The 57,671-nt window shown below is 60.4% G+C and carries 51 protein-coding genes (2 of these 51 running past the window's edge); 25 read left to right on the top strand and 26 right to left on the bottom strand.

Annotated features, from left to right (window positions below; genetic code table 11):
- The 3 genes in view from BLU01_RS08515 to BLU01_RS08505 are tightly spaced (at most 20 nt apart) and all read right to left on the bottom strand, a layout consistent with a single transcriptional unit that may run on beyond the window.
- Positions 1–467: the 5' portion of an ABC transporter permease gene (locus BLU01_RS08515; RefSeq protein WP_092273408.1), read on the bottom strand. It extends 187 nt beyond the left edge of the window; only the first 467 of its 654 coding nucleotides appear in the window; the start codon lies at positions 465–467; its stop codon lies off the left edge, out of view.
- A 12-nt stretch (positions 468–479) separates the two neighbouring features.
- Positions 480–1,373: a glycine betaine ABC transporter substrate-binding protein gene (locus tag BLU01_RS08510; protein WP_092273404.1), complete on the bottom strand. Its 894-nt coding sequence runs from the start codon at positions 1,371–1,373 to the stop codon at positions 480–482.
- 20 nt (positions 1,374–1,393) lie between these two features.
- Positions 1,394–2,110: an ABC transporter permease gene (locus BLU01_RS08505; RefSeq protein ID WP_092273401.1), complete on the bottom strand. Its 717-nt coding sequence runs from the start codon at positions 2,108–2,110 to the stop codon at positions 1,394–1,396.
- Between the two features lie 492 nt (positions 2,111–2,602).
- On the opposite strand from BLU01_RS08505, the gene BLU01_RS08500 reads away from it, so the two are divergent.
- The gene (locus tag BLU01_RS08500; RefSeq protein ID WP_092273398.1) at positions 2,603–4,186 is read left to right on the top strand and encodes a peptide chain release factor 3; all 1,584 of its coding nucleotides are present in this window, start codon (positions 2,603–2,605) and stop codon (positions 4,184–4,186) included.
- A 180-nt stretch (positions 4,187–4,366) separates the two neighbouring features.
- Here the strand turns inward: BLU01_RS08500 and BLU01_RS08495 are convergent, their stop codons facing one another.
- Positions 4,367–4,732, bottom strand: coding sequence for a nuclear transport factor 2 family protein (locus BLU01_RS08495; RefSeq protein WP_092273395.1), 366 nt, complete (start codon positions 4,730–4,732; stop codon positions 4,367–4,369).
- 238 nt (positions 4,733–4,970) lie between these two features.
- On the opposite strand from BLU01_RS08495, the gene BLU01_RS08490 reads away from it, so the two are divergent.
- Positions 4,971–5,213, top strand: a complete 243-nt coding sequence (locus tag BLU01_RS08490; RefSeq protein ID WP_092273392.1) for a hypothetical protein — start codon at positions 4,971–4,973, stop codon at positions 5,211–5,213.
- 181 nt (positions 5,214–5,394) lie between these two features.
- On the opposite strand, the gene BLU01_RS08485 is transcribed toward BLU01_RS08490, so the two are convergent.
- The 10 genes from BLU01_RS08485 to BLU01_RS08440 all read right to left on the bottom strand — a co-directional run bounded on the left by BLU01_RS08485 (position 5,395) and on the right by BLU01_RS08440 (position 18,945).
- Positions 5,395–6,378, bottom strand: a complete 984-nt coding sequence (locus BLU01_RS08485) for a peptide ABC transporter ATP-binding protein (protein WP_092273389.1) — start codon at positions 6,376–6,378, stop codon at positions 5,395–5,397.
- Complete coding sequence (locus BLU01_RS08480) at positions 6,378–7,346, bottom strand: ABC transporter ATP-binding protein (RefSeq protein WP_092273386.1); 969 nt, start codon at positions 7,344–7,346, stop codon at positions 6,378–6,380. Before BLU01_RS08480 ends, BLU01_RS08485 begins: the two co-directional genes overlap by 1 nt.
- A gap of 10 nt (positions 7,347–7,356) precedes the next feature.
- The gene (locus BLU01_RS08475; RefSeq protein ID WP_092281525.1) at positions 7,357–8,280 is read right to left on the bottom strand and encodes an ABC transporter permease subunit; all 924 of its coding nucleotides are present in this window, start codon (positions 8,278–8,280) and stop codon (positions 7,357–7,359) included.
- A gap of 12 nt (positions 8,281–8,292) precedes the next feature.
- Positions 8,293–9,303 carry an ABC transporter permease subunit gene (locus BLU01_RS08470; protein ID WP_092273383.1) on the bottom strand — a complete coding sequence of 337 codons (1,011 nt, stop codon included), beginning with the start codon at positions 9,301–9,303 and terminating at the stop codon, positions 8,293–8,295.
- Between the two features lie 74 nt (positions 9,304–9,377).
- Positions 9,378–10,973 (bottom strand): ABC transporter substrate-binding protein, encoded by a 1,596-nt coding sequence (locus BLU01_RS08465; RefSeq protein WP_092273380.1) that lies wholly within the window; start codon positions 10,971–10,973, stop codon positions 9,378–9,380.
- Between the two features lie 78 nt (positions 10,974–11,051).
- Positions 11,052–12,470, bottom strand: a complete 1,419-nt coding sequence (locus BLU01_RS08460) for an OprD family porin (protein ID WP_092273376.1) — start codon at positions 12,468–12,470, stop codon at positions 11,052–11,054.
- A 173-nt stretch (positions 12,471–12,643) separates the two neighbouring features.
- Complete coding sequence (locus tag BLU01_RS08455; protein ID WP_092273373.1) at positions 12,644–14,245, bottom strand: ABC transporter substrate-binding protein; 1,602 nt, start codon at positions 14,243–14,245, stop codon at positions 12,644–12,646.
- Positions 14,246–14,542: 297 nt separating this feature from the next.
- Positions 14,543–16,168, bottom strand: a complete 1,626-nt coding sequence (locus BLU01_RS08450; protein ID WP_092273370.1) for an ABC transporter substrate-binding protein — start codon at positions 16,166–16,168, stop codon at positions 14,543–14,545.
- A gap of 259 nt (positions 16,169–16,427) precedes the next feature.
- Entirely contained in the window at positions 16,428–18,029 is a 1,602-nt protein-coding gene (locus tag BLU01_RS08445; RefSeq protein WP_092273367.1) for an ABC transporter substrate-binding protein, read from the bottom strand.
- Between the two features lie 196 nt (positions 18,030–18,225).
- Entirely contained in the window at positions 18,226–18,945 is a 720-nt protein-coding gene (locus tag BLU01_RS08440; protein WP_092273364.1) for an SIMPL domain-containing protein, read from the bottom strand.
- 723 nt (positions 18,946–19,668) lie between these two features.
- On the opposite strand from BLU01_RS08440, the gene BLU01_RS08435 reads away from it, so the two are divergent.
- The 9 genes from BLU01_RS08435 to BLU01_RS08395 all read left to right on the top strand — a co-directional run bounded on the left by BLU01_RS08435 (position 19,669) and on the right by BLU01_RS08395 (position 31,356).
- Entirely contained in the window at positions 19,669–20,931 is a 1,263-nt protein-coding gene (locus BLU01_RS08435; protein ID WP_092273361.1) for an ATP-binding protein, read from the top strand.
- Positions 20,924–21,484, top strand: coding sequence for a response regulator transcription factor (locus BLU01_RS08430; protein WP_092273358.1), 561 nt, complete (start codon positions 20,924–20,926; stop codon positions 21,482–21,484). Before BLU01_RS08435 ends, BLU01_RS08430 begins: the two co-directional genes overlap by 8 nt.
- A gap of 97 nt (positions 21,485–21,581) precedes the next feature.
- Positions 21,582–23,309, top strand: coding sequence for an ABC transporter ATP-binding protein/permease (locus BLU01_RS08425; protein ID WP_092273355.1), 1,728 nt, complete (start codon positions 21,582–21,584; stop codon positions 23,307–23,309).
- 226 nt (positions 23,310–23,535) lie between these two features.
- Entirely contained in the window at positions 23,536–24,285 is a 750-nt protein-coding gene (locus BLU01_RS08420) for a FadR/GntR family transcriptional regulator (protein ID WP_178076522.1), read from the top strand.
- A gap of 437 nt (positions 24,286–24,722) precedes the next feature.
- Positions 24,723–25,634 carry a 5-dehydro-4-deoxyglucarate dehydratase gene (gene kdgD / locus BLU01_RS08415; RefSeq protein WP_092273349.1) on the top strand — a complete coding sequence of 304 codons (912 nt, stop codon included), beginning with the start codon at positions 24,723–24,725 and terminating at the stop codon, positions 25,632–25,634.
- Positions 25,635–25,706: 72 nt separating this feature from the next.
- Positions 25,707–27,152, top strand: coding sequence for an aldehyde dehydrogenase family protein (locus tag BLU01_RS08410; RefSeq protein WP_092273346.1), 1,446 nt, complete (start codon positions 25,707–25,709; stop codon positions 27,150–27,152).
- Positions 27,153–27,229: 77 nt separating this feature from the next.
- A complete protein-coding gene (locus BLU01_RS08405; protein WP_258306381.1) occupies positions 27,230–28,681 on the top strand; it encodes an MFS transporter in 1,452 nt (483 codons plus the stop codon).
- A gap of 11 nt (positions 28,682–28,692) precedes the next feature.
- Entirely contained in the window at positions 28,693–30,246 is a 1,554-nt protein-coding gene (gene garD, locus BLU01_RS08400) for a galactarate dehydratase (protein WP_092273340.1), read from the top strand.
- A gap of 168 nt (positions 30,247–30,414) precedes the next feature.
- Entirely contained in the window at positions 30,415–31,356 is a 942-nt protein-coding gene (locus tag BLU01_RS08395) for an AEC family transporter (RefSeq protein WP_092273337.1), read from the top strand.
- Between the two features lie 111 nt (positions 31,357–31,467).
- On the opposite strand, the gene BLU01_RS08390 is transcribed toward BLU01_RS08395, so the two are convergent.
- The 6 genes from BLU01_RS08390 to gatC all read right to left on the bottom strand — a co-directional run bounded on the left by BLU01_RS08390 (position 31,468) and on the right by gatC (position 36,787).
- The gene (locus BLU01_RS08390) at positions 31,468–31,848 is read right to left on the bottom strand and encodes a carboxymuconolactone decarboxylase family protein (RefSeq protein ID WP_092273334.1); all 381 of its coding nucleotides are present in this window, start codon (positions 31,846–31,848) and stop codon (positions 31,468–31,470) included.
- Positions 31,845–32,906 carry a calcium/sodium antiporter gene (locus tag BLU01_RS08385; RefSeq protein WP_092273330.1) on the bottom strand — a complete coding sequence of 354 codons (1,062 nt, stop codon included), beginning with the start codon at positions 32,904–32,906 and terminating at the stop codon, positions 31,845–31,847. The genes BLU01_RS08390 and BLU01_RS08385 overlap by 4 nt, the downstream gene beginning before the upstream one ends.
- A 46-nt stretch (positions 32,907–32,952) precedes the next feature.
- Complete coding sequence (locus tag BLU01_RS08380; protein WP_092273328.1) at positions 32,953–33,336, bottom strand: septal ring lytic transglycosylase RlpA family protein; 384 nt, start codon at positions 33,334–33,336, stop codon at positions 32,953–32,955.
- 239 nt (positions 33,337–33,575) lie between these two features.
- Complete coding sequence (gatB, locus tag BLU01_RS08375; protein ID WP_092273325.1) at positions 33,576–35,021, bottom strand: Asp-tRNA(Asn)/Glu-tRNA(Gln) amidotransferase subunit GatB; 1,446 nt, start codon at positions 35,019–35,021, stop codon at positions 33,576–33,578.
- Positions 35,022–35,031: 10 nt separating this feature from the next.
- Positions 35,032–36,483, bottom strand: a complete 1,452-nt coding sequence (gene gatA, locus BLU01_RS08370; RefSeq protein ID WP_092273322.1) for an Asp-tRNA(Asn)/Glu-tRNA(Gln) amidotransferase subunit GatA — start codon at positions 36,481–36,483, stop codon at positions 35,032–35,034.
- A gap of 16 nt (positions 36,484–36,499) precedes the next feature.
- A complete protein-coding gene (gatC, locus tag BLU01_RS08365; protein WP_007901429.1) occupies positions 36,500–36,787 on the bottom strand; it encodes an Asp-tRNA(Asn)/Glu-tRNA(Gln) amidotransferase subunit GatC in 288 nt (95 codons plus the stop codon).
- A gap of 210 nt (positions 36,788–36,997) precedes the next feature.
- Here gatC and mreB point away from each other — a divergent pair, with 210 nt between their 5' ends.
- The 8 genes from mreB (at position 36,998) to tldD (ending at position 48,236) form a co-directional block, all read left to right on the top strand.
- Positions 36,998–38,035 carry a rod shape-determining protein MreB gene (gene mreB / locus BLU01_RS08360; RefSeq protein WP_002555108.1) on the top strand — a complete coding sequence of 346 codons (1,038 nt, stop codon included), beginning with the start codon at positions 36,998–37,000 and terminating at the stop codon, positions 38,033–38,035.
- Between the two features lie 142 nt (positions 38,036–38,177).
- Positions 38,178–39,323: a rod shape-determining protein MreC gene (gene mreC / locus BLU01_RS08355; protein WP_092273319.1), complete on the top strand. Its 1,146-nt coding sequence runs from the start codon at positions 38,178–38,180 to the stop codon at positions 39,321–39,323.
- On the top strand, positions 39,323–39,814 hold the full coding sequence (gene mreD, locus BLU01_RS08350; RefSeq protein ID WP_092273316.1) for a rod shape-determining protein MreD: 492 nt from the start codon (positions 39,323–39,325) through the stop codon (positions 39,812–39,814). The genes mreC and mreD overlap by 1 nt, the downstream gene beginning before the upstream one ends.
- A gap of 44 nt (positions 39,815–39,858) precedes the next feature.
- Positions 39,859–40,455, top strand: coding sequence for a Maf family protein (locus BLU01_RS08345; RefSeq protein ID WP_092273314.1), 597 nt, complete (start codon positions 39,859–39,861; stop codon positions 40,453–40,455).
- Positions 40,456–40,512: 57 nt separating this feature from the next.
- Positions 40,513–41,970 carry a ribonuclease G gene (gene rng, locus BLU01_RS08340; protein ID WP_092273311.1) on the top strand — a complete coding sequence of 486 codons (1,458 nt, stop codon included), beginning with the start codon at positions 40,513–40,515 and terminating at the stop codon, positions 41,968–41,970.
- Positions 41,971–42,045: 75 nt separating this feature from the next.
- Positions 42,046–45,849: a YhdP family protein gene (locus BLU01_RS08335; protein ID WP_092273308.1), complete on the top strand. Its 3,804-nt coding sequence runs from the start codon at positions 42,046–42,048 to the stop codon at positions 45,847–45,849.
- A gap of 77 nt (positions 45,850–45,926) precedes the next feature.
- On the top strand, positions 45,927–46,775 hold the full coding sequence (locus BLU01_RS08330) for a carbon-nitrogen hydrolase family protein (RefSeq protein ID WP_092273305.1): 849 nt from the start codon (positions 45,927–45,929) through the stop codon (positions 46,773–46,775).
- 18 nt (positions 46,776–46,793) lie between these two features.
- On the top strand, positions 46,794–48,236 hold the full coding sequence (gene tldD / locus BLU01_RS08325; RefSeq protein WP_092273302.1) for a metalloprotease TldD: 1,443 nt from the start codon (positions 46,794–46,796) through the stop codon (positions 48,234–48,236).
- 93 nt (positions 48,237–48,329) lie between these two features.
- On the opposite strand, the gene yjgA is transcribed toward tldD, so the two are convergent.
- Positions 48,330–48,854 carry a ribosome biogenesis factor YjgA gene (gene yjgA, locus BLU01_RS08320; protein ID WP_092273299.1) on the bottom strand — a complete coding sequence of 175 codons (525 nt, stop codon included), beginning with the start codon at positions 48,852–48,854 and terminating at the stop codon, positions 48,330–48,332.
- Between the two features lie 108 nt (positions 48,855–48,962).
- On the opposite strand from yjgA, the gene pmbA reads away from it, so the two are divergent.
- The 6 genes from pmbA to BLU01_RS08290 all read left to right on the top strand — a co-directional run bounded on the left by pmbA (position 48,963) and on the right by BLU01_RS08290 (position 54,262).
- Entirely contained in the window at positions 48,963–50,309 is a 1,347-nt protein-coding gene (gene pmbA, locus BLU01_RS08315; protein ID WP_092273296.1) for a metalloprotease PmbA, read from the top strand.
- Positions 50,310–50,491: 182 nt separating this feature from the next.
- Positions 50,492–50,899 (top strand): FagA protein, encoded by a 408-nt coding sequence (locus BLU01_RS08310; RefSeq protein WP_092273293.1) that lies wholly within the window; start codon positions 50,492–50,494, stop codon positions 50,897–50,899.
- A complete protein-coding gene (locus BLU01_RS08305) occupies positions 50,880–52,256 on the top strand; it encodes a class II fumarate hydratase (RefSeq protein ID WP_092273290.1) in 1,377 nt (458 codons plus the stop codon). The genes BLU01_RS08310 and BLU01_RS08305 overlap by 20 nt, the downstream gene beginning before the upstream one ends.
- Before the next feature lie 27 nt (positions 52,257–52,283).
- Positions 52,284–52,724 (top strand): hypothetical protein, encoded by a 441-nt coding sequence (locus BLU01_RS08300; RefSeq protein ID WP_092273287.1) that lies wholly within the window; start codon positions 52,284–52,286, stop codon positions 52,722–52,724.
- 2 nt (positions 52,725–52,726) lie between these two features.
- Positions 52,727–53,338, top strand: a complete 612-nt coding sequence (locus BLU01_RS08295) for a superoxide dismutase (RefSeq protein ID WP_092273284.1) — start codon at positions 52,727–52,729, stop codon at positions 53,336–53,338.
- Positions 53,339–53,368: 30 nt separating this feature from the next.
- Complete coding sequence (locus BLU01_RS08290) at positions 53,369–54,262, top strand: ZIP family metal transporter (RefSeq protein ID WP_092273282.1); 894 nt, start codon at positions 53,369–53,371, stop codon at positions 54,260–54,262.
- A gap of 193 nt (positions 54,263–54,455) precedes the next feature.
- Here the strand turns inward: BLU01_RS08290 and BLU01_RS08285 are convergent, their stop codons facing one another.
- The 5 genes from BLU01_RS08285 to BLU01_RS08265 form a co-directional block, all read right to left on the bottom strand.
- On the bottom strand, positions 54,456–54,731 hold the full coding sequence (locus tag BLU01_RS08285) for an HPr family phosphocarrier protein (RefSeq protein ID WP_092273279.1): 276 nt from the start codon (positions 54,729–54,731) through the stop codon (positions 54,456–54,458).
- A gap of 15 nt (positions 54,732–54,746) precedes the next feature.
- Positions 54,747–55,604 carry an RNase adapter RapZ gene (rapZ, locus tag BLU01_RS08280; RefSeq protein WP_092273276.1) on the bottom strand — a complete coding sequence of 286 codons (858 nt, stop codon included), beginning with the start codon at positions 55,602–55,604 and terminating at the stop codon, positions 54,747–54,749.
- Positions 55,605–55,606: 2 nt separating this feature from the next.
- Positions 55,607–56,071 (bottom strand): PTS IIA-like nitrogen regulatory protein PtsN, encoded by a 465-nt coding sequence (gene ptsN, locus BLU01_RS08275; RefSeq protein WP_092273273.1) that lies wholly within the window; start codon positions 56,069–56,071, stop codon positions 55,607–55,609.
- A 12-nt stretch (positions 56,072–56,083) separates the two neighbouring features.
- Complete coding sequence (gene hpf / locus BLU01_RS08270; RefSeq protein WP_092273270.1) at positions 56,084–56,392, bottom strand: ribosome hibernation-promoting factor, HPF/YfiA family; 309 nt, start codon at positions 56,390–56,392, stop codon at positions 56,084–56,086.
- A 73-nt stretch (positions 56,393–56,465) separates the two neighbouring features.
- Positions 56,466–57,671: the 3' portion of an RNA polymerase factor sigma-54 gene (locus tag BLU01_RS08265; protein WP_092273267.1), read on the bottom strand. Its footprint extends 288 nt past the window's final position; the window shows 1,206 of its 1,494 coding nt (coding positions 289–1,494); its start codon lies off the right edge, out of view; the stop codon is at positions 56,466–56,468.

Here is a 57,671-nt window from a genome sequence, read left to right as displayed (position 1 = left end):
CCGATGTTCATGACCACGGCGGTGCGTACGCCAGCTAGAATCACTGGCACCGCAATCGGCAGTTCAACCATGCGCAAGCGCTGGCCGAAGGTCATGCCGATGCCGCGCGCGGCTTCACGAATGCCCGGTTCGACGCCGGTCAGCGCCAAATAGGTGTTGCGCATGATCGGCAGCAGCGAATAGAGAAATACTGCAGTGATCGCCGGCATCGGGCCCAGGCCCTGGCCGAACTTGGAGTAGAACGGCAGCAGCAAACCGAACAGCGCGATCGACGGCACGGTCAGCAGCACCGTGGCGCTCGCTTGCAACGGGCCGGCCAGCGACGGGAAGCGCGTCATTAACACGCCCAGCGGCACGCCGACGACGATGGCCAATGTCACGGCGATGCCGACCAGCGTGATGTGCTGCCAGGTCAGTTGCAGCACCAGCGGCCAGTCGAGATGGGAAAAGGCGTTCAGAAATTCCATGTCTTTTCCTTCTTAGTTGAGTGGATGCTGGCGCAGGAAATCTGCGGCAACGGATGACGGACTTTCGTGATCGACATCGACCCGCGCATTCAACGCACGCATGGTCGCGTCGTCGAACAGCTCGGCCAGCGGCTTGAGCTCTTCAGCCAACTTGGGATGCGCGTCGAGGTAGACCTGACGCACCACTGGCGCGGCGGTGTAGTCCGGGAAGTAATGCTTGTCGTCTTCGAGCAGCTTGAGTTTGAAAGCGTTCAAGCGACCGTCAGTGGTGTAGACCAGCCCGGCAAACACCTGGCCATTACGCAGCGCGGTGTAGACCAGGCCCGCGTCCATCTGGCGCGTGTTTTTCCGGGTCAGGTTCATGCCATAGAGCTCGACCATGCCGGCCATGCCGTCGGAACGGTTGGCAAACTCGGTGTCGAGGGCGACGAGGTGGTTGGTCTTCGCCTCAGCCTGCATCACCGTGTTCAATTCGCTGATGGTGTTGATCTGCGGATAAGCCTTGGCCGTGGTATCCGGCAATGCCAGGGCGTAGGTATTGCTGAACTTCGACGGGCTGAGCCAGACCAGGCCTTTTTGCGCGTCGAGCTCTTTCACCTTCGCGTAAGACTGCGCGCTGTCGAGCTTTTCAGTGATGTGGTTGTACGCCACCAGCGACACGCCGGTGTATTCCCAAAGCAGGTCCAGTTGGCCGCTTTCCTGAGCGCTGCGGGCGAGGTTGCTGCCCAGACCGCCGGTCACTTGGGTGTCGTAGCCTTTGGTGCGCAGGTATTGCGAAGTGATTTCAGCGAGCAGGGTCTGTTCGGTGAACACCCGGGCGCCGATGCGGATCAGCGGTTTTTCAGCGGCTTGGGCAAATCCTGCGAACAGCAGGGCGCAGCCCAGTAACAAGGTCAATCGTTTCATATCAATTCCTTTGCCGAGGCTTAAGACGCGCGCAGGCCGCGTTCGAGCCAGAGGCGGCTGGTGAGTGTCACCAGACCGTCGAGCAGCAAGGCCAGCAGGGCGGTGCACGCCGCGCCGAGCAACAGTTGCGGCTGATTGTTCAGGGCAATGCCAGGGAAAATCAGGCTGCCCAGGCTGTTGGCGCCAATCAGGAAGGCCAACGGTGCGGTGCCGACGTTGATCGCCAGGGCCACGCGCACGCCACCGATGATGATCGGCACGGCGTTGGGCAATTCGACTCGCCACAACACTTGGTTGGGCGTCATGCCGATGCCGACGGCGGCTTCCTTGAGGGAACCCTGGACGTTTTTCAGGCCTTCATAGGTGTTGCGCACGATCGGCAACAGCGAGGCGAGGAACAGGGCGAAGATCGCAGGACCGCTGCCGATGCCCAGAATCCCCAGGGCGATGGCCAGTACGGCGAGAGGCGGCACGGTGTTGCCGATGTTGAAGATCTGCATGAAACGTTCAGCGCGGCCCACCATGGTCGGGCGGCTGAGGAAGATACCGGCGGGAATGCCCACTACAAGGGCGGCCAGCATGGAAGCGAGGACGAGAATCAGATGAGCTTGCAGGTAAAACAACAAATCGTCGCGGTAATGTTCGATCGTGTTGATGCCAATCCAATGGACCAGCAGGGCCAGGAGTGCGACGACAACCGCACCTCCAATAAGCCCCTTGCCATAGCGAATAGCCACAGGCGGACTCCTTTTTTTTCTTGGTCGGCGAACGCAGTCCCTTGTGGCAATGCCATTACTGGCTGCCGGGGCAATCAACGTTCGCGAGAAGCAGCTCTTCATGCTGGTAAAACCGCATGAGATCAAGCCATAAGCGCAGCCTCGTCAGGCTAACTTGCTGATTTTTCAGCCCCTGCACGAGTTCTGTAGCAGGGGAGTGGACGTCTGCACCTTTTAAAAGGTTCCATACTTGGCAGCAATTAGCCACCTTAAATCTCGATTGCCCGATGCAGCAGCGGCCGAGCCTGCGAGGCTGCGTCCCGTGTCAAAGCCTTCATCAATTCACCTGTCGCGGTCTGCCTGATACACCGTGCGTCTGGTTTTACGACGACTTCGTCGCCGAACGCAGCCTCGCGGGCTCGGCAGCTGCTACATGGGCGAACGGTGGTTTGGAGGTTGTGTTTTGGGCTATACTCGCCGCCCTTTTTTGAATCACCTGCCAGGCGATTTCCCATGACCAAACAGGCCGCCGAAGTCGCGAAACGCCGCACTTTCGCCATTATTTCCCACCCCGATGCCGGTAAAACCACCATTACCGAGAAGCTCTTGCTGATGGGCAAGGCGATTGCGATTGCGGGCACGGTGAAGTCACGCAAGTCCGACCGCCATGCCACCTCCGACTGGATGGAAATGGAAAAGCAGCGTGGTATTTCCATTACCACGTCGGTCATGCAGTTCCCGTATCGCGACCACATGATCAACCTGCTCGACACCCCGGGCCACGAAGACTTCTCCGAAGATACCTACCGCACCCTGACCGCGGTCGACTCGGCATTGATGGTCCTCGACGGCGGTAAAGGGGTCGAGCCACGCACCATCGCGCTGATGGACGTCTGCCGTCTGCGCGACACGCCGATTGTCAGCTTCATCAACAAACTCGACCGTGACATCCGCGACCCGATCGAACTGCTCGACGAAATCGAAGCGGTACTCAAGATCAAGGCTGCGCCGATCACCTGGCCGATCGGTTGCTACCGCGATTTCAAAGGCGTTTATCACCTCGCCGACGACTACATCATTGTCTACACCGCCGGCCACGGCCACGAGCGCACCGAAGTCAGAATCATCGAGAAGCTCGATTCCGACGAAGCGCGCGCGCATTTGGGCGATGAGTACGATCGCTTCGTCGATCAGCTGGAACTGGTGCAGGGCGCCTGTCACGAATTCAATCAACAGGAATTCCTCGACGGCCAACTGACCCCGGTGTTCTTCGGTACCGCTTTGGGCAACTTTGGTGTCGATCACGTGCTCGACGCCGTGGTCAATTGGGCGCCGAAGCCTCTGGCTCGTGTCGCCAACGAGCGCACCGTGGAGCCGATTGAAGAAAAATTCGCCGGTTTCGTGTTCAAGATCCAGGCGAACATGGACCCGAAACACCGCGACCGTATCGCGTTCATGCGGATCTGCTCGGGCAAGTACGAAAAAGGCATGAAGATGCGCCACGTGCGCACCGGCAAAGACGTGCGGATCGGCGATGCGCTGACGTTCTTCTCTTCCGAGCGTGAGCAACTGGAAGAAGCGTTTGCCGGCGACATTATCGGTTTGCACAACCACGGCACGATCCAGATCGGCGACACCTTCACCGAAGGCGAAGTCCTCGGTTTCACCGGCATCCCGCACTTCGCCCCGGAACTGTTCCGACGTGTACGTCTGCGCGATCCGCTGAAATCCAAACAACTGCGCCAAGGTTTGCAACAACTGGCCGAAGAGGGCGCAACGCAGGTGTTCTTCCCGACGCGCAGCAACGACATCATCCTCGGCGCCGTCGGTGTGCTGCAGTTCGATGTGGTCGCCAGCCGCTTGAAAGAGGAATACAAGGTCGAATGCTCCTACGAGCCGATCACCGTGTACTCCGCGCGCTGGATCGATTGCAGCGATAAGAAGAAGCTCGAAGAATTCAGCGTCAAGGCTGTGGAAAACCTGGCTATCGACGGCGGCGGTCACCTGACCTACCTGGCCCCGACCCGGGTCAACCTGGCACTGATGGAAGAGCGTTGGCCGGACGTGAAATTCCGTGCGACCCGTGAGCATCATTGATTTGTGAGGTTTAGGGCTTGCTGGTGATGGTGGTTTTGAAATCGCCATCGCGAGCAAGCTTTGCTCCTACGGGCTGTGAGGTGTGCGCTCAAAACCCCGTTGCGAAAGTTGCGGGGTTTTTTGTTGCACGGAATTTGCTCGTTCCCACGCAGAGCGTGGGAACGATCAATTGATTGGACGTCAGCCCTGTGGGGCAAATGTTCCCTGGTGGAAAACCATCTGCCACTGCTCGCCCTGCTTGCGCCAGATCGAACTGCGCAGGCTGTTGGCGGGGGAGCGCTGGCCGATGGCGATGTTGTGACAGCGGTAAGTCACCAGGGCGGTGTCTTCCGACAGTTGCCTGGCTGTGAACTCGCTGATAGAGCGTTGAGAGAAGGGCTGGAGCGGTAATTGCGCAACCACGTCGGCCTTATTCCAGACGCTGCCGCTGGCGCCGAATTCGATGAAGTCGTCGGCGAGCAGGCGTGAGATTTCTTCAGCATCGCGCCGGGTAGTCTGTGACAGGAGGCGTTGTTCAAGTTGTAGCAATGTTTGCGACAGATCCATGGCATTGGCCTTTGTCGTGGTGTTCGGAATGACCTAAATGCAGCGGTCCATGATTTTGATCTTTTCGGCATAGCCATTATTCCAAACCAATCTGCCCTGTAGCGGCATTTCTGCCTGTCCGCTAGCGTCCTATCTGGAGAACCCGGCCGATCGGAACTAGATTTTATTCAGCGCCACGGCACTCGGGTCATGCGCCGTCAGGCACTTATGCTGCATCTCAGAAAGGATGGAATCGGCTATGAGCATTTTTCAACGCGTTGTGCTGTTTCTGAAGGTGTTGGTGATGATGTCCGTCGGCGTGTCGGCGGGGGCGTGGGCGGAGTGTCCGGGCCACGACAAGCAAGCGGCGAGCGGGCAGGTGAGCCACGCTGACCCTATGATCGCCAAGTCTGAATCCGAGCCCGGTGACCAAGGGCAGGGCGGTAGCGCTGACGATGACGACACCATGACTGACGAAGACGAAGGCGATAGCCAAACGTAAATCGCCGGCAAAAGAAAACCCCTTCCGCCCGGATTGATGCGCAATCGAGGCGGAAGAGGTCGGTAAAACCAAACACATTACTTGTCAGCGCGAAACCTGTGGGAGCGAGCTTGCTCGCGATAGCAATCCATCAGGCGCCTGAAAATCGACTGACACCCGCTCGCTCACTCGCACAATTTCCTTACGCCGCGCCTTTTTCCAGAAATTGCTCCGCGTAGTGGCAAGCCACCTGACGATTATCGAGCAAGCGCAACACCGGCTCTTCAGTGCTGCAACGCTCAGTCGCATACGGGCAACGCTTGTGGAACGCGCAGCCCGACGGCGGATTCAGCGGATTTGGCAACTCGCCGACGATCTTGATTTTCGGCTTGTTCGGGTCCGGGTGAATAGTCGGGGTCGCCGACAGCAGCGCCTGGGTGTACGGGTGCAGCGGACGCTCGTAGATGTCGTTCTTCGGGCCCATTTCCACCGGGCGACCGAGGTACATCACCATCACATCATCGGCAACGTGCTGCACCACCGCCAGGTTGTGCGAGATGAACACGTATGCGGTGTTGAACTCTTGCTGCAAATCCATGAACAGGTTCAGCACCTGCGCCTGAATCGACACGTCCAGCGCCGAGGTCGGTTCGTCCGCCACCAGCACTTTCGGTTGCAGCATCATCGCCCGCGCCAGGGCGATCCGCTGACGCTGGCCGCCGGAGAACATGTGCGGATAACGCTGGTAATGCTCGGGACGCAAGCCGACCTGCTTCATCATCGCCTGGACCTTTTCGCGGCGTTCGGCGGCGGAAAGATTGGTGTTGATCAGCAGCGGCTCGGCGAGTTGATCACCGACTTTCTGCCGAGGATTGAGCGAGGCGTACGGGCTCTGGAACACCATCTGCACGTCTTTGCGCAGTTGCTTGCGTTGCGCCTTGTCGGCACCGGCGACTTCCTGGCCGGCGATTTTCAACGAGCCCGAGGATGGCTCTTCGATCAGCGTCAGCGCGCGGGCCAAGGTCGATTTGCCGCAACCCGATTCGCCGACGACGGCGAGGGTCTTGCCGGCTTCCAGTTCGAACGACACGCCGTTAAGCGCGCGCACGGTCGCGTGGCCCTTGAACAGACCACGGGACACTTCGTAGTGACGGGTCAGGTCGCGGGCGGTAAGTACGACGGCCATTACGCCACCTCCTGGTTCAGCGGGTAGAAGCAGCGGGCGAGGCTGTTGCTTTTCGGGTCAAGGGCCGGGCGCTGGGTGCGGCAGTTTTCCTGCACGTACGGGCAGCGCGGCGACAGCAGGCAACCTTGCGGACGGTCATAGCGACCCGGGACGATGCCCGGCAACGTCGCCAGACGCGTGGCGCCGAGGCTGTGTTCCGGAATCGCCTTGAGCAGCGCTTCGCTGTACGGGTGCGCCGGAATGTCGAACAGTTGCGGCACTTGCCCGACTTCCACCGCTTGCCCGGCGTACATCACGCACACGCGCTGAGCGGTTTCGGCGACGACCGCGAGGTCGTGCGTGATCAGCACCAGGCCCATGTTCTGCTCTTTCTGCAACGCCAGGAGCAGGTCCATGATTTGCGCCTGAATCGTCACGTCGAGCGCGGTGGTCGGTTCGTCGGCGATCAGCAGTTTCGGTTCGCCGGCAATTGCCATGGCGATTGCCACACGCTGGCTCATACCGCCCGACAGTTGGTGCGGGTAGGCGTCCATACGGCTGGCGGCGCCCGGGATTTCAACTTTTTCCAACAGCTCGATGGCACGCTTGCGCGCTTGCTTGCCGGACATTTTCAGGTGCAGGCGCAGCACTTCTTCGATCTGGAAACCGACGGTGTAGCTCGGGTTTAACGCCGTCATCGGGTCCTGGAACACCATAGCCAAGTCTTTGCCGACGATTTGCCGACGCTGACGATTGCTCAGCTTGAGCATGTTTTTGCCGTCGAAATTCAGCGCGTCGGCGGTGACGATCCCCGGGTGCTCGATCAGGCCCATCAGCGCCATCATGGTCACGGATTTACCCGAACCCGACTCGCCAACGATGGCCAGGACTTCGCCCTTGTCCACGGTAATGTCGAGGCCATCGACTACCGGCACGGCAGTCGCGTCGCCGAAACGAACGTTGAGATTCTTGATTTCTAACAGTGACATTTGAATCTCCTCAGGCGGCGTTCTTGAGTTTCGGGTCCAGCGCATCGCGCAGGCCGTCACCCATCAAGTTGATTGCCAGCACGCTGAGCAAAATGGTCAAACCAGGCAGACTTACCACCCACCAGGCGCGTTCGATGTAGTCGCGAGCCGAAGCCAGCATCGTGCCCCACTCAGGGGTTGGCGGTTGTACGCCAAGACCGAGGAAGCCCAGTGCAGCGGCATCGAGAATCGCCGAGGAGAAGCTCAAAGTGGCCTGAACGATCAGCGGCGCCATGCAGTTCGGCAGCACGGTGATGAACATCAGGCGTGGCAGGCCGGCACCGGCCAGGCGCGCGGCGGTCACGTAGTCGCGGTTCAGTTCGCCCATCACCGCTGCGCGGGTCAGACGTACGTAGGACGGCAGGGACACCACGGCGATTGCGATCACGGTGTTGATCAGGCCAGGGCCGAGGATGGCGACAATCGCCACGGCCAGCAGCAGCGACGGCAGGGCCAGCATGATGTCCATCAGACGCATGATGGTCGGGCCGAGCAGGCGTGGGAAGAAACCGGCGAACAGACCCAGCAGGATCCCCGGAATCAGCGACATCACCACCGACGACAAGCCGATCAGCAACGACAGGCGCGAACCCTGGATCAGACGCGAGAGCAAGTCGCGACCCAGTTCATCGGTGCCGAGCAGAAATTGCAGTTGCCCACCCTCCAGCCAGGCTGGCGGGGTCAGCAGGAAATCGCGGTATTGCTCGCTCGGGTCATGCGGCGCGACCCATGGTGCGAACAGCGCGCAGAACACGATCAGGATCATGAACAGCAGGCCGGCGACCGCCCCTTTGTTGCGCGAAAAGGCGTGCCAGAATTCTTTGTACGGCGACGGGTACAGCAGGCTTTGATCGACTGTTACCGCTTGATTTGAAGTTGCAGCTGGAGTGGTCATGGTCATGTGATCTCAGCGCTGGTGACGAATGCGTGGGTTGGCAAAGCCGTAGAGGATGTCCACTACGAAATTGACCACAATCACCAGGCAGGCGATTAGCAGGATGCCGTTTTGCACGACTGGATAGTCCCGGGCGCCAATGGCTTCGATCAGCCACTTGCCGATGCCCGGCCACGAGAAAATCGTTTCGGTCAGGACCGCACCGGCAAGCAATGTGCCGACTTGCAGGCCGACCACGGTCAGCACCGGAATCAGCGCGTTGCGCAGGCCGTGGACGAATACCACGCGCGACGGCGACAGGCCTTTGGCGCGGGCGGTGCGAATGTAGTCTTCACGCAGCACTTCGAGCATCGACGAACGGGTCATCCGCGCGATCACCGCCAGCGGGATAGTGCCGAGCACGATGGCGGGCAGGATCAAGTGGTGCAGCGCATCGAGGAACGCGCCGACGTCATCCGCCAGCAAGGTGTCGATCAGCATGAAACCGGTGCGCGGCTCGATGTCGTAGAGCAGGTCGATGCGCCCGGACACCGGCGTCCAGCCCAGTGACACGGAGAAGAACATGATCAGGATCAGGCCCCACCAGAAGATCGGCATCGAATATCCCGCCAGGGAGATGCCCATCACCCCATGGTCGAACAGGGATCCTCGTTTGAGTGCCGCGATCACCCCGGCCAACAGGCCCAGGATGCCGGCGAACAACAGGGCGGCCATGGACAGTTCCAGGGTCGCAGGGAATAGAGAGCTGAACTCGGTCCAGACGCTTTCACGGGTACGCAGCGATTCGCCAAGGTCGCCGTGGGCCAACTTGCCGATGTAGTCCAGGTATTGGGCATACAGCGGTTTGTTCAGACCAAGGCGTTCCATTGCCTGGGCATGCATTTCGGGATCGACCCGACGTTCGCCCATCATCACTTCCACGGGGTCGCCAGGGATCATGCGAATCAACGCGAAAGTCAGCAAGGTGATGCCGAAGAACGTGGGGATCAACAACCCCAGTCGGCGGGCAATAAAACTAAACATCTTGTGTGCTACCTCATCAGCCGGTTAGGCGTGCCCGGTGTTTCTGGGATCAGACACACCGGGCGTTTTCTTATTTACTTCACCTGAGTGGTGGCGAAGTTATTCGTGGTGAGGGGGCTAATGTGATAGCCCTCTACGTTGTTGCGCATTGCGGTAAACATACGGGTGTGGGCCATGTTGATCCAAGGTTGGTCCTGGTTAAAGACCACTTGGGCTTCTTCGTACAACCTGGCCCGTTCGGCCGGGTCTACTTTAGCGCGTGCGTCGTCGATCAGCGCCTGGAATTTCTCGTTGCACCAACGGGCGTAATTTTCGCCATTCTTCGCCGCTTCGCAACTCAGGTTAGGCGTGAGGAAGTTATCCGGGTCGCCGTTGTCACCTGCCCAACCGGCGGAAACCATGTCGTGCTCGCCGTTTTTCGCGCGTTTGAGCATTTCGCCCCATTCCATCACGCGGATGTCGAGCTTGATCCCGACCTTGGCCAGGTCAGCCTGCATCATCTGCGCGCCGAGCATCGGGTTCGGGTTGGTCGGGCCGCCGCCGTTACGGGTGAACAGGGTCAGCACGGTGCCGTCCGGCACGCCGGCTTCCTTGAGCAGGGCGCGGGCCTTGTCGAGGTCGCGTGGCGGGTTGCTCAGCGTGTGGTTGTAGCCCAGCAACGTGTCCGGGTACGGATTGACCGCCACGGTCGCATTGCCTTTGCCGAACAGCGCGTTGACGTAAGCCGCCTTGTCGAACGCGATGTCGATGGCTTTGCGCACCCGCACGTCGCTCATGTATTTGTGCTGGGTGTTCATGGCGATGTACGACACGGTCATCGCGTTCATTTCATCGACTTTCAGGTTCGGGTCTTTCTTGATGCTCGGGATGTCATCCGGTTTCGGATACAGCGCGATCTGGCACTCGTTGGCCTTGAGTTTTTGCAGGCGCACGTTGTTGTCGGTGGCGATCGCCAGGATCAGCGCTTCAGCCGGTGGCTTGCCGAGGAAGTAATCCGGGTTGGCCTTGAAGCGCACCTGGGCGTCCTTGGCGTAACGCTGGAAGACAAACGGGCCGGTGCCGATCGGCTTGTTGTTGAGGTCGGCGGTTTTGTTCGCTTTCAACAACTGGTCGGCGTATTCGGCGGAATAGATCGAGGAGAACGCCATGGCGACGTCGGCGAGGAACGGTGCTTCGCGGCGGGTCAAGGTGAAGGTGACGGTGTTGTCGTCGACTTTTTCCACGCTTTTCAGCAGTTCCTTGAAGCCCATGCTTTCAAAGTACGGGAAGCCCACGCTCGACAGTTTGTGCCACGGGTGATTCGGGTCCAGCTGACGCTGGAAACTCCAGACCACATCGTCGGCATTCATCTCGCGGGTCGGCTTGAAATAATCGGTGGTGTGAAACTTGACGCCTTTGCGCAGGTGGAACGTGTACGTCAGGCCGTCATCGCTGATGTCCCACGAATCGGCCAGTGCCGGAATCACTTCAGTGGTGCCAGGCTTGAACGCCACCAGACGGTTGAAGATGGTTTCGGAGACTGCGTCGCCCGTGACTGCAGTTGTGTACTGGACCATATCGAAGCCTTCCGGACTGGCTTCGGTGCAGACCACCAAGGGTTTGGCCGAGACGCCAACAGCGACACTCAGCAACGCGGCAGCGATGGCCGCACGTAGGGGAAGCATTTTCATCAAGAACCCTCTGCAATCGGTTGAACAGATAAAAGCCCAACGGCCGACTCTCCATGAGTCGGCCGTCGGGCAAGTGCGTTACAGAACGTTGAACGGGATGGTGGTCACGAGACGGAACTCGTTGAGGCTGCCATCCGCCTGGTTTTCGCTGGCACGGTGCGCGGTGTAGGTTGCGCGAATAGCGGTGGCCTTGAGTGGGCCGCTCTGCACGGCATAGGCCGCGCCGATCCCGTATTCGTAGTGGTTTTCGCCGTCCATTGCCTGGACGCCATCGTAGCCGCCACCGGCGTAGTGAGTACCGTCGATGCCCCAGCCGCGAGCCTGGTAGATGTTGAACTTGAGGCCTGGTACGCCGTACTCAGCCATGTTCAGGCCGTAGGCGATCTGGAAGGATTTCTCGTTCGGGCCGTTGAAGTCCGACAGCAAGGAGTTGGCCAGGTAGATGCCGTTGGTTTCGTGCAGGTAATCGAAGTACTCGTTACCGTTCACTTCCTGGTACGAGAAGGTCAGGCTGTGAGCCTGGTGAGTCAGGCCAAGCGACAGCGAGTAGGTGTCGTTGTCGATCTCGCCCAGCAGTTTTTTGCCTTCGTCGACGGTCTTGTAGTAGTTCAGGCCGGTGGTCAGGCTCAGTACCGAGCTGTCGCCCAGTACGTGGCTGGCGCCGAAATAGTACTGGTTCCACAGGTCTTCAGCCTGGGTGCCCCACAGGCTGGTGGTCAGACTGGCGAACGGCTGATAAGTGATACCGGCGGTGTTGACGTGATCCGCTTCAGCGCGGCCGTCACCGTATTCGGAGCGGAACTTGCGCTGGCTCTGCTCGGTACGCGGCGAGTTGCGATCGAAGGTGCCGATGTCGAAGGCCAGGTTTTCCAGCTCTTCGCTGTGCAGCGTGACCCCTTCGAAGCTCGACGGCAGTGGACGGTTGCCGATGACGTCGACTTGCGGGCTGCTGAAGTTCTGGCGACCGGCGGTCAAGGTGGTGTTGGAGATGCGTGCCTTGACGTTGGCCAGGCCCAGCTTGCTCCACTGGTCAACCGCGTCACCGCCGTTTTCGGTCAGCGTACGGTTGTTGCCGCGACCCGACCGGCCTGGCTCCGGAGCACCGCCATTGCCGGACGCGAGGTCCTTGCGATCACGGTCCAGGGCGATGGCATTGTAAGCCGCCACTTCGGTGCTGAAACCTACAGTGCCCTGGGTGAAACCCGAGTTGTACTTGATGATCGTGCCTTGCACCCAGTTGATCCGGCGATCAGTCTCGCGGGTCTCGCCATGTTTCTGATAGTTGAGCTTGGTGCCCCGCTTGAACTGCTCATTCGCATACCAGTTACGTGTGGAACCGGTCACGGATTGGCCTTCGACGAAACCGGTGGCTTCGCTTTGGGCGCTTTTTTCTTTGACGGTAACCGGCGTGAACGCCTGGCTCTGGGTTTCTGCGTAAGCCGTGGCGGTGATGCTGCTGATGGCCAAGGCTAATATCGCGGTGCTGCTCAGTTTCATGGGTGAAGCTCCTTTCTTTCTTTTTTTTTGATGCCGGTCTTTTTTGGTGATCCGGCTATTTGGTTTGAACTCGTTCGAACCATCGCAAACGTTTGCTCTAGGCCTGATTGGCGAATTAAGGCAATGCGCTTGCGTGAGGGCGGGATCCGCCCTCAGCGTTTCTGGCTAATCGGTTATTTTTCCAGGCTGACGCCCGAGAACACGTTGCGACCGAAGGGGCTGACTTTGAACCCTTCGATTTTCGCGCTTAACGGCTGGTTGACCGTCGAGTGGGCGATTGGCGTGATCGGTACTTGTTGCTTGAGCAACTGTTGCGCCTGTTTGTAGAGCACGGTGCGTTGATCGCGGTCGGTGACAACCTTGGCCTGCTTGACCAATTTGTCGTAGGCCGGATCGCACCACATCGAGTAGTTGTTGCCGCCAATCGCATCGCAGCTATAAAGCGTGCCGAGCCAGTTGTCCGGGTCACCGTTGTCACCGGTCCAGCCAATCAGGCTGACGTCGTGCTCGCCATTCTTGGTGCGCTTGATGTACTCGCCCCATTCGTAGCTGACGATCTTCACTTTGAGGCCGATTTTCGCCCAGTCAGCCTGGAGCATTTCGGCCATCAACTTGGCGTTGGGGTTGTATGGGCGCTGCACCGGCATCGCCCACAAAGTGATTTCGGTGCCTTCCTTGACGCCGGCAGCCTTGAGCAATTCCTTGGCTTTTTCCGGGTTGTAGGCGGCGTCCTTGATGGTCTCGTCGTAGGACCATTGGGTCGGCGGCATGGCGTTGACCGCCAGTTGACCGGCGCCCTGGTACACGGCGTTGAGGATGCTTTGCTTGTTCACCGCCATGTCCAGCGCCTGACGCACTTCGAGCTGGTCGAACGGTTTGTGGCGCACGTTGTAGGCGATGTAGCCGAGGTTGAAGCCGGGTTTTTCGATCAGCTTGAGTTTCGCGTCGTTCTTCAGCGCGTCGACGTCGGCCGGGCGCGGGTGCAGGGTGATCTGGCACTCGTTGGCCTTGAGTTTCTGCACACGTACCGAGGCGTCGGTGTTGATCGCGAAAATCAGGTTGTCGAGTTTGACCCGGCTCGGGTCCCAGTACTGCTTGTTGCCGGTGTAGCGGATGTTGGAGTCTTTCTGGTAGCTCTTGAATACGAACGGCCCAGTGCCGATCGGCTTCTGGTTGATGTCGCTCGGTTTGCCCTCGGCGAGCAGCTTGTCGGCGTACTCGGCGGACAGGATCGCGGCGAAGCTCATGGCGATGTTCTGAATGAACGCGGCGTCGACGCTGTTGAGCGTCATGACCACGGTCAGCGGCCCGGTCTTCTCGACCTTGGCGATGTTCTTGTTCAGGCTCATCCCGTTGAAATAGGGGAATTCGGTCGGGTAAGCCTTACGGAAAGGTTGTTGCGGGTCGAGCATGCGGTTGAACGTGAACAGCACGTCATCGGCATTGAAATCGCGGGTCGGCGTGAAATAAGGCGTGGTGTGAAACTTCACCCCTTCGCGCAAATGAAAGGTGTACGTGAGGCCGTCTTCGGAAATATCCCAGCGTGTCGCCAGGCCCGGTACAACGTTGGTCGCGCCTTTTTCGAACTCTGCCAGACGGTTGTACAGCGGCTCGGCGGCATCGTTATCGGTCGCAGTGGTGTACTGCGCGGTATCGAAACCGGCCGGGCTGCCTTCGGAGCAGAACACCAGGCTATTGCTGGCGGCCTGGCTCATGGACGTGGCGGCCAACAGGCCGGTGCCCAGTAACGCGGATAAAACCAAGGTATGGCGCATGACGCTCCCTCTTTTTAGTGTTTAACAATGCGCCACCGTCCCGTCCGGGGACGTGGTGGGTGCATTGATCTCTAACCCGTTGCAGCAAACCGAGAGCCCACGCATCAACTGGTCAGATCCCGACGGTAGAAGCCGTGGGTCTGGCAGTAAATACGGAAAGGCCTGAAAAACGCGTAGGAAACAACCCAACGTCCTGCAACGCTTGTGCGGTGCGCAGGGGTTGTAGCTGTCAGTTGATTCCTACATTCCCGGCAGATAAAGCAACGGCGACGTTAAACGCGTCGCCGTTGCCAAATCTTATTTGCTGACGCTGACGCCGTAGAAGGAATTCAAGCCGAATGGGCTGATCTTGAAGTCCTGCACGTTGCTGCGCATGGGTTGGAACACCGTCGAGTGAGCGATAGGTGTCATTGGAACAGCGTCCTTGAGGACGTGTTGCGCCTGTTTGTACAGTTCGGTGCGCTTGCCTTGATCGGTGGTGCGCTTGGCTTCCTTGACGATGCCGTCGAACTTCTTGTCGCACCATTTGGAGAAGTTGTTGCCGCTCAGCGAGTCGCAGCCGAACAGGACGTTGAGCCAGTTGTCCGGATCACCATTGTCGCCGCTCCAGCCAATGATCATTGCCTGGTTCTCGCCGCCCTTGGAGCGCTTGATGTACTCGCCCCACTCGTAGCTGGTGATCTTCACGTTGAGGCCGATTTTCTTCCAGTCGGACTGCAACATTTCAGCCATCAGTTTGGCGTTCGGGTTGTACGGACGCTGTACCGGCATCGCCCACAGGACGATCTCGGTGCCTTCCTTGACGCCGGCTTCCTTGAGCAGCGCTTTGGCTTTCTCAGGGTCGTATTTGGCATCTTTGATGGTGGTGTCGTAGGACCACTGGGTCGGCGGCATGGCGTTGACGGCCAATTGGCCCGCGCCCTGGTAAACCGAATCAATGATTTGCGGCTTGTTCACCGCCATGTCCATGGCCTGACGCACACGGATATCGGCCAGCGGGTTTGGCTCGTTGCTGCCCTTGACCTTGTCCATCACGTTGTAGGCGATGTAACCGAGGTTGAAACCTGCCTGTTCAGGCATTTTCAGGGTTTTGTCTTCTTTGAGCGCTTTCAGGTCGGCTGGACGAGGGAACAGGGTGACCTGGCACTCGTTCTTTTTCAGCTTCTGAATACGTACCGACGGGTCGGTGGTGATGGCGAAGATCAGGTTGTCGATCTTCACGTCATCAGGCTTCCAGTAGTCCTTGTTCCCGGTGTAGCGGATGTTGGAATCTTTCTGGTAGCTCTTGAACACGAACGGGCCAGTGCCGACCGGCTTCTGGTTGATGTCGGCAGCCTTGCCTTCCTTGAGCAGCTGGGCAGCGTACTCGGCGGACTGCACGGAGGCGAAGCTCATCGCCATGTTCTGGATGAACGCGGCATCAACATCTTTGAGCGTGAACTTGACGGTGTGGTCGTCGAGTTTGTCGATCTTGGTGATGTTGGTGTCCATGCCCATGTCGGTGAAGTACGGGAATTCGGTCGGGTAGGCTTTGCGGAACGGATCGTCCTTGTTGATCATCCGGTTGAAGGTGAACAGGACGTCGTCGGCGTTGAACTCACGAGTTGGCTTGAAGTACGGCGTGGTGTGGAATTTCACGCCTTCACGCAGGTGAAAGGTGTACGTCAGGCCGTCCGGGGTAATGTCCCAGCTGGTCGCCAGGCCAGGAATCACGGCGGTGCCGCCGCGCTCGAACTGGGTCAGGCGGTTGAACATGGTTTCTGCAGAGGCGTCGAAGTCGGTTCCGGTGGTGTACTGACCAGGATCAAAACCGGCCGGGCTCCCTTCGGAGCAAAACACCAGGTTAGTCGCCGCTTGGGCGAAAGGTGCGCTAGCGAGAATGCTGGCGCCGACTAAAAACGGAATGACCGCGTGTTTGAACATGGTGGCCTCATGATTTGTTGTCATTTTTGGAATTAGAGGACGACCTCGTGAGTCGTGCCTGCGGATACTTATGCAGGGGCCATACCCATTGCAAGATCCAGAGCTGTTACAAGCATTAAACAGTGGCACGAACGTACCTTAATGTCGCATATGTATAAATTTTGACGCATTTGACCGTTTGCGCACGTCTTTTACGGTGCAAACCACGCACCGCAGAAGGGCGACCGGGGCGCTTGGCGCACCCGGTTGGCGCGTGGTGTTACTTATTTATACCCACGCCATAGAAGGGCGTAAGGCCAAACGGACTGATCTTGAAGTCAGTGACTTCCTTGCGCAAAGGCTGGAACACCGTCGAGTTGGCGATCGGTGTGATAGGCACTTGTTGTTTAAGAATTTTCTGCGCTTGTTGATAGAGTTTGACCCGCTCGTCGCGGTCGGTGGAAACCTTGGCTTGCTGGACCAGCTTGTCGTAGGCCGGGTCGCACCACTTGGCGTAATTGCTGCCCTTCACGGCGGCGCAGCTGTAAAGCACGCCGAGCCAGTTGTCCGGGTCACCGTTGTCGCCGGTCCAGCCGTAGATCATCGCGTCGTGCTCGCCGTTCTTGGCGCGCTTGATGTATTCGCCCCATTCATAGCTGACGATGTTGGCTTTGATGCCGACCTTGGCCCAATCCTGCTGGATCATCTGCGCCGACATCCGCGCGTTCGGGTTGGAGGCGCGCTGGACCGTCATCGCCCACAGATTGATGGTAGTGCCGGGCGCAATACCTGCTTCCTTCAGTAGCGCTTTAGCTTTGGTCGGGTCGTGTGGCGCGTCCTGGATGTTCGGATCGAACGACCATTGCGCGGGCGGCAAGGCGTTTTGCGCAAGCTGCCCGGCGCTCTGGTAGACGGCTTTGATGATCGCCGGTTTGTCGATGGCCATGTCCAGCGCCTGGCGGACTTTGAGCTGGTCCAGCGGTGGATGCGTGACGTTGTAGGCGAGGAACCCGAGGTTGAAACCGGCTTGCTTGAGCACGCTGAGGTTCGGGTCTTTTTCCATGGCGTCGATGTCGGCCGGGCGCGGGTAGCCGCTGACCTGGCATTCGCCGGCCTTGAGTTTCTGCAAGCGCACGGCGGCGTCGGGGGTGATCGAGAACACCAGGTTATCGATTTTCACGTCTTCGGGTTTCCAGTACGCCTTGTTGCCGACGTAGCGGATTTGCGAATCCTTCTGATAGCGCTTGAACACGAACGGGCCGGTGCCGATGGGTTTCTGGTTGATGTCGGCGGCTTTGCCTTCCTTTAACAGTTGCGCGGTGTATTCGGCGGACTGCACGGAGGCGAAGCTCATGGCGAGGTTCTGGATGAACGCGGCGTCGATGTTATTGAGGTTGAAGCGCACGGTGTGCTCGTCGATTTTTTCGACGCTTTTGATGGTTTTGTTGAGGTCCATGTCGGTGAAGTACGGCGACTCGGCGGGGTAGGCTTTGCGGAAGGCGTTTTCCGGGTCGAGCAGGCGCTGGAAGGTGAAGACCACGTCGTCGGCGTTGAAGTCGCGTGTCGGGGTGAAGTAGTCGGTGGTGTGGAATTTGACGTTGTCGCGCAGGTGGAAGGTGTAGGCGAGTCCGTCGTTACTGATGTCCCAATCGGTGGCTAGGCCGGGTTCGACTTCGGTGCCGCCGCGTTTGAATTGGGTGAGGCGGTTGAAGATGGTTTCAGCGGAGGCGTCAAAATCGGTGCCGCTGGTGTATTGGCTCGGGTCGAAGCCGGCCGGGCTGGCTTCGGAGCAGTAGACCAGGGTGGTGGCGGCTTGGGCCAGCGGAGCGAATGTGGCCAGGGTCAGTGCGAGCAATAGCGGCTTGATGGTGTTTCTGTGCATGAGGTCCCCGGAGGATTTGGGTAGCGGAATACCTCGGAGAGTAGCGTTGTTGACGGGTCGGGCGGAAATATCGTTTTTTCAGGGGGACCCCTCTATCCGGGCATAGATGGGGGGATGTGACGCACCATTGATCGTTCCCACGCTCTGCGCGGGAACGATCATGGTGCGAAGGGTTGGCAAATGAAGGGTTAGCGAATCAAGGCGTCATCAACACTTCAATCGAGCCGTCGGCGGTCATGCTGACCTGGCTGGTGCCCGCTTCTACTTCAGGCGTCACCGGTGCGGCGTCGGCGCCCGCCGCTTTCATCATCATGGGGGCGCGCATGTACGGTTGTGGATAGCCGTTGCTGTTGAGGTTCAGATTGACGATTTTGTAGCCCTTGCCGCCGAGCGCATCGGTGGCCAGTTGTGCGCGAGCCTTGAACGCGGTCACGGCTTCTTTGAGCAGCGCATCTTCGCTGGCCTTGCGGGTTGGGTTGGCGATGGCGAAATCCATGCCGCCCATTTTCAGATCGGTGAGCAGTTCGCCGGTGAGTTTTGACAGGGCGGCGAAATCGGAGCTTTCGAGGCGCAGTTCAGCGCGCTCGCGCCAGCCGGTGATTTTCTGACCTTTGGTGTCGTAGATCGGGTAGCTGTTGCGGCTGCCCTGGCGCAGGGTGATGTCTTTGACCTGTTTGGCCTGGCCGAGGGCTTTGTTCATGGTGGTGCTGACGTCGGCGGCGAGTTTGGCCGGGTCGGTGTTTTGCTCTTCGGTGTAGAGCGTCACGATCATCAGGTCGCGCGCCACTTCCTGGCTGACTTCGGCGCGCAGGGCGATCTGGTTGTAATGCAATTCGTCGGCGGCCAGGGCCGGGAGGCTGGCGACGGTGCCAACGCTGAGGGCGAGAAGGGCGGCGCTGCGGCGCAATGTGTGCATTAAAAGCTCCTTGGAAGTGGCGCAGGAACAATGTCCGAACCTGCGTGAAACCATCAGACTCTAACTTCTATGATCCGGTTCGCCCAGTTACAACTTCTATACAGATCAACAATCCTGTAGCAGCTGCCGAGGCACGAGGCTGCGTCCGGCTGCGCAGCAGTCGTAAAACCAAAGCACGAGGTTCTACTGAAACACCGCGTCGCCCGATCTCACGACTGCTGCGCAGCCGAACGCAGCCTTCGGCAGCTGCTACATGAGGCCGGGGCCAGTTCCAGATCACCAAAAACCCCTGTAGCAGCTGCCGAGGCACGAGGCTGCGTCCGGCTGCGCAGCAGTCGTAAAACCCGAGCCCCCGGTTTTACTGAAACACCGCGGCGCCCGATCTCGCGACTGCTGCGCAGCCGGACGCAGCCTTCGGCAGCTGCTACATGGGGCCGGGGCCAGTTTCAGATCACCAAAAACCCCTGTAGCAGCTGCCGAGGCACGAGGCTGCGTCCGGCTGCGCAGCAGTCGTAAAACCCGAGTCCCTGGTTTTACTGAAACACCGCGGCGCCCGATCTCGCGACTGCTGCGCAGCCGAACGCAGCCTCGCGGGCTCGGCAGCTGCTACAAGGGGTTTGTGTGGGGTGTTGGCGTGTGGCCGTTTGCCGCACTTTTGCCTGTCGGCCCCCGTGCTTGGTTATACTCCGTGCGATCCGCCTGGAGCGCTCATCAGGAGAGCTCATGCTCGCCGCCGTTCAAATCACTTCCGCAACTCGCCAGAATCTCTGGCGGCTGACGTTCATCCGCACTTTGGTGCTGGCCGCACAGGCCGGTTCCGTCGGGCTGGCCTACTGGTTCGATTTGCTGCCATTGCCCTGGTTTCAACTGGCGATGACCCTCGGCTGCTCGATGCTGCTGTGCGCGTTTACCGCGATTCGCCTGCGCACTTCATGGCCGGTGACCGAGCTCGAATACGCCGTGCAACTGGCCTGCGACCTGTTTATCCACAGTGCCTTGCTGTATTTCTCCGGCGGTTCGACCAACCCGTTCGTCTCTTATTACCTGGTGCCGCTGACCATCGCCGCCGTGACCTTGCCGTGGCGGTTTTCGCTGATTCTGTCGGGCATCGCGCTGGCCATGTACACGCTGCTGCTGGCGCGTTTCTATCCGCTGCAAACCTTCCCGATTGCCCGGGAAAACCTGCAGGTCTACGGCATGTGGCTGAGTTTCGCGCTCGCGGCGGCGGTGATCACCTTCTTCGCTGCACGCATGGCGGAAGAGTTGCGGCGTCAGGAAGAGTTACGCGCGATCCGTCGTGAAGAAGGCCTGCGCGACCAGCAATTGCTCGCTGTCGCCACTCAGGCTGCGGGCGCTGCGCATGAATTGGGGACGCCGCTGGCGACCATGAGCGTGTTGCTCAAAGAGATGCAGCAGGACCATCCCGACCCGCTGTTGCAGGATGATCTGAAGGTGCTGCAGGATCAGGTCAAACTCTGCAAAGAGACCTTGCAGCAACTGGTGCGCGCCGCCGAGGCCAATCGCCGCTTGGCCGTGGAGATGCAGGACGTCACCGACTGGCTCGACGAAGCGCTGAACCGCTGGCACCTGATGCGCCCGGAGGCCAGTTATCGCTTCCAGCGTCTCGGCCAGGGCAGCGTGCCGCGCATGGCGCCGCCGCCGGACCTGACCCAGGCGCTGCTGAATTTGCTCAATAACGCCGCCGACGCTTGCCCCGAGGGGCTGCAAGTGACGCTGGACTGGAATACCGAAGACTTGACCATCAGCATTCGCGACCACGGCGCCGGTGTGCCGCTGGCGATTGCCGAGCAGATCGGCAAACCGTTTTTTACCACCAAGGGCAAAGGTTTCGGCCTGGGCCTGTTTTTGAGCAAAGCCAGCGTGACACGCGCGGGCGGCTCAGTGAAACTCTACAGTCATGAGGAAGGTGGCACGCTTACCGAGCTGCGCCTGCCCCGTGTCGCCCGAGGAAACGAACATGAGTGAAGAGATCCAAGTAGAAGGCGAAGAGCTGCCGCATTTGCTGCTGGTAGACGATGACGCCACGTTCACCCGCGTAATGGCCCGCGCCATGGCTCGCCGGGGTTTTCGCGTGAGCACCGCCGGTTCCGCCGAAGAAGGCCTGACCATCGCCCAGGCCGACTTGCCGGATTACGCCGCGCTCGACCTGAAAATGGACGGCGATTCGGGCCTGGTGCTGCTGCCGAAACTGCTCGAACTCGACCCGGAAATGCGCGTGGTGATTCTCACCGGTTATTCGAGCATTGCCACCGCCGTCGAAGCGATCAAGCGCGGCGCCTGCAATTACCTGTGCAAACCGGCCGATGCCGATGACGTGCTGGCGGCGCTGCTGTCCGAGCACGCCGACCTCGACACGCTGGTGCCGGAAAACCCGATGTCCGTGGACCGCTTGCAGTGGGAACACATTCAGCGCGTGTTGACCGAGCACGAAGGCAACATCTCCGCCACTGCCCGCGCCCTGGGCATGCACCGCCGGACCCTGCAACGCAAATTGCAGAAGCGTCCCGTTCGTCGCTGAACCTGCGCTGAACGAATGCCGGCCGTGCCTCGCGACAAACCGGGCCGATCATCTATGATCGGCTCGTGCGTGTACTTTTTCCTATCGAGCCTAATTCATGAAGCAGAACGCTGAATATTCCGCGGTCAATGATGCTGTGCGCGGGCAGTTTTTTCGCAAAGTCTGGGCGATGATCACGCCGTACTGGCGCAGTGAAGAGAAGGGCAAGGCGTGGACGCTGCTGATCGCGGTGATTGTACTGTCGCTGTTCAGCGTGGCGATTTCGGTGTGGATCAACAGTTGGTACAAGGATTTCTACAACGCCTTGCAGAAAAAGGATGAGGCCGCGTTCTGGCAACTGATCCTGTATTTCTGCGGCATTGCGACGCTGGCGATTCTCGGCGCGGTGTATCGCTTGTACCTGACGCAGATGCTGACCATTCGCTGGCGTGCCTGGCTTACCGAACAGCATTTCGCCCGTTGGCTCGGGCACAAGAATTACTACCAGTTGGAGCAGGGCGGTTACACCGATAACCCCGACCAGCGGATTTCCGAAGACCTCAATACGTTCACCTCCAGCACCCTGGAACTGGGCATCGGTTTGCTGCGCAACATCGTCAGCCTGGTGTCGTTCTCGATCATTTTGTGGGGCGTTTCGGGCAGCATTGAAGTGTTCGGCATCACCATTCCCGGCTACATGTTCTGGTGTGTGCTGGTGTATGCGGTGATCGGCAGTTGGCTGACGCACCTGATCGGTCGTCGCTTGATCGGTTTGAACAATCAGCAACAACGCTTTGAAGCCGACCTGCGTTTCTCCATGGTGCGGATTCGCGAGAACGCTGAAAGCATCGCCCTGTACAACGGCGAACCCAACGAGAACCGCCGTTTGAGCGACCGTTTCGGTCTGATCTGGCACAACTTCTGGGACATCATGAAGGTGTCCAAGCGTCTGACTTTCTTCACTTCCGGTTACAACCAAGTGGCGATCATCTTTCCGTTCATGGTCGCGGCGCCGCGTTATTTCGCGGGCAAGATCGAACTCGGTGAGCTGATGCAGATCAGTTCGGCGTTCGGCAATGTGCAGGAGAGTTTCAGCTGGTTTATCAGCGCCTATCAGAACCTCGCGGCATGGCGCGCGACTTGCGATCGTCTGTTGAGTTTCCGTGAAGCGATGAGCGATAACGAAGAGCGTCCGCCGGCCATCGATGTGCAGAATCAGGGTTCGGCGCTGCGGGTCAGTAACCTCGGCCTCGACCTGGCGGACGGTCGTCACCTGCTGACCAGCGCCGACATGACCGTGGAGCAGGGCGAGCGCGTGATGCTCAGCGGCCGTTCCGGTAGCGGTAAATCGACGTTGCTGCGGGCGATGGGGCATTTGTGGCCAGCGGGCCACGGCAGCATCCGGCTGCCGGCGGCGCGTTATCTGTTCTTGCCGCAAAAACCGTATCTGCCGATTGGCACGTTGCGTGAAGCGCTGAATTATCCACAGGCCAGCGACGCCTATGCGCCGGAACGTTATGCACAGGTGCTGGAAACCTGCCGATTGCCGCATCTGGTGGCGCGGCTGGACGAGGCCAATCACTGGCAGCGCATGTTGTCGCCGGGTGAGCAGCAACGGCTGGCCTTCGCCCGCGCGCTGTTGTTTGCGCCGCAATGGCTGTACATGGACGAAGCCACCTCGGCGATGGATGAAGAGGACGAGGCGACGTTGTATCAGGCGTTGATCGATGAAATCCCCGGGTTGAGCATCGTCAGCGTCGGGCATCGCAGCAGTTTGAAGCGCTTCCACCCACGCCATGTTCGTATCGACAATGGGCGTTTGGCGGAGCAAGCCGTAACCGCCTAGGCACCACAGACGCCTCTTGTGGGGTGGGCCTTTGTGGCGAGGGGGCTTGCCCCCGTTGGACTGCGCAGCGGTCCCTGTTTTTCAGGGCTGCTTCGCAACCCAACGGGGGCAAGCCCCCTCGCCACACGAGCCTGGCTTCTGCGGGGTGGTGGGGGCGGTGGTGATCGTACAACCGTGTTGAGCTATGATGCGGTTTCAGCCGACATTTTCGAGACAGACGTTCACCATGGAAAACCCGATCGACGCACCTCGCCTTCCGCGCAAGCGCCGCAGCCTCGCTCAGGAACTGGTGACGGTGCTGTCCGAGCAGATCCGCGACGGCCAACTCAAACGTGGCGACAAGTTGCCCACCGAGTCGGCAATCATGGACGCGCATGGCGTCAGCCGCACCGTGGTGCGCGAGGCGATTTCCCGTTTGCAGGCCGCCGGGCAGGTTGAAACCCGCCACGGCATCGGCACCTTTGTCCTCGATACGCCGAGCCCGAGCGGCTTTCGCATCGACCCGGCGACCGTGGTTACGTTGCGGGATGTGCTGGCGATTCTCGAATTGCGCATCAGCCTGGAAGTGGAATCCGCCGGCCTCGCCGCGCAACGCCGCAGCGCCGAGCAATTGGGCCTGATGCGTGCGGCGCTGGACGCGCTCAACGAAAGCGCCGCGCACGCCAGCGATGCGGTGGCGTCGGACTTCCAGTTTCACCTGCAAATTGCGTTGTCGACCGGCAACCGCTATTTCACCGACATCATGACCCACCTCGGCACCAGCATCATCCCGCGCACCCGGCTGAACTCGGCGCGCCTGGCGCATGACGATCAGCAGCATTACATGAGCCGCCTGAGCCGCGAGCACGAGGAAATCTACGACGCCATCGCCCGTCAGGATTCCGATGCCGCGCGCGCCGCCATGCGCCTGCACCTGACCAACAGCCGCGAACGCCTGCGCCATGCGCACGAAGAAGCCGAGGCGCAACGCGGCTGATAGCGTGTCGTCTGCCAAGACGCCTTCGCGAGCAGGCTCACTCCTACAGGGTGAATGCGTTTCAACTGTAGGAGTGAGCCTGCTCGCGATGAGGCCCGCTGCCTGTCATCTCTCTGGCATTTACCCACTGATCGCCTGATCGGCACACATCAGTCAGTTGCCCTTCAACTCAACCACAACTCACGTTTCGTACTCCTCCGACAACCTACGACCCGCGCGAACACTTCTACGCGAACACAGCTCTACGCGAACATACCTCTAGCAGCGCGTTATCGCCGCCCCTGCCCTTATTCAATCACCCCCATCCACCACTAATTTCCCCACACAGCGATGAAATGCAGTTGACGGTTTTATTTTAGGTTGTACGATGACCTACAACTTCGGCGAAGGCTGAATGGTTTTTCTCACACAACGTTGCTACCCAGGGTGTTCGAATAATGAATCCACAAGAACTGAAGTCCATCCTCTCTTCCGGCCTGCTGTCTTTCCCGGTTACCGATTTCAATGCACAGGGCGATTTCCATCGCGCTGGCTACATCAAACGTCTCGAATGGCTGGCCCCATACGGCGCCTCGGCTCTGTTCGCCGCGGGCGGCACCGGTGAGTTCTTCTCTCTGGCGGCCAGCGAATATTCGGAAATCATCAAGACTGCCGTCGACACCTGCGAAACCAGCGTGCCAATCCTCGCCGGCGTTGGCGGTTCGACTCGCCAAGCCATTGAATACGCCCAAGAGGCCGAGCGTCTGGGCGCCAAAGGCCTGTTGCTGCTGCCGCACTACCTGACCGAAGCGAGCCAGGACGGGGTTGCCGCCCACGTTGAAGCCGTGTGCAAATCGGTGAAAATCGGCGTCGTCGTCTACAACCGCAACGTTTGCCGCCTCACCGCGCCGCTGCTGGAACGCCTGGCCGAGCGCTGCCCGAACCTGATCGGCTACAAGGATGGCCTGGGCGACATCGAGTTGATGGTGTCGATCCGTCGCCGCCTCGGTGATCGCTTCAGCTACCTCGGTGGTTTGCCGACCGCCGAAGTCTACGCCGCCGCTTACAAAGCGCTGGGCGTGCCGGTCTACTCCTCGGCGGTGTTCAACTTCATTCCGAAAACCGCGATGGATTTCTACCACGCCATTGCCCGCGAAGATCACGCCACCGTCGGCAAGATCATCGATGACTTCTTCCTGCCGTACCTCGACATCCGTAACCGCAAATCCGGTTACGCCGTGAGCATCGTCAAGGCTGGGGCAAAAATTGCCGGCTATGACGCAGGCCCGGTTCGGGCACCTTTGACTGACCTGACCGGCGAAGAGTACGAAATGCTCGCCGCGCTGATCGACAAGCAAGGTGCGCAATAACACATCCGATCAATAAGGCCGCTGAGTGATCAGCGGCCTTTTGGGTCTGGAGTTCTTTTAAGGGGAAAGCCCGTGGCAGATGCAAAACGCTTTGATAACTACATCAACGGTGAATGGGTTGCCGGCAGTGAATACTGCGCCAACATCAACCCGTCCGAACTGACCGACACCATCGGCGAATACGCCAAGGCTGACCTGGCCCAGGTACGCGCCGCCATCGACGCCGCCCGCGCCGCGTTCCCGGCCTGGTCGACTTCCGGCATTCAGGCTCGCCACGATTCGCTGGACAAAGTCGGCAGCGAAATCCTCGCCCGTCGCGAAGAGCTCGGCACCCTGCTGGCCCGCGAAGAGGGCAAGACCCTGCCTGAAGCCATCGGCGAAGTGACCCGCGCCGGTAACATCTTCAAGTTCTTCGCTGGTGAAACCCTGCGTCTGTCCGGCGATTACCTGCCGTCGGTGCGTCCGGGCGTCAACGTCGAAGTCACTCGCGAAGCGCTCGGCGTGGTTGGCCTGATTACCCCGTGGAACTTCCCGATCGCCATCCCGGCATGGAAAATCGCCCCGGCCCTGGCTTACGGTAACTGCGTCGTGCTGAAACCGGCCGACCTGGTGCCCGGTTGCGCCTGGGCGCTGGCCGAAATCATCTCCCGCGCAGGCTTCCCGGCCGGCGTGTTCAACCTGGTGATGGGCAGCGGTCGGGTGGTTGGCGATGCGCTGGTGCAGAGCCCGAAAGTCGACGGCATCAGCTTCACCGGTTCGGTCGGCGTCGGTCGTCAGATCGCCGTCAGCTGCGTCTCGCGCCAAGCGAAAGTGCAGCTGGAAATGGGTGGCAAAAACCCGCAGATCATTCTCGACGACGCCGACCTCAAGCAAGCGGTCGAGTTGTCGGTGCAGAGCGCGTTCTACTCCACCGGTCAGCGTTGCACGGCGTCGAGCCGCTTCATCGTCACCGCCGGGATTCACGACAAGTTCGTTGAAGCCGTGGCCGAGCGCATGAAGTCGATCAAGGTCGGCCACGCGCTGAAATCCGGCACCGACATTGGTCCAGTGGTTTCGCAAGCGCAGCTTGAACAAGACATGAAGTACATCGACATCGGCCAGTCCGAAGGTGCTCGTCTGGTCAGCGGCGGTGGTTTGGTGACGTGCGACACCGAAGGTTATTACCTGGCGCCAACGCTGTTTGCCGACAGCGAAGCGGCGATGCGCATCAGCCGTGAAGAGATTTTCGGCCCGGTGGCCAACGTGGTTCGCGTGGCGGATTACGAAGCGGCACTGGCCATGGCCAACGACACCGAATTCGGTCTGTCAGCGGGCATCGCCACCACGTCGTTGAAGTACGCCAACCACTTCAAACGCCACTCCCAGGCCGGGATGGTGATGGTCAATCTGCCGACTGCCGGCGTCGATTACCACGTTCCGTTCGGTGGCCGTAAAGGCTCGTCCTACGGCTCCCGCGAGCAAGGTCGCTACGCGCAAGAGTTCTACACCGTGGTGAAAACCAGCTACATCGGTTCGTAAACGCAACACCCCTGTGGCAGCGAGTTTGCTCGCGATGGTCTTGAGGACGCGGCGGTATACCTGATGCCCGCGTCATCATTGACCACCATCGCGAGCAAGTTCGCTCCCACAGAACAGCCAAAGATTCACCCGCGCATAAAAATAATCAGTGGGAGTACATCTACATGCAAGCGACCAAGCCGACTCACGTCCGCTATTTGATTTTGCTCATGCTTTTTCTGGTGACCACGATCAACTACGCCGACCGGGCCACTATCGCCATCGCGGGCTCCAGCCTGCAAAAAGACCTCGGCATCGACGCGGTCACCCTCGGCTACATCTTCTCTGCATTCGGTTGGGCCTACGTGGCCGGGCAAATTCCCGGTGGCTGGCTGCTCGATCGATTCGGCTCGAAAAAAGTCTACGCACTGAGCATTTTCACCTGGTCGCTGTTCACCGTGCTGCAGGGCTACGTCGGTGAATTCGGCATGTCTACCGCGATTGTCGCGCTGTTCATGCTGCGCTTTCTGGTGGGCCTGGCCGAAGCGCCATCCTTCCCCGGCAACGCGCGCATCGTTGCGGCGTGGTTCCCGACCGCTGAACGCGGCACCGCCTCGGCGATCTTCAACTCGGCGCAATACTTTGCCACCGTGTTGTTCGCACCGCTGATGGGCTGGATCGTCTACAGCTTCGGCTGGCAGCACGTGTTCATCGTCATGGGGCTGATCGGCATCGTCTTCTCGGGGATCTGGCTCAAGGTTATCCACAGCCCGCGCCAACACCCGATGATCAACGAAGCCGAGTTCAAGCACATCGCCGACAACGGCGGCATGGTCGACATGGACCAGGACAAAGGCAAGGGCAAAAAAGTCGACGGGCCGAAGTGGGATTACATTCGCCAGTTGCTGACCAACCGCATGATGCTCGGCGTTTACCTGGGCCAATACTGCATCAACGGCATCACCTATTTCTTCCTGACCTGGTTCCCGGTGTACCTCGTACAAGAACGCGGCATGACCATTCTCAAGGCCGGTTTCATTGCCTCGTTGCCGGCGATCTGCGGGTTTATCGGTGGCGTGCTCGGCGGGGTGATTTCCGATTACCTGCTGCGCAAAGGCCATTCCCTGACCTTCGCCCGCAAGGCACCGATCATTGCCGGTTTGCTGGTGTCGAGCAGCATCGTCGCGTGCAACTACGTTGATGTGGAATGGATGGTCGTCGGCTTCATGGCCCTCGCTTTCTTCGGCAAAGGCGTTGGCGCACTGGGCTGGGCGGTGGTGTCCGACACCTCGCCGAAACAGATTGCCGGCCTGAGCGGTGGTTTGTTCAACACCTTCGGCAACATCGCCTCGATCACCACGCCGATCGTCATCGGCTACATCATCAGCTCCACCGGTTCGTTCAAATGGGCGCTGGTGTTTGTCGGTTGCAACGCGCTGGTCGCGGTGTTCAGCTACCTGGTGATCGTTGGTCCGATCAAACGTGTGGTGCTCAAAGAGCCGCCAACCACCGGTCCTGAACTGACCAAATTAACCGAAGCGCATTCCTGAGGAGCGGCGTCATGCAGTTGATTGAACATTCCGACTCGCCGCGCTACATCCGCCTGCACCCGCGCGACAACGTAGTGATTGTGGTCAATGACCAAGGCGTACCGGCCGGCACTGAATTTCCCGACGGTCTGGTTACCGTGGATTTCGTTCCGCAAAGCCACAAAGTCACGCTCGAGGACATCCCCGAGGGCGGCCTGGTGATTCGTTACGGCCAGACCATCGGCTACGCGTTGCAGCCGATCCCGCGTGGCAGTTGGGTCAAGGAAGATCAACTGCGCATGCCCACCGCGCCACCGCTGGACAGCCTGCCGCTGTCCACCGATGTGCCGGCGACGCAGGCACCGCTGGAAGGCTTCACGTTCGAGGGTTATCGCAACGCCGACGGCACCGTCGGCACGCGCAATATTCTCGGGATCACCACCACGGTGCAGTGCGTGACCGGCGTGCTCGACCATGCGGTCAAACGCATCAAAGACGAGTTGCTGCCGCGCTATCCGAATGTCGATGACGTGGTGGCGCTGACCCACAGTTATGGCTGCGGCGTGGCGATTACCGCCACCGACGCTTACATCCCGATTCGCACCGTGCGCAATCTGGCGCGCAACCCGAACCTGGGCGGCGAAGCCTTGGTGATCAGCCTCGGTTGCGAGAAATTGCAGGCCGGGCAGGTGATGCACGAGAACGACAGCTCGGTGGATTTGAGCGACCCGTGGCTGTATCGCTTGCAGGATTCGAGTCACGGTTTCACCGAAATGATCGAGCAGATCATGGCGCTGGCCGAAACCCGTCTGAAGAAGCTCGACCAACGTCGCCGCGAAACCGTGCCGGCGTCCGAGTTGATCCTCGGCATGCAGTGCGGCGGCAGCGATGCGTTCTCCGGCATCACCGCCAACCCGGCGCTGGGTTATGCCTCGGACCTGCTGCTGCGCGCGGGCGCGACGGTGATGTTTTCCGAAGTCACCGAAGTGCGCGACGCGATTTACCTGCTGACCTCGCGTGCCGAAAGCACCGAAGTCGCCGAGGAACTGGTGCGCGAAATGGACTGGTACGACCGTTACCTGGCCAAGGGCGAAGCGGACCGCAGCGCTAATACCACGCCGGGCAACAAGAAGGGCGGGTTGTCGAACATTGTCGAGAAGTCGCTGGGCTCGATCGTCAAATCCGGCAGCAGCGCGATCAACGGCGTGCTCGGCCCGGGCGAACGTTTCAAGCGCAAAGGGCTGATTTTTTGCGCAACCCCGGCGAGTGATTTTGTCTGCGGCACGTTGCAATTGGCGGCGGGGATGAACCTGCACGTGTTCACCACCGGGCGCGGCACGCCGTACGGTTTGGCGATGGCGCCCGTGGTGAAGGTGTCGACGCGGACCGAATTGGCGCAGCGCTGGCCGGATCTGATCGACATCGATGCCGGGCGGATCGCGACCGGGCGTGCCTCGATCGAGGACCTCGGCTGGGAGTTGTTCCACTACTACCTGGACGTCGCCAGCGGCAAGAAACAGACGTGGGCTGAGCAGCACAAGCTGTACAACGACATCACCCTGTTCAACCCGGCGCCGATCACCTGAGACCGAGTCGCCTGCATCGCGAGCAAGCTCGCTCCCACGGGGATCTCGGCCACACCGGAGATCAAATGTGGGAGCGAGCTTGCTCGCGATAGCGCGATGACAGACGCCGAGGGACTTGCTGGCTTATCATTAGCCCCCTAACGACGCCCACCCCCAAGGTCTCCCGGCATGCTGGCTATTTTCCTCGAAACCCTGAACATCACCGCGCCGGTGTTTGCCATGCTGTTTCTCGGTGTGCTGCTCAAGCGCATCAACTGGATCAACGACAATTTCATTCACACGGCGTCGGCCCTGGTGTTCAACGTCACCATGCCGGCGCTGCTGTTTCTCGGCATCTTGCACGCCGACCTGCACGCCGCGCTGCAACCGGCACTGCTGATCTACTTCTCGATCGCCACGCTCGTTTGCTTCGCCATCGCCTGGGGCTGGGCGATCTGGAAGTGCCCGCGTGAAGATCGCGGCATCTACACCCAAGGCGCGTTTCGCGGCAACAACGGCGTGATCGGTCTGGCGCTGGCGGCGAGCATGTACGGCGACTACGGGATTTCCCTCGGGGCGATTCTCGCGGCGCTGGTCATTCTCTTCTACAACACCCTGTCGACCATCGTGCTGGCGGTGTACAGCCCGGTGATCAAGTCCGATCCGTGGAGCATCTGCAAAAGCGTGATGGCCAACCCGTTGATCGTCAGCGTGTTGGCCGCGGCGCCATTTGCCTATTTCAAGATCGGTCTGCCGGGCTGGCTGGAGACCTCCGGCCAATACCTGGCGCAAACCACGCTGCCGCTGGCGTTGATCTGCATTGGCGGCACCTTGTCGCTGGCGGCGTTGCGCAAAAGCGGCAACATGGCGCTGAGTTCTAGCCTGGTGAAGATGATCGGTTTGCCGGTGCTGGCGACGGTGGGCGCGTGGCTCTGGGGCTTTCGTGGCGCGGAGCTGGGGATTCTGTTTCTTTACTTCGGCAGCCCGACGGCGGCGGCGAGTTTTGTCATGGCGCGTCAGGCCAATGGCAACCATGAACTGGCGGCGGCGATTATCGTGATTACAACGCTGATGGCGGCGGTGACCACCAATATCGGGATCTTTGTGTTGCAGTGGGGTGGGTGGATTTAACCCCAGGATTTGCGGTGATATTGAGGGCCTCTTCGCGGGCAAGCCTCGCTCCTACAGGGGGATCACCGACCCTGTAGGAGCGAGCCTTGCCCGCGAAGGCCATCGACCTGCTTACTCTGGCTTCTGATAACTATCAATCACTTCCTGCGCCGCCCGAAACGCATCAACCGCCGCCGGCACACCCGCGTACACCGCGCAATGCAGCAGCGCTTCGCGGATCTCTTCCACGGTGCAACCGTTGTTCAGCGCACCGCGCACGTGACCTTTCAACTCTTGCGGGCACTTCAACGCGGTCAGCGCCGCGAGGGTGATCAGGCTGCGGGTTTTCAGCGGCAGACCTTCGCGATTCCACACGCTGCCCCACGCGTGATCATTGACGAAATCCTGCAGCGGCTGGCTGAACTCGGTGGCATTGCCGAGCGCGCGGTCAACGAATGCATCGCCCATCACTTGCCGGCGCACTTCGACGCCGGGCTTCTTCTGGTCGGTCATGGCACATCCTTCTTGTGGTGTTGGCGACGCCAGGCGCGCAGCGACGTGAACAGCAGAAACGCCACCAGCGCCGGCAGGACGAATATCAGCATCAGGTGTTCAAGCTTGCCGGCCAGCGGCATGCCCGTGGTGAACGACACCACGTGCAGCCCATACGCCAGGTACAAACCGAGAAACAGCAGGCCTTCGGCGCGCGTCACTCGATAACCGGAATAGAACACCGGCAGGCACAGCACGGCGACGCCGAGCATCACTGGCAAGTCGAAATCCAGCGCGTTCGGCGACACCGACAGCGGCGCGGGCGCCACCAGCGCGGTCAAACCGAGCACGCCGAGAAGGTTGAACAGGTTGCTGCCGATCACGTTGCCGACGGCAATCTCGCGTTGACCGCGCAAAGCGGCAATCAGCGACGTGGCGAGCACCGGCAATGAAGTGCTGATCGCCACCACGGTCAGGCCGATGATCCGCTCCGACAACCCGAGGTCAGTCGCCACCGACACTGCTGCGCCGAGCAACAAATGCCCGGCATACACCAACATCGCCAGCCCGGCGACGATCATCAGCAGGCTGCTGATCCACGGTGCGCGTGGCGTTGACGGCTGACTCGAATGCGGGCGCGCCGAATGCTGCGACTGGCGCAGCAACAATCCCAGATACAACACCAGCGCGGCGAGCAGGATGATGCCGTCGGTGCGGCTCAGTTCTTCGTTCCAGGCCAGTAAACACACGAGCAGGCTGGCGCCGATCATCAGCGGAATATCCAGCCGCACCACTTGACGCGACACGCGCAGCGGGATGATCAGCGCCGACAAACCGAGGATCACGAGGATGTTGAAGATGCTGCTGCCGATCACGCTGCCGACGGCGATGTCTTGGTTATGCGCAAGCATGGCTTGCAGGCTCACGGCCATTTGCGGCGCGCTGCTGCCGAGGGCGACGATGGTCAGGCCGATGATCAGCGGCCGCACATGCAGGCGCGCGGCCAGGCGCACGGCGGCGCGCACCATCAGTTCGGCGCCGGCGATCAGCAGTAGCAGGCCGCCGAGCAATTCGAGCACGCTCAGCAGCGGGATGTCGGTTAATCCGTAGATGATCGGCGCTCCATCAGTCGTCCAGAGCCTGCACGCAAACCTTCGCGGTACCACTGCGCAACATGCCCAGGCGCTCGGCGGCGGCGTGGGACACGTCGATCAGGCGCCCACGGCTGTGCGGGCCGCGATCATTAATGCGCACCACGCAGGATTTGTCATTGTTCAGGTTGGTGATTTTCACCCGGGTGCCGAAAGGTAATTGGCGGTGGGCGGCTGTCAGGGAATTCTTGTTGAAACGCTCGCCGCTGGCGGTGCGTTTGCCTTGGTGTCTGGTGCCGTAATAGGACGCGGTGCCGGTCTTGTCGTAACCATGCGGATCGATGATGCCGTCACTGGCGCAACCGGGCAGCAGGACGATCAGAGCGAGCAGGGCGCAGGCGCCGAACAGACGCTTCATTCAGTGGTTTCCCAATACAAATGTGGGAGCTGGCCTGTGTGGCGAGGTGGCTTGTTGTGGCGAGGGGGCTTGCCCCCGTTGGACTGCGCAGCGGTCCCAAAATCTGAACGCGATGTTCAGAAATCGGGGCCGCTTCGCGACCCAACGGGGGCAAGCCCCCTCGCCACAGAAGCGCCCCAGCCACAACAGCTCGCTCCCACAGGGATTTGAGCCAGTTTTGAATGCTGGCTCCATGTCGATCAGCCTTCGAGCTTGCTTTTCAGCAGTTCGTTAACCTGTTGCGGGTTGGCCTTGCCTTTGGAGGCTTTCATGGCCTGGCCGACGAAGAAACCGAACATCTTGCCGCGCTTGGCTTCGTCTGCCGCACGGTATTGTTCAACTTGCTCGGCGTTGGCCGCGAGCATTTCGTCGAGCACCGCCGAGATCGCGCCGCTGTCGGTGACTTGCTTCAAGCCGCGCTTCTCGATGATCTCGTCGGCGCTGCCTTCGCCGTTGGCCATCGCTTCAAACACAACCTTGGCGATCTTGCCGGAGATGGTGTTATCGGTGATGCGCAACAGCATGCCGCCCAGTTGCTCGGCGGAAACCGGCGACTGATCGATGTCCAGACCCTGTTTGTTCAACAAGCTGCCCAATTCAACCATGACCCAGTTGGCCGCCAGTTTGGCGTCGCCGCCAATGCTTGCGACTTTCTCGAAGTAATCGGCTTGCTCGCGGCTGGTGGCGAGGACGCTGGCGTCGTACACCGACAGGCCGAATTGCGCCTGGAAACGCTCGCGTTTTTGCGGCGGCAATTCCGGCAGCGTGGCGCGCACGTCGTCGAGGAACGAATCCTCGATGACCACCGGCAGCAGGTCCGGATCGGGGAAGTAACGGTAGTCGTTGGCTTCCTCTTTACTGCGCATCGGACGGGTTTCGTCCTTGTTCGGATCGTACAGGCGGGTCTGCTGGATCACTTTGCCGCCGTCTTCGATCAGCTCGATCTGGCGACGCACTTCGCTGTTGATCGCCTTCTCGATGAAGCGGAACGAGTTGACGTTCTTGATCTCGCAGCGCGTGCCGAACTCGACCTGGCCTTTCGGACGGATCGACACGTTGCAGTCGCAACGCAGCGAACCTTCAGCCATGTTGCCGTCGCAAATGCCCAGGTAACGCACCAGCGCGTGGACGGTTTTTACGTAGGCCACGGCTTCCTTGGCGCTGCGCATGTCCGGCTCGGAAACGATTTCCAGCAGCGGCGTGCCGGCACGGTTCAAGTCGATGCCGGTGGCGCCGTTGAATTCTTCGTGCAGGCTCTTGCCGGCGTCTTCTTCCAGGTGCGCACGGGTTACGCCGACACGTTTGATCGTGCCGTCTTCCATGGCGATGTCCAAATGGCCCTTGCCGACAATCGGCAGTTCCATCTGGCTGATCTGGTAACCCTTCGGCAGGTCCGGGTAGAAGTAGTTTTTACGCGCGAACACGTTGTGCTGGCCGATCTCGGCGTCAATCGCCAAGCCGAACATCACCGCCATGCGCACCGCTTCCTGGTTCAGCACCGGCAGCACGCCGGGCATGCCCAGGTCGACGAGGCTGGCCTGAGTGTTCGGCTCGGAACCGAAGGTGGTGGAACTACCGGAAAAGATTTTCGACCGGGTGGTGAGCTGTGTATGAATCTCCAGCCCGATCACGACTTCCCATTGCATGTGTTTCTCCTCAGAAGCCGGTTGGGGTGCGGGTGTGCCAGTCAGTGTTCAACTGATACTGGTGCGCAACGTTGAGCAAACGGCCTTCCTGGAAATACGGGGCGAGCAATTGCACGCCGACCGGCAGACCGTCGACAAAACCGGCTGGCATCGACAGACCCGGCAGGCCCGCGAGGTTGGCGGTGATGGTGTAGACGTCTTCCAGATAGGCAGCGACCGGGTCGCTGTTCTTCGCGCCAAGCTTCCAGGCCGGGTTCGGCGTGGTTGGGCCAAGGATGATGTCGACCTCATTAAAAGCCGCCATGAAGTCGTTCTTCACCAGACGACGGATCTTCTGCGCTTTCAGGTAGTAGGCGTCGTAGTAGCCGGCCGACAGCGCGTAGGCGCCGACCATGATCCGGCGCTGCACTTCGGCGCCGAAACCTTCACCACGGGAACGCTTGTACAGGTCTTCCAGGCTTTTCGGGTCTTCGCAGCGATGGCCGAAACGCACGCCGTCGAAACGCGACAGGTTGGAGGAGGCTTCTGCAGGCGCGATCACGTAGTACGCAGGAATCGCGTGCTGCATGTTCGGCAGGCTGATTTCCTTGACCACGGCGCCGAGCTTTTCCAGCTCCTTGACGCTGTTGTGGATCAGCTCGGCGATGCGCGGGTCGAGACCGGCGCTGAAGTATTCCTTCGGCACGCCGATGCGCAGGCCTTGCAGCGAGCTATTAAGGCTGGCGCTGTAATCCGGCACCGGTTCGTCGATGCTGGTGGAATCATTGGCATCAAAACCGGCCATGCCTTGCAGCAGGATCGCGCAGTCTTCGGCAGTGCGCGCCAACGGGCCGCCCTGGTCGAGGCTCGACGCGTAGGCAATCATGCCCCAGCGCGACACACGACCGTAGGTCGGTTTCAGGCCGGTGAGGTTGGTGAACGCTGCCGGTTGGCGGATCGAGCCGCCGGTGTCGGTAGCGGTCGCCGCTGGCAACAGGCGCGCGGCAACCGCGGCCGCCGAACCACCGGAGGAACCGCCCGGCACGTGTTCCAGATTCCACGGGTTTTTCACCGCGCCGTAGTAGCTCGACTCGTTGGCCGAACCCATGGCGAATTCGTCCATGTTGGTTTTGCCCAGCGTCACGGCGCCGGCCGCAGCCAGTTTGGCGACGACGGTGGCGTCGTACGGTGCCTTGAAGTTATCGAGCATCTTCGAGCCGCAGCTGGTGCGAATGCCCTGAGTGCAGAACAGATCCTTGTGGGCGATCGGCGCACCGAGCAGGGCGCCGCTCTCACCATTGGCGCGGCGCACGTCAGCGGCTTTCGCCTGCTGGAGCGCCAGGTCTTCGGTGAGGCTGATGAAGCTGTTGAGCTGAGGATCGAGCTGGGCGATGCGCGCCAGCAGGACTTTGGTCAGCTCTTCGGAAGAAAACTTTTTATCGGCGAGTCCGCGGGCGATCTCGGCCAGAGTCATTTGATGCATTGCAGGCTCTTTCCCTTTAGTCGATGACTTTCGGAACCAGGTACAGGCCGTTTTCGACCGCTGGTGCGATGGACTGATAGGCCTCGCGATGATTGGTCTCGGTCACCACGTCTGCGCGCAGGCGTTGGCTGGCTTCCAGTGGGTGGGCCAGCGGCTCGATACCGTCGGTATTGACCGCCTGCATTTCGTCGACCAGCCCGAGAATGCTGTTCAGGGCCGAAGTGATGTGTGGAAGATCGGCATCATTCAGGCCTAGGCAGGCCAGATGAGCGATTTTTTCCACGTCGGAGCGTTCAAGCGCCATGGGATTCTCCAGTGGAAAACAGAACGGACGGCGTCCGTGTGTTAGATTGTCGGAACACTACCGCATTTCTACGGTCATAAGGCCGCGATTGTGGGGGTTGGTGCACAGAAAAGCGGCCAATTTAACATATTGGCGCCTTGCCCAAAATCCCTGTCGTTGTTAGAGTTTGCCGCACTTTTTTACCCACGCGTTGCCTAGGGTCCCTTTCCCATGTTCAAGAAACTGCGTGGCATGTTTTCCAGCGATCTTTCCATTGACCTGGGCACTGCCAACACCCTTATTTACGTGCGCGAGCGCGGTATCGTCCTGAATGAGCCATCGGTTGTGGCTATTCGGACACACGGTAATCAGAAAAGTGTCGTTGCTGTCGGCACCGAGGCCAAGCGCATGCTCGGCCGTACGCCGGGCAACATTGCCGCCATTCGTCCGATGAAAGATGGCGTTATCGCCGACTTCAGCGTCTGCGAAAAGATGCTGCAGTACTTTATCAACAAGGTTCACGAAAACAGCTTTCTGCAGCCTAGCCCTCGTGTGCTGATCTGCGTTCCATGCAAATCGACCCAGGTCGAGCGTCGCGCCATCCGCGAATCGGCTCTCGGCGCCGGTGCCCGTGAAGTGTTCCTGATCGAAGAGCCAATGGCTGCTGCGATCGGTGCCGGCCTGCCGGTTGAAGAAGCCCGCGGTTCGATGGTTGTCGATATCGGTGGCGGTACCACTGAAATCGCCCTGATCTCCCTCAACGGTGTGGTTTACGCCGAATCCGTACGGGTTGGCGGCGACCGCTTCGACGAAGCGATCATCACTTATGTGCGTCGCAACTACGGCAGCCTGATCGGCGAATCCACCGCCGAGCGTATCAAGCAGGAAATCGGCACAGCCTACCCGGGCGGCGAAGTCCGTGAAGTCGACGTCCGTGGCCGTAACCTGGCCGAAGGCGTCCCGCGCGCATTCACCCTGAACTCCAATGAAGTGCTGGAAGCTCTGCAAGAGTCGCTGGCGACCATCGTTCAGGCAGTGAAAAGCGCGCTGGAGCAATCGCCGCCGGAACTGGCTTCCGATATCGCCGAGCGTGGCCTGGTGCTGACCGGTGGTGGCGCGCTGTTGCGTGATCTCGACAAGTTGCTGGCCCAGGAAACCGGTCTGCCGGTGATCGTTGCCGAAGATCCGCTGACCTGTGTTGCTCGCGGCGGTGGTCGTGCCCTGGAAATGATGGATAAACACACCATGGACCTGCTCTCCAGCGAATAAGTCGTTGGTTTGCCTCTATGCTGTTGGCGCGCAGGCAGCACTTTGCAGTGCTGCCTGTTGGCGTTTATCTTCTGTCAGTCTGCATCCAGGCCGGTTTGATGCCGTATGAATAAAGAGAACATTTGCCTGGGAGGAGCGGCCTATTAAACCGCTCTTCACCAAAGGTCCCTCACTGGGCGTGCGCTTGTTGGTGCTGGTCGTGCTGTCGGTCGCGCTGATGGTGGTCGATGCCCGCTTCACACTGCTCAAGCCAGTGCGTAGCCAGATGTCGCTGGTGCTGATGCAGTCTTACTGGATCACCGACCTGCCGCAGCGGCTATGGCAAGGTGTGGCCAGCCAGTTTGGCAGCCGTACCGAACTGGTCGCCGAGAACGAAAAACTCAAGACCGAAAACCTGCTGCTGCAGGGCCGCATGCAAAAGCTTGCCGCCCTCACCGAGCAGAACGTGCGGCTGCGCGAGTTGCTCAATTCCTCCGCGCTGGTCAACGAAAAGGTCGAAGTCGCCGAGTTGATCGGCATGGACCCCAACCCGTTCACCCATCGCATCATCATCAACAAGGGTGAGCGCGACGGTGTGGTCCTCGGTCAGCCGGTGCTCGATGCGCGCGGCCTGATGGGCCAGGTGGTCGAGTTGATGCCGTACACCTCCCGCGTGCTGCTGCTTACCGACACGACTCACAGCATTCCGGTGCAAGTGAACCGCAACGGTCTGCGCGCGATTGCCAGCGGCACTGGCAACCCGGAACGCCTGGAATTGCGTCACGTCGCCGACACTGCCGACATCAAGGAAGGCGATCTGCTGGTCAGCTCCGGCCTCGGTCAGCGTTTCCCGGCGGGTTATCCGGTGGCGACGGTCAAGGAAGTGATCCACGATTCCGGCCAGCCGTTCGCGATCGTTCGCGCCGTGCCGACCGCCGCGTTGAACCGCAGCCGTTACTTGCTGCTGGTGTTCAGCGATGGCCGCACTGCTGAAGAACGCGCCAACGAAGCCGCTCAGGCCCAGGAAGCGCTGGACCAGTACGGCGGCGGACCGATGATTCCAAGCACCGTGCCGAGACCTGCGCCCAACGCCGCACCTGCCGCCGCCGCACCCGCAGCCGCTACACCCGCAGCCGCTACACCTGCAACCGCAACCCCGGCGGCCGCCACGCCAGCAGCGGCAACCCCGGCCAAACCGCCGGCGACCACCCGCGCGACCAAACCACCTGCCTCGCAACCGGCCGCCACCAAGCCGCCAGCTGCCAAACCGCCTGTCTCTGCACCGGCCACCACTGGGGGAAGAGAATAATGGCCGGTGCTACTTCATCGCGTAACGGCTGGATCGTCTGGCTGACCTTCGCCATCGGTCTGCTGCTCAGCGTTTCGCCGCTGCCGCAGTTCATGGAAATTCTTCGTCCGCTGTGGCTGGCCCTGCTGCTGGCCTTCTGGGCGCTGGCCTTGCCGCAGAAAGTCGGGATGGTCACCGCGTGGTGCCTGGGGCTGGCCGAAGACGTGCTCTACGGCACGTTGCTCGGCCAGAATGCGTTGATCCTGACGCTGATCACGTTCCTGGTGTTGTCGCTGCAACAACGCCTGCGGATGTTCCCGATGTGGCAGCAATGCCTGGTGATTCTGGTGATCTTCGGCCTCGCGCAATTGGTCCAGTTGTGGCTCAGCGCCCTGACCGGCAACCGCCAGCCAACGTTGGCGCTGGTGCTCCCGGCACTGGTGAGCGCGTTGCTCTGGCCGTGGATCAGCTTCGGTCTGCGCGGCTTGCGTCGGCGTTACAAAATCAACTAATTCGGTCAGGCATTTGCCCGCACCTCGACAAGGGAGATGTCTTGATGAAAACGTTGTACCTCGCCTCAGGCTCGCCGCGTCGGCGTGAACTGCTCACGCAGATCGGCGTGCCGTTCTCCGTCATCAGCGCGGACATCGATGAAACCCCTCTGAACCACGAAACCCCGTCGGCCTATGTCGAGCGTCTGGCGCGCGGCAAAGCCGAGGCCGGGCGTCGTACACTGGTATCTGCCGAAGCGGGCTGCGTATTGGGCGCCGACACTGCCGTGGTGCTGGACGGGAAAATTCTCGGCAAACCAGTGGACGAAGCCGAGGCGTGCGCCATGCTCAAGCTGTTGTCCGGGCGAGAGCACGAAGTGCTGACCGCCGTGGCCGTGCTGGATGGCGAGCGTTGCGAGTCGCTGGTGGTGCGCAGCCTGGTGCGGTTCCGCTCGATCAGCGCCGAGCAGGCCGCTGCCTACTGGGCCAGCGGCGAACCGCGGGACAAGGCCGGCGGTTATGGCATTCAAGGGCTGGGCGCGGTGTTTGTCGCCGGGCTCAATGGCAGCTATTCGGCGGTGGTCGGATTGCCGTTGTGCGAAACCGCAGAACTCCTCGGCCATTTCGGCATACCCTGTTGGCAAACCCCTAACGCGCGCTAAGCGTCGTACTGACTAGATGCGGCCATTATCGTGAACATGCCTGAACGAGACCCTGCCATGAGTGAAGAGATTCTGATCAACATCACGCCGATGGAATCGCGCGTGGCGGTGGTTGAAAACGGTGTTCTGCAAGAGGTTCATGTCGAACGCACGCAAAAGCGCGGGATCGTCGGCAACATCTATAAAGGCAAGGTTGTACGGGTTTTGCCAGGCATGCAGGCAGCCTTCGTGGATATTGGCCTGGACCGCGCCGCGTTTATTCACGCCTCGGAAATCTCCCTGCGCGAAGGCCCGGCGGTCGAAAGCATCAGCAGCCTGGTTCACGAAGGCCAGAGCCTGGTGGTCCAGGTCACCAAAGACCCGATCGGCTCCAAAGGCGCGCGCCTGACCACGCAATTGTCGATCCCGTCGCGTTATCTGGTGTACATGCCGCGCACCGCGCACGTCGGCATTTCCCTGAAGATTGAAGACGAAGGCGAGCGCGAACGCCTCAAGCAAGTGGTCACCGATTGCGTGGCCAAGGAAGGGATCAAGGAGGCCGGCGGTTTCATCCTGCGCACTGCCGCCGAAGGCGCGGGCGCCGAGGAAATCCTCATGGACATCCGCTACCTGCGGCGTTTGTGGGACCAGATCAACGACCAGATCAAAACCATCGGCGCGCCAAGCGTGATCTACGAAGACCTCGGCTTGGCGCTGCGTACGTTGCGCGATCTGGTCAGCCCGAAGATCGAGAAGATCCGCATCGACTCGCGCGAAACCTTCCAGAAAACCACGCAGTTTGTCGCCGAACTGATGCCGGAAATCGCTGACCGCCTCGAGCATTACCCCGGCGAGCGGCCGATTTTCGACCTGTACGGCGTCGAAGACGAAATCCAGAAAGCCCTGGAACGCAAAGTCCCGTTGAAGTCCGGCGGCTATCTGGTGGTCGATCCGGCGGAAGCCATGAGCACCATCGACGTCAACACCGGGGCGTTCGTCGGCCATCGCAACCTCGAAGAAACCATCTTCAAGACCAACCTCGAAGCCGCCACCGCGATTGCCCGCCAACTGCGCCTGCGCAACCTCGGCGGGATCATCATCATCGACTTCATCGACATGGAAGACGAAGAGCACCAGCGCCAGGTCTTGCGCACGCTGGAGAAACAGCTGGAACGCGATCACGCCAAGACCAACATCATCGGCATCACCGAGTTGGGCCTAGTGCAAATGACCCGCAAGCGCACCCGCGAAAGTCTCGAACAAGTGCTGTGCGAGCCGTGCAGCAGTTGCCAGGGGCGCGGCAAGTTGAAAACCCCGGAAACCGTCTGCTACGAAATTTTCCGCGAGATCCTCCGCGAGGCCCGCGCCTATCAGGCTGAAGGCTATCGGGTGTTGGCGAATCAGAAAGTCGTCGATCGCTTGCTCGATGAAGAGTCGGGCAACGTCGCCGAGCTCGAAGGATTTATCGGTCGGACCATTCGTTTTCAGGTCGAAACCATGTATTCGCAGGAACAATACGACGTGGTGCTGCTCTGAACCTCCAGGTTTCACCGCGACTAGATCGGCTGGCCTCAGCTTTTTGCAGAACTTTTGCCATGGGAGCCAACTGACATGGACCGTCTGACACGCATTTTGGCTGCACTGACCCGCTGGGGGCTGGGCTTGTGCGCATTGGTTCTGGTGCTGATGGCGTTGTATGTCAGCCTCGGCCGCGAACTGACGCCGCTGGTGGCTGAATACCGCGCCGACATCGAGACCAAAGCCACCGAAGCGCTGGGCATGCCCCTGCAAATCGGCGCGCTTGAAGGAAACTGGAGCGGCTTTGCGCCGATTTTGCTCGCGCATGACGTCACCGTTGGCGCCGGCACCAATGCCTTGCGGCTGGACAATGTGCGCGTGGTGCCCAATCTCTGGGCCAGCCTGTTGGCCCGCGAAGTCCGCATTGCGCACCTTGAGCTGAATGGGCTGAAGATCAGCCTCAAGGAAGGCGCGGACGGCAAGTGGGCGCTGGAAGGCCTGCCGGTAAAAGACGATCAGCCGCTCGACCCGGAGCAACTGCTCAAGCGCATGCAAATGGTCGAACAGCTGTCGGTGCTCGACAGCCAGGTCACGTTGCAACCGCTCGACCATCCGCCGCTGACGTTCACTTATGTCGGCCTGAACCTGAAAACCGGCGCGTCGCGGCAACGTCTCGATGCGCGCCTGACGTTGCCCGATGGCCAACCGGTCGCCATGAGCCTGCGCACCCGCGTGCGCGCCAACGCTTGGAAGGACGGCAAGGCTGATGCCTATGTCAGTTTGCCGCAAAGCGATTGGTCGAAATGGTTGCCCGAGCGCCTGACCCAGCAATGGAATTTCTCTGAGCTCAAGGCGGGCGGTGAGGTGTGGCTGAACTGGGGCGAGGGCACCGTGCAAAGCGCGGCGATTCGTCTGAACGCCCCGCAACTCAAGGGCGCTTACGCCGAGCGCAAGCCGATCCAGATCAACAATCTGGCGCTCAATGCTTATTTCCAACGCAGCACCGAGGGCGCATTGCTCACCCTCGATTCGCTGTCGATGAACCTCGGCGACACGCGCTGGGAAACTCATCTGCAAATCAAACAAAGCGTCGCCAGCGGTACAGAGCAGGAGCTTTGGCACCTGCAAGCCGATCGCCTCGATTTGACCCCGCTGACGCCGTTGATCAACGCGCTGGGCCCACTGCCGCAAGGCGTGGCCACCGCCGTCGAAAAACTCAAAGTCACCGGCGCATTGCGCAATGTGCTGCTGGACATGCGCCCTTACGCCACCGACGACAGCAAATTCAGTTTCGCCGCGAATCTGGAGCGGGTCGGCTTCGACGCCTACCACGGCGCTCCGGCGGCGCGAAATGTCAGCGGCAGCATCAGCGGCGACCTCGGTCACGGCGAGCTGCGCATGGACAGCAAAGACTTCGTCCTGCACCTGGACCCGATTTTCGCCAAGCCATGGCAATACATTCAGGCCAATGCGCGGCTGACCTGGAAGCTGGATAAAGAAGGTTTCACCCTCGTCGCGCCGTACCTCAAGGTGCTCGGCGAAGAGGGCAAGATTGCCGGCGACTTCCTGATTCGCCTGCACTTCGACCGCAGCCAGGAAGACTACATGGACCTGCGCGTCGGTCTGGTCGAGGGCGACGGCAAATACACCGCCAAGTACCTGCCCACGGTGCTCAGCCCGGCGCTCGATGAATGGCTGCGCACGGCGATTCTCAAAGGCGCGGTGGAGGAAGGTTTCTTCCAGTATCAAGGCTCGCTGAACCACGGCGCGGCGGATACCGCGCGCAGCATCAGCCTGTTCTTCAAGGTCCACGACGCCGAACTGGCCTTCCAGCCAGGCTGGCCGCACATCAGCAAAGTCAGTGGCGACGTGTTTATCGAAGACAGCGGCGTGCGCATTCTGGCCAGCAAGGGTCAGTTGCTCGACACCCAGGTGCGCGATGTTTACGTCAACATCCCGCACGCACCGGCCGGGCAAAACGTCCACATGTTCCTCGACGGCGCATTCGCCGGCGGCTTGGGCGATGGTTTGAAAATCCTCCAGCAAGCGCCGATTGGCACCGCCGAGACCTTCGCCGGTTGGGAAGGCGAGGGCGATCTGCAAGGCAAACTGAAGCTGGATATTCCGCTGGCCAAGGGTGATCAACCGAATATTCTGGTCGACTTCAAAACCGCCAAGGCCCGGCTGAAGCTGGCTGAACCGTCGCTGGAACTGACGCAGCTCAAGGGCGATTTCCGTTTCGACAGCAACAAGGGTTTGAGCGGGCAAAACATCAGCGCACGCGCTTTCGACAAACCGGTGACCGCGCAGATTTTCGCTGATGGCAGCCCGGGCAAACTCGATACGCGAGTCGCCGCTTCCGGTCAGGTCGAGGTCAAGAAACTCACTGACTGGCTCGCGGTGACGCAGCCGTTGCCGGTCTCCGGCACCGTGCCTTATCAGCTGCAATTGAACCTGAATGGCGCCGACAGCCAGTTGATCGTCAGCTCCAATCTGCAAGGCGTTGCGGTCGATTTGCCGGCGCCGTTCGGCATGGCCGCCGATGTCGGGCGCGACACGGTGTTCCGCATGACCCTGCAAGGGCCGGAGCGGCGTTATTGGGTGACGTATGGCGATCTGGCGAATTTCACCTTCGCTTCGCCACCGGGCAATTTTGCCGACGGTCGTGGTGAATTGTTCCTCGGTGCCGGCAATGCCGTGTTGCCGGCGAGTAAAGGCTTGCGCATCAGCGGTGTGTTGTCCGAATTGGACGTCGGGCCGTGGAAGGCCTTGGCCGATAAATACGCCGGCCAGGATCCGGGTGGCAGCGCCAAGCAGTTGCTCAGCGGCGCGGATTTCAAAGTAGGCAAGCTCAGCGGCATCGGCACCACGCTGGATCAGGCCTCGGTGCAGTTGAACCGCAAGCCGTCGGTGTGGGCGTTGCAACTCGACAGCCAACAGGTGAAGGGCAGCGCGACGATCCCCGACGCGAAAGCCGCGCCGATTGCGATCAATCTGCAATACGTGAAGTTGCCCGCTCCCGACCCGACCGCGCTGGCCGACGAAAACTCGCCGGACCCGCTGGTGGACGTCGACCCGACGAAGATTCCGGCGCTGGATATCACCATCAATCAGTTGTTCCAGGGCAATGACCTGGTCGGCGCGTGGTCGCTGAAAGTGCGCCCGACCGCCAAGGGCATCGCGCTCAACACGCTGGACATGGGCCTCAAAGGCATTTTGTTGCAGGGCAGCGGCGGCTGGGAAGGCGCGCCGGGCGCGACCAACAGTTGGTACAAGGGCCGGATCAGCGGCAAGAACCTCGCCGATGTGTTGAAGGGCTGGGGTTTTGCGCCGAGCGTGACCAGTGAAGAATTTCACATGGACGTCGATGGCCGCTGGCCCGGCTCGCCGGCGTGGGTCGCGACCAAACGCTTCTCCGGCAGCCTCGACGCGTCGCTGAATAAAGGGCAGTTCGTCGAAGTCGAGGGCAGCGCCCAGGCATTGCGGGTGTTCGGCCTGCTCAACTTCAACTCCATCGGTCGTCGCTTGCGCCTGGACTTCTCCGATCTGTTCGGCAAAGGCCTGAGCTACGACCGGGTCAAAGGCCTGCTGGTGGCGAGCAACGGCGTCTACGTGACGCGCGAGCCGATCCTGATGACCGGTCCGTCGAGCAATATCGAACTCAACGGCACGTTGAATCTGGTTGAAGACAAGGTCGATGCCAAGTTGCTGGTGACCTTGCCGGTGACCAACAACCTGCCGATTGCCGCGCTGATCGTCGGCGCCCCGGCCATTGGCGGCGCGTTGTTCCTGATCGACAAGCTGATCGGCGACCGCGTGGCACGTTTCGCCAGCGTCAAATACACCGTCAAAGGCCCGTGGAAAGAACCGAAAATCACCTTCGAGAAGCCTTTTTGAGAATCTTCCCCCGGGTTTGATGGAGTAGCATGGCGCTGCCCCTACGGGTTCTGTGATGTTTTGGAATGGGAGGCGCCATGTCTGTTGCGGTGATTCAAATGGTCAGCCAGAGCGATGTGCTGGCCAATCTTGCGCAGGCCCGGCGCCTGCTCGAACACGCGGCGAACGGCGGCGCACGCCTGGCAGTGCTGCCGGAAAACTTCGCCGCCATGGGCCGCCGCGACACCGCTGCCATCGGTCGCGCCGAGGCCATGGGCGAAGGCCCGATCCTGCCATGGTTGAAAGACACCGCTCGCGCCCTCAAGTTATGGATAGTCGCCGGCACTTTGCCGTTGCCGCCGGTCGATGCACCGTTGGCCAAAGTGCATGCCTGCTCGCTGCTGGTGGATGATCACGGCGAAACCGTTGCACGGTATGACAAGCTGCACCTGTTCGACGTCGATGTGGCGGACAATCGCGGGCGTTATCGTGAATCCGATGACTATGCTTATGGCAGTGGTGTCGTGGTTGCGGACACGCCCGTTGGACGTGTGGGCCTGAGCGTGTGTTATGACTTGCGTTTCCCGGAGCTGTACAGCGAACTGCGCGCCGCCGGGGCCGAGTTGATCACTGCACCGTCGGCGTTTACCGCCGTGACCGGCGCGGCGCATTGGGACGTGCTGATTCGTGCCCGCGCCATCGAAACCCAGTGTTATGTGCTGGCGGCCGCCCAGGGTGGCGTCCATCCGGGGCCGCGAGAGACTTACGGACATGCCGCCATCGTTGACCCGTGGGGTCGCGTATTGGCGCAACAGGATCAAGGCGAGGCCGTGCTGCTGGCCGAACGCGATAGCAGCGAACAGGCGTCCATCCGGGCGCGGATGCCGGTTTCCAGTCACCGGCGCTTTTTCTCGCAGGGCGCCCAGCGACCTGCCTCAGAACGATGAATTTAAGGCGTAAAGCATATGAGCGAGTTGTTGTCCTCAGTCAGTGACCACCTGTTAGCGCCCGGCGGCGTGACCATCGAAAGCCTGCAAAGTGTGCTCGGTGATCTGGCCGGGCCAGGCATTGATGCCGCCGATCTGTATTTCCAGGGGCAGATTTCCGAATCCTGGGCGCTGGAAGACGGCATCGTCAAGGAAGGCAGCTTCAACCTCGACCAGGGTGTCGGCGTACGCGCGCAATCGGGTGAAAAAACCGGTTTCGCCTACAGCAACGCGATCACCCTCGAAGCGCTGGGCGCAGCGGCCCGAGCCGCGCGCTCGATCTCCCGCGCCGGGCAGAACGGCACCGTGCAAGCGTTTACCACGCAGGATGTCGCCCAGTTGTACGGGCCGGACAACCCGCTTGAAGTGCTGACCCGCGCCGAGAAGGTCGACCTGCTCAAGCGCATCGACATCGCCACGCGCGCCCTCGACCCGCGCATTCAGCAAGTCACCGTGAGCATGGCCGGGGTCTGGGAACGCATTCTCGTTGCGTCCACCGACGGCAGCCTGGCGGCGGATGTGCGGCCACTGGTGCGCTTCAACGTCAGCGTGATCGTCGAGCAGAATGGCCGCCGCGAGCGCGGTGGGCATGGCGGCGGCGGTCGTACCGATTACCGTTATTTCCTCGCCGAAGACCGCGCCATGGGCTATGCCCGTGAAGCCTTGCGCCAGGCGCTGGTCAATCTGGAAGCGATTCCGGCGCCGGCCGGCACGTTGCCGGTGGTACTCGGTTCGGGCTGGTCCGGCGTGCTGTTGCACGAAGCGGTCGGCCACGGTCTGGAAGGCGATTTCAACCGCAAGGGCAGCTCGGCTTACAGCGGGCGCATGGGCGAGATGGTTGCGTCGAAACTCTGCACCATCGTCGATGACGGCACGCTGGCCGGGCGTCGCGGCTCGTTGAGCGTCGATGACGAAGGCACCCCGACCGAGTGCACCACGCTGATCGAAAACGGCGTACTCAAGGGTTATATGCAAGACAAACTCAACGCCCGATTGATGGGCGTGGCGCGCACCGGCAACGGTCGTCGCGAATCCTACGCGCACCTGCCGATGCCGCGCATGACCAACACTTACATGCTCGCCGGCGAGAGTGATCCGGCAGAAATCATTGCGTCGGTGAAACGCGGTATCTACTGCGCCAACCTCGGCGGTGGTCAGGTGGATATCACCAGCGGCAAGTTCGTGTTCTCCACCAGCGAGGCGTATTTGATCGAGGACGGCAAAATCACCGCTCCGGTCAAAGGCGCAACGTTGATCGGCAACGGCCCGGAGGCGATGAGCAAAGTGTCGATGGTGGGTAACGACTTGTCGCTGGACAGCGGCGTCGGGACTTGCGGCAAGGATGGGCAGTCGGTGCCGGTGGGTGTCGGCCAGCCAACCCTGAAAATTGATGCGATCACTGTCGGTGGTACAGGATCGTAAGGGTTTTTGAATAGTAAGGTCTTTGGAATAGTAAGGGCTTTTGAATAAGTGAAGCTTCGGGTGAGCCGCGTGGCGACTCACCCGATTCGGGACTTAACGCAGACCGCGTTGAGTCTCGTCCAGCTCACGAATGTACTTGAAGATTTTGCGGCTGGTTGCCGGCGGCTTGTTGGTCGCCAGTTCGTGCTGGGCCTGACGGATCAGGGAGCGCAACTGTTGACGATCAGCTTCCGGGTAATCGACAACGAATTTCTCCAGGACCGCGTCATCGCCTGCGATCAAGCGATCGCGCCAGCGTTCCAGGCCATGGAATCGTTCGTTGTATTGCCGGGTGGAGGCATCGAGTTGATCGAGCAAGGTCAAAATGGCGTCAGTGTCCTGATCGCGCATCAGTTTGCCGATGAACATGAGGTGCCGTTTACGCGCGATATTCGCGGTGTGCTTGGGCGCATCGGCCAGAGCCCGGCGCATAGCGTCGGTCAACGGCAGTTTTGCCAGCAAGTCAGGCTTGAGCGTTGTAAGGCGTTCGCCGAGGTCAACCAGAGCATGCAGCTCGCGTTTGACCTGGGATTTGCTTTTTTCTCCCGTATCGAGGGAGTCGTCGTAAGAATCAACCATGGTGGCCGTCCGCAAAGAAACGCCGCCATGATAACCAGTCGGGGGCCGCTTGTCCGGCCCGGTCGCTCGATGGCCCTAGCCGAAAGCAGAATTTGAGTGGAGAACAGCATGAGTGCAGTTGAAAGCGTCGGCCCACAAGCGTTGCCGGCACTGCAAGAGCAAGTCGAGCAGATCATCGCTGAAGCCAAACGTCAGGGCGCCAGCGCCTGTGAAGTCGCGGTGTCGCTGGAGCAGGGCCTGTCCACGTCGGTACGCCAGCGCGAAGTCGAAACCGTCGAATTCAATCGCGATCAGGGGTTTGGCATCACCTTGTACGTCGGCCAGCGCAAAGGCTCGGCGAGCACTTCGGCCAGTGGCCCGGAGGCGATTCGTGAAACCGTCGCCGCCGCGCTGGCGATCGCCAAGCACACCTCGGAAGACGAGGCGTCGGGCCTCGCCGATGCGGCGCTGATGGCCAAGGATCTGCAGGATTTCGACCTGTTCCACGAATGGGACATCACCCCGGAGCAAGCCATCGAAATGGCGCTGAGCTGCGAAGCGGCAGCGTTTGATACCGATAGCCGGATCAAGAACGCCGACGGCACCACGCTCAGCACGCATCAGGGCTGCCGCGTTTACGGCAACAGCCACGGTTTTATCGGCGGTTATGCGTCGACCCGCCACAGCCTCAGTTGCGTGATGATCGCCGAGGCCGAAGGGCAGATGCAGCGTGATTATTGGTATGACGTCAGCCGTCAGGGCAGTTTGCTGGCAGACCCGGTGAGCATCGGCCAACGTGCCGCGCAACGGGCGGCGAGCCGTCTGGGCGCGCGTCCGGTGCCGACCTGTGAAGTGCCGGTGCTGTTTTCGGCGGAGCTGGCCGGTGGTTTGTTCGGCAGCTTCCTCTCGGCGGTGTCCGGCGGCAGTCTGTATCGCAAATCGTCGTTTCTGGAAGGCTCGCTTGGGCAGAAGCTGTTCCCGGAATGGCTGACCCTCGATGAGCGTCCGCACTTGATGCGCGCGATGGGCAGCTCGGCGTTCGATGGCGATGGTCTGGCGACTTATGCCAAGCCGTTCGTCGAAAATGGCGTGCTGGTCTCGTACATTCTCGGCACCTATTCCGGGCGCAAACTCGGCATGCCGAGCACCGCCAACGCTGGCGGCGTGCACAACCTGTTCGTCACCCATGGCGACGAAGACCAGGCGGCACTGCTGCGGCGCATGGGTCGCGGGTTGCTGGTCACCGAGTTGATGGGCCATGGCCTGAACATGGTGACCGGCGATTACTCGCGCGGCGCGGCGGGTTTCTGGGTCGAGAACGGCGAAATCCAGTTCGCGGTCCAGGAAGTGACGATTGCCGGCAACATGCGTGACATGTTCAAGCAGATCGTCGCGGTGGGTAATGACCTGGAGCTGCGCAGCAATATCCGCACCGGTTCGGTGTTGATCGAGCGGATGACGGTCGCGGGTAGCTAAAACCGCACCGTTCCACAAAAAGGCGCGCCATCCCAACGGATGGCGCGCTTTTTTTTGTGCCTCACATGCCGAACTGTAGGAGCAAGCTTTGCTCCCACAGAGTCGCTGACAAACAATAGCGGGGGTGTGTTGGTTCTCATTATCATCTAATAATAAATCTCATTACGGAATGAGCCCGGATTATGAGTTCTGCCTTGCACGAGCAGCCGTACCTCGAAAGCTGGCGCTGGATGAGTCGCCAGATCCGTTGCGCAATGGATCCTGATGAACCGCGCCTGATCGAACATTACCTGGCCGAAGGCCGGTATCTGGCCTGTTGCACGGCAACCTCGCCCTGGACCATCGCCGAAACTTCCTTTCGTTTACTCCTCGACACCGCCGCCGACGTCGCGCTGCCGTGGCATTGGCGCGCCTATTGTCTGGACCAGGCCTGGCGGCCGTTGCGCGAGCTGGAACGTCTGTCGCTGTGCAAATGCCGCCTCAAGCGCTGGCAAAGCTACACCTGGCAACTGGCGACCTGCGAGTTGCAGCCTTCGATTCCCCTCATTGAACTGGTGCAAGGATTTACTGATGACCAAGACACGTATTGAGCGCGACAGCATGGGCGAGCTTCAGGTCCCGGAAGCCGCGCTCTACGGCGCACAAACCCAACGTGCGGTGGATAACTTCCCGATCAGCGGCAAACCGATGCCGGTGCAGTTCATTCGCGCACTGATCCTGGCGAAAGCTGCGGCGGCGCGGGCCAACGTCGAGCTCAAGCAGATCGGCGAAGCCCAGGGCAAAGCCATCGTCGACGCGGCGCAAGGGCTGCTCGAAGGCGATTTCATGCAGCACTTTCCGGTGGATATCTTCCAGACCGGTTCCGGCACCAGTTCCAACATGAACGCCAACGAAGTGATCGCCACGCTGGCCAGCCGACTGCTGGGCGAGCCGGTGAACCCGAACGATCACGTCAACTGCGGGCAAAGCAGCAACGACATCATCCCGACCACCATCCACGTCAGCGCCGCGTTGGCCTTGCATGAGCAATTGCTGCCGGCGCTGCTGCACCTGGTGCAAGTGATCGAGCGCAAAGCGGTGCAGGTTCACCACCACGTGAAAACCGGGCGCACGCATTTGATGGACGCCATGCCGGTGCGCATGAGCCAGGTGCTCAACGGTTGGGCGCAGCAGCTCAAGGCCAATATCGGCCACCTGCAAGACTTGTTGCCGAGCCTGCAATCGCTGGCGCAGGGCGGCACGGCGGTGGGCACCGGGATCAACGCGCACCCCGAATTTGCCGCGCGGTTCAGCCAGCAATTGAGTGAACTGACGCATGTGCAGTTCACACCGGGCAAGGATCTGTTCGCGCTGATCGGCTCGCAGGACACTGCGGTGGCGGTCTCCGGTCAGCTCAAGGCGACCGCCGTGTCGCTGATGAAAATCGCTAACGACCTGCGCTGGATGAACTCCGGGCCGTTGGCCGGTCTTGGCGAAATCGAACTCGAGGCCTTGCAGCCGGGTTCGTCGATCATGCCGGGCAAGGTCAATCCGGTAATCCCGGAAGCCACGGCGATGGTCGCGGCGCAGGTGATAGGCAACGATTCGGTGATCACCATCGCCGGCCAATCGGGCAATTTCGAACTCAACGTGATGCTGCCGATCATCGCCCAGAACCTGCTCAGCAGCATCGAATTGCTGGCCAACGCCAGCCGTCTGCTGGGTGACAAGGCGATTGCCAGCTTCAAGGTCAACGAGGCCCGACTCAAGGAAGCGCTGTCGCGCAATCCGATTCTGGTCACCGCACTCAACCCGATCATCGGTTACCAGAAAGCCGCTGAAATCGCCAAGAAGGCGTATCAGCAGGGGCGTCCGGTGATTGATGTCGCCCTGGAACACACCGACTTGTCGCGCAGCCAACTGGAAGAATTGCTCAATCCAGAGAAGCTCACCGCAGGCGGCGTGTAACTCACGCTACCGCTTTGGAGGCTCACCATGGAGCACTGGAAACGCACGATCGAAAGGGCCAACCGCCATTTCATGCAAGGCGAGTTCGTCGATGCCCGCGAGGCTTACTTGCAGGCACTGGCGCTGGCCCAGGTGTTGTTCGAGCGCTGGTCGGATGCCGACGAAGCGGTGGCCGCTTGCGTGATTTCCCATCACAACCTCGCGGACCTGCATTTACGCCTGAACCAGCCGGAGGAGAGCGCCGAGTATTTGTGCGCGATCCATCAACGCCTGTTGCAGACCATGCAGGACACGCGGCTGGCCCCGGCGCTGCGCGAGGCTGCGCTGCGTCAGAGCAGTAAAACCTATGTCGAACTGCTGAATTTCATCAGTGAACACGGCGAATACCCACGCACCCATCGCTTGTTGCACATGGATGCGGCGTCGCCCCGGCATCAGCCTGTCCCTCATCACCATGGAGTCCACTGAACATGGCTTTTACCTTGCCTGCCTTGCCCTACGCCTACGATGCCCTGGAACCGCATATCGATGCGCAGACCATGGAAATCCACTACACCAAACATCACCAGACTTACATCAACAACCTCAACGCCGCTGTCGAAGGCACCGAGTTTGCCGAATGGTCGGTGGAAAAACTGGTCGCCAGCGTCCAGCAACTGCCGGAAAAACTCCGCGCTGCGGTGATCAATCAGGGCGGCGGTCATGCCAACCATTCGTTGTTCTGGGAAGTCATGGCGCCCAACGCCGGCGGCAAACCCGACGGCGCGCTGGCCAAGGCGATTGATGAGCAACTGGGCGGCCTCGACAGCTTCAAGGAAGCCTTCACCAAAGCTGCACTGACGCGTTTTGGCAGTGGCTGGGCGTGGTTGAGCGTTACCCCGCAAAAGACTCTCGTTGTCGAAAGCAGCGGTAATCAGGACAGCCCGCTGATGAATGGCAACACGCCGATCCTCGGCCTCGACGTCTGGGAACACGCCTATTACCTGCGTTACCAGAACCGTCGCCCGGAATACATCAATGCGTTCTACAACGTGATTAATTGGCCCGAAGTTGCAGCGCGCTATCAGGCAGCGCTGGTTTAAGTCTTCTATAAAAACAATCCAAGGCTGATTATGGGCACTGAAACACTGGCGATCGGAAGTGGGCGTATGTTTCGTTACGCATTGGGATCGCTGTTACTGCTGGCGGGTATGACGCTGTTGGTTGCCCAAGGCCTGGTGTGGCTCAACCTTGAGCCCAAGCTGTTGCGCGCCCTGCAGGGCGGGGCGCTCTGCGCTTTGGGCACGGCGTTGGGGGCGGTGCCGGTGTTGGTCATCCGCCGCATGCCTCAGGCACTCAGCGATACCTTGCTGGGTTTCGGTGCCGGGGTGATGCTCGCGGCGACGGCGTTTTCGCTGATCGTCCCGGGCATTGCTGCAGCCGAAAGCCTGGGGCTGACGCCTTGGGCCTCCAGCGGCCTGATCAGCTTTGGCATCATGCTCGGCGCTTTGGGGTTGTTTCTGGTGGACCGCAAGGTTTCCGGGGCCAGCCCGCAATTGCTGGTCGGCACGCTGGAGCGTCCGGTGATCCCGCCGCGCATCTGGCTGTTTGTCTTCGCGATCATTGCGCACAACATTCCCGAAGGCATGGCCGTGGGCGTTTCCGCCGGTGGCGGCATGCCGGATGCTGACAGCCTGGCGATGGGCATTGCGTTGCAGGATGTGCCGGAAGGTCTGGTCATCGCGCTAGTGTTGGCCGGGGCAGGGATGTCGCGGGTCAAGTCGTTCCTGATCGGCGCGGCGTCGGGGCTGGTGGAACCGGTGTTCGCGCTGCTGTGCGCGTGGCTGGTGAGCCTGGCCGAACTGCTATTGCCGTTGGGTCTGGCACTGGCGGCGGGGGCGATGTTGCTGGTGGTGACGCACGAAGTGATCCCGGAATCGCGACGTCATGGTCACGAGAAACTCGCCAGTCTGGGATTGTTGATCGGGTTTTGTCTGATGATGGTGATGGATACGGCGCTGGCTTAGCGGGGGAGCGCGGTAGGGTAGCAGCTGCCGAAGGCTGCGTTCGGCTGCGCAGCAGGCGTAAATCCGGCGTACGAGGTTTGTCTGAAGGACCGCAGTGTCTGATTTTACGACTGCTTCGCAGCCGAACGCAGGCTTCGCCAGCTGCTACATAAACGCAGGCTTCGGCAGCTGCTACAGGGACGGAGGCGGGTTGTTACTCGCCTTCGCCGAAGTAGTTGTTGATTAATTCCTTTAAAGCGTCCAGCGCTTCCTTTTCCTGCTCGCCTTCGGTAATTAGGTGGATTTTGGTGCCTTTGCCGGCCGCGAGCATCATCATCGCCATGATGCTTTTGCCATCGACCGTGGATTCCGGTGTGCGTCCAACCCTGATCGAGCAATCCTTGAATCCACCGGCAACCCCGACGAATTTCGCAGAAGCGCGGGCGTGCAGGCCCAGTTTGTTGATGATTTCAATTTCCAGAGCAGGCATCGCGATGTGAATCCTTTAGCTGAGGTCGCGGTGGCGGACCTGGACGTTCTTCAGGGATTGTTGCAGGGCCTGACCCAGACGTTCAGTCAGGTAGACGGAGCGGTGATGGCCCCCAGTGCAGCCAATGGCAACCGTCACATAAGCGCGGTTGCTGGCAGCGAAACGCGGCAGCCACTTGAACAGATAGTTGTAAATATCCTGGAACATCTCTTCGACGTCCGGCTGGGCCGCAAGGTACTCGGCCACTGGCAGATCGAGCCCGGACTGCGCGCGCAGCTCCGGTTTCCAGTACGGATTGGGCAGGCAACGCACGTCGAATACCAGATCGGCATCGACCGGCATGCCGCGCTTGAAGCCAAACGACTCGACCAGAAACGCGGTGCCCGGCTCAGGCTGATTGAGCAGACGCAGCTTCAGCGTATCGCGCAGCTGGTAAAGGTTCAGGTTGGTGGTGTTGAGTTTCAGATCAGCCAGGTCGGCGATCGGCTCGAGCAGTTTGGTCTCGTCAGCTATCGCCTCGGCCAGCGAGCGATTGGCATTGCTCAGCGGGTGGCGGCGACGAGTTTCGGAGAAACGCTTGAGCAGGGTTTCTTCGTCGGCGTCCAGATACAGCACGTCGCACTGGATATGCCGACTGCGGACTTCTTCGAGCAGTTCGGGGAATCGCGACAAATGGCTCGGCAGGTTGCGCGCGTCGATGGACACCGCGACCAGCGGTTGCGCGAGTTCGGTATGAATCAACGCGCGTTCAGCCAATTCCGGCAGCAACCCGGCAGGCAGGTTGTCGATGCAATAGAAGCCGCTGTCCTCAAGGACATTGAGCGCGGTACTTTTACCTGAGCCGGAGCGGCCGCTGACAATGATCAAGCGCATGATTAGTGACCGTTCTGCTCGTCCAGGACGACCTGATACAAGGCTTCGTTGCTCGGAGCACTGCGCAGTTTTTCGCGGACTTCCTTGCGGTCGAGCATGCTGGCGATCTGGCGCAGCAGCTCCAGGTGCGCATCGGTGGCAGCCTGCGGGACCAGCAATACAAACAGCAGGTCAACCGGGGCGCCGTCAATGGCGTCGAAATCGATGGGCGCATCAAGGTGCATCAGCGCACTGATAGGGGACGTGCAGCCCTTCAGGCGGCAATGAGGAATCGCGATGCCGTTGCCAAAACCGGTAGAACCGAGTTTTTCACGGGCAATCAATGCCTCGAAGACAACTTGCATCTCCAGATCCGGGACTTCCCGGGCGATCAGGTTGGCAATTTGTTCGAGGGCTTTCTTTTTACTGCCGCCCGGCACGTTCACGAGGGAACGGCCGGGGGTCAGGATACTTTCAAGTCGGATCATAGGTTGGGAGTGTTAACGACCGGTTGCGCCCTGGAGGAGGCTTTGGGTCTTTTCCTTATGCTTTTTGAGTTGGCGATCCAGCTTGTCGGTCAGCAGGTCAATGGCGGCATACATATCGGTATGTTCAGCATTAGCGACTACTTCTCCGCCGGGAATATGCAGCGTGGCTTCGATTTTCTGCTTGAGCTTCTCGACGCACATCGTGACTTGCACGTTGGTGATCTTGTCGAAATGCCTCTCTAATCGTTCGAGTTTCTCGTTGATGTAGATGCGCAGAGGTTCGGTCACTTCCAGTTGGTGTCCACTGATGTTGACTTGCATACAGCTTCTCCTTCGTTGCCAGTGCATAAAGCGGCAGGCTGAATAGCCTGCCACTGGAACGCTGTAACGTGGCTTACATCAACCGCTTGCGTTCGCTCGAAGGCGCGATTCCCAAGGATTCGCGGTACTTGGCGACGGTGCGGCGAGCCACCTGAATGCCTTGTGCCTCCAGTAAACCAGCGATCTTGCTGTCACTCAACGGCTTTTTCTGATTTTCCGCGGCAACCAGTTTTTTGATGATCGCGCGGATCGCCGTGGACGAGCATTCGCCGCCTTCGGAGGTGCTGACGTGGCTGGAGAAAAAGTATTTCAGCTCATATATGCCCCGTGGGGTATGCATGAACTTCTGCGTGGTCACCCGCGAAATCGTTGACTCGTGCATGCCCACCGCCTCGGCGATGTCGTGCAGTACCAGCGGTTTCATCGCTTCGTCGCCGTATTCCAGAAAACCGCGCTGATGCTCGACGATCTGCGTGGCAACTTTCATCAGGGTTTCGTTGCGGCTTTGCAGGCTCTTGATGAACCAGCGCGCTTCCTGCAACTGATTGCGCATGAAAGTGTTGTCGGCGCTGGTGTCGGCGCGGCGGACAAACCCGGCGTACTGGGCGTTGACCCGCAGGCGTGGCACCGATTCCTGGTTCAGCTCCACCAGCCAGCGCTCGTTGTCCTTGCGCACGATCACGTCGGGAACCACGTATTCGGCTTCGCTGGACTCGATCTGCGAGCCCGGACGCGGATTCAGGCTCTGCACCAGTTCGATGACTTGGCGCAGTTCGTCTTCCTTGAGCTTCATGCGGCGCATCAACTGGCTGTAATCGCGGCTGCCGAGCAAGTCGATGTAATCGCTGACCAGACGCTTGGCCTCGGCCAGCCAAGGCGTCTTGGCCGGGAGTTGGCGCAATTGCAGCAGCAGGCATTCGCTCAGGTTGCGAGCGCCGATGCCGGCCGGTTCGAATTGCTGGATACGGTGCAGAACGGCTTCGATCTCGTCGAGCTCGATGTCCAGTTCCGGATCGAAGGCTTCGAGGATTTCATCGAGGGTTTCGTCGAGGTAACCCTGATTGTTGATGCAATCGATCAGAGTCACGGCGATCAGCCGATCGGTGTCGGACATCGGCGCCAGATTGAGTTGCCAGAGCAGATGGCTTTGCAGGCTTTCGCCGGCCGATGTGCGGGTAGTGAAATCCCACTCGTCGTCATCGTTGCTCGGCAGGCTGCTGGCGCTGGTCTGGTAGACGTCTTCCCACGCCGTGTCGACGGGCAGCTCGTTGGGAATGCG

It is taken from the genome of Pseudomonas prosekii (assembly GCF_900105155.1).
Classification (GTDB): domain Bacteria; phylum Pseudomonadota; class Gammaproteobacteria; order Pseudomonadales; family Pseudomonadaceae; genus Aquipseudomonas; species Aquipseudomonas prosekii.
This window is presented reverse-complemented; position numbering and strand designations above follow the sequence as displayed.

Excerpts from the sequence above, each read along its gene's own strand:
- BLU01_RS08510 (WP_092273404.1), bottom strand. The coding sequence starts at position 1,373 with ATGAAACGATTGACCTTGTTACTGGGCTGCGCCCTGCTGTTCGCAGGA.
- BLU01_RS08500 (WP_092273398.1), top strand. The coding sequence starts at position 2,603 with ATGACCAAACAGGCCGCCGAAGTCGCGAAACGCCGCACTTTCGCCATT.
- BLU01_RS08495 (WP_092273395.1), bottom strand. The coding sequence starts at position 4,732 with ATGGATCTGTCGCAAACATTGCTACAACTTGAACAACGCCTCCTGTCA.
- BLU01_RS08490 (WP_092273392.1), top strand. The coding sequence starts at position 4,971 with ATGAGCATTTTTCAACGCGTTGTGCTGTTTCTGAAGGTGTTGGTGATG.
- BLU01_RS08485 (WP_092273389.1), bottom strand. The coding sequence starts at position 6,378 with ATGGCCGTCGTACTTACCGCCCGCGACCTGACCCGTCACTACGAAGTG.
- BLU01_RS08480 (WP_092273386.1), bottom strand. The coding sequence starts at position 7,346 with ATGTCACTGTTAGAAATCAAGAATCTCAACGTTCGTTTCGGCGACGCG.
- BLU01_RS08475 (WP_092281525.1), bottom strand. The coding sequence starts at position 8,280 with ATGACCACTCCAGCTGCAACTTCAAATCAAGCGGTAACAGTCGATCAA.
- BLU01_RS08470 (WP_092273383.1), bottom strand. The coding sequence starts at position 9,303 with ATGTTTAGTTTTATTGCCCGCCGACTGGGGTTGTTGATCCCCACGTTC.
- BLU01_RS08465 (WP_092273380.1), bottom strand. The coding sequence starts at position 10,973 with ATGAAAATGCTTCCCCTACGTGCGGCCATCGCTGCCGCGTTGCTGAGT.
- BLU01_RS08460 (WP_092273376.1), bottom strand. The coding sequence starts at position 12,470 with ATGAAACTGAGCAGCACCGCGATATTAGCCTTGGCCATCAGCAGCATC.
- BLU01_RS08455 (WP_092273373.1), bottom strand. The coding sequence starts at position 14,245 with ATGCGCCATACCTTGGTTTTATCCGCGTTACTGGGCACCGGCCTGTTG.
- BLU01_RS08450 (WP_092273370.1), bottom strand. The coding sequence starts at position 16,168 with ATGTTCAAACACGCGGTCATTCCGTTTTTAGTCGGCGCCAGCATTCTC.
- BLU01_RS08445 (WP_092273367.1), bottom strand. The coding sequence starts at position 18,029 with ATGCACAGAAACACCATCAAGCCGCTATTGCTCGCACTGACCCTGGCC.
- BLU01_RS08440 (WP_092273364.1), bottom strand. The coding sequence starts at position 18,945 with ATGCACACATTGCGCCGCAGCGCCGCCCTTCTCGCCCTCAGCGTTGGC.
- BLU01_RS08435 (WP_092273361.1), top strand. The coding sequence starts at position 19,669 with ATGCTCGCCGCCGTTCAAATCACTTCCGCAACTCGCCAGAATCTCTGG.
- BLU01_RS08430 (WP_092273358.1), top strand. The coding sequence starts at position 20,924 with ATGAGTGAAGAGATCCAAGTAGAAGGCGAAGAGCTGCCGCATTTGCTG.
- BLU01_RS08425 (WP_092273355.1), top strand. The coding sequence starts at position 21,582 with ATGAAGCAGAACGCTGAATATTCCGCGGTCAATGATGCTGTGCGCGGG.
- BLU01_RS08420 (WP_178076522.1), top strand. The coding sequence starts at position 23,536 with ATGGAAAACCCGATCGACGCACCTCGCCTTCCGCGCAAGCGCCGCAGC.
- kdgD (WP_092273349.1), top strand. The coding sequence starts at position 24,723 with ATGAATCCACAAGAACTGAAGTCCATCCTCTCTTCCGGCCTGCTGTCT.
- garD (WP_092273340.1), top strand. The coding sequence starts at position 28,693 with ATGCAGTTGATTGAACATTCCGACTCGCCGCGCTACATCCGCCTGCAC.
- BLU01_RS08395 (WP_092273337.1), top strand. The coding sequence starts at position 30,415 with ATGCTGGCTATTTTCCTCGAAACCCTGAACATCACCGCGCCGGTGTTT.
- BLU01_RS08390 (WP_092273334.1), bottom strand. The coding sequence starts at position 31,848 with ATGACCGACCAGAAGAAGCCCGGCGTCGAAGTGCGCCGGCAAGTGATG.
- BLU01_RS08380 (WP_092273328.1), bottom strand. The coding sequence starts at position 33,336 with ATGAAGCGTCTGTTCGGCGCCTGCGCCCTGCTCGCTCTGATCGTCCTG.
- gatB (WP_092273325.1), bottom strand. The coding sequence starts at position 35,021 with ATGCAATGGGAAGTCGTGATCGGGCTGGAGATTCATACACAGCTCACC.
- gatA (WP_092273322.1), bottom strand. The coding sequence starts at position 36,483 with ATGCATCAAATGACTCTGGCCGAGATCGCCCGCGGACTCGCCGATAAA.
- gatC (WP_007901429.1), bottom strand. The coding sequence starts at position 36,787 with ATGGCGCTTGAACGCTCCGACGTGGAAAAAATCGCTCATCTGGCCTGC.
- mreB (WP_002555108.1), top strand. The coding sequence starts at position 36,998 with ATGTTCAAGAAACTGCGTGGCATGTTTTCCAGCGATCTTTCCATTGAC.
- mreD (WP_092273316.1), top strand. The coding sequence starts at position 39,323 with ATGGCCGGTGCTACTTCATCGCGTAACGGCTGGATCGTCTGGCTGACC.
- BLU01_RS08345 (WP_092273314.1), top strand. The coding sequence starts at position 39,859 with ATGAAAACGTTGTACCTCGCCTCAGGCTCGCCGCGTCGGCGTGAACTG.
- rng (WP_092273311.1), top strand. The coding sequence starts at position 40,513 with ATGAGTGAAGAGATTCTGATCAACATCACGCCGATGGAATCGCGCGTG.
- BLU01_RS08335 (WP_092273308.1), top strand. The coding sequence starts at position 42,046 with ATGGACCGTCTGACACGCATTTTGGCTGCACTGACCCGCTGGGGGCTG.
- BLU01_RS08330 (WP_092273305.1), top strand. The coding sequence starts at position 45,927 with ATGTCTGTTGCGGTGATTCAAATGGTCAGCCAGAGCGATGTGCTGGCC.
- tldD (WP_092273302.1), top strand. The coding sequence starts at position 46,794 with ATGAGCGAGTTGTTGTCCTCAGTCAGTGACCACCTGTTAGCGCCCGGC.
- yjgA (WP_092273299.1), bottom strand. The coding sequence starts at position 48,854 with ATGGTTGATTCTTACGACGACTCCCTCGATACGGGAGAAAAAAGCAAA.
- pmbA (WP_092273296.1), top strand. The coding sequence starts at position 48,963 with ATGAGTGCAGTTGAAAGCGTCGGCCCACAAGCGTTGCCGGCACTGCAA.
- BLU01_RS08310 (WP_092273293.1), top strand. The coding sequence starts at position 50,492 with ATGAGTTCTGCCTTGCACGAGCAGCCGTACCTCGAAAGCTGGCGCTGG.
- BLU01_RS08305 (WP_092273290.1), top strand. The coding sequence starts at position 50,880 with ATGACCAAGACACGTATTGAGCGCGACAGCATGGGCGAGCTTCAGGTC.
- BLU01_RS08300 (WP_092273287.1), top strand. The coding sequence starts at position 52,284 with ATGGAGCACTGGAAACGCACGATCGAAAGGGCCAACCGCCATTTCATG.
- BLU01_RS08295 (WP_092273284.1), top strand. The coding sequence starts at position 52,727 with ATGGCTTTTACCTTGCCTGCCTTGCCCTACGCCTACGATGCCCTGGAA.
- BLU01_RS08290 (WP_092273282.1), top strand. The coding sequence starts at position 53,369 with ATGGGCACTGAAACACTGGCGATCGGAAGTGGGCGTATGTTTCGTTAC.
- BLU01_RS08285 (WP_092273279.1), bottom strand. The coding sequence starts at position 54,731 with ATGCCTGCTCTGGAAATTGAAATCATCAACAAACTGGGCCTGCACGCC.
- rapZ (WP_092273276.1), bottom strand. The coding sequence starts at position 55,604 with ATGCGCTTGATCATTGTCAGCGGCCGCTCCGGCTCAGGTAAAAGTACC.
- ptsN (WP_092273273.1), bottom strand. The coding sequence starts at position 56,071 with ATGATCCGACTTGAAAGTATCCTGACCCCCGGCCGTTCCCTCGTGAAC.
- hpf (WP_092273270.1), bottom strand. The coding sequence starts at position 56,392 with ATGCAAGTCAACATCAGTGGACACCAACTGGAAGTGACCGAACCTCTG.